At 30.9% G+C, this 57,671-nt stretch carries 53 protein-coding genes and 1 pseudogene (2 of these 54 cut by a window edge); 49 read left to right on the top strand and 5 right to left on the bottom strand.

What is annotated here, in order from left to right; genetic code table 4:
* Positions 1-472, bottom strand: partial view of a rod shape-determining protein gene (locus AAHM92_RS05245; protein ID WP_023790303.1) — the start only. It extends 572 nt beyond the left edge of the window; 472 of the gene's 1,044 nt are visible here — the first part of the coding sequence; its start codon is at positions 470-472; the stop codon falls past the left edge of the window.
* A gap of 97 nt (positions 473-569) precedes the next feature.
* On the opposite strand from AAHM92_RS05245, the gene rnmV reads away from it, so the two are divergent.
* The 3 genes from rnmV to AAHM92_RS05230 are packed head-to-tail and all read left to right on the top strand — an operon-like array spanning position 570 to position 2,574.
* Positions 570-1,106 (top strand): ribonuclease M5, encoded by a 537-nt coding sequence (gene rnmV / locus AAHM92_RS05240; RefSeq protein ID WP_500222422.1) that lies wholly within the window; start codon positions 570-572, stop codon positions 1,104-1,106.
* Positions 1,107-1,910 carry a 16S rRNA (adenine(1518)-N(6)/adenine(1519)-N(6))-dimethyltransferase RsmA gene (gene rsmA, locus AAHM92_RS05235; protein ID WP_500222421.1) on the top strand — a complete coding sequence of 268 codons (804 nt, stop codon included), beginning with the start codon at positions 1,107-1,109 and terminating at the stop codon, positions 1,908-1,910. It abuts the gene before it with no gap.
* Positions 1,897-2,574, top strand: coding sequence for a GHMP family kinase ATP-binding protein (locus AAHM92_RS05230; protein WP_500222419.1), 678 nt, complete (start codon positions 1,897-1,899; stop codon positions 2,572-2,574). Before rsmA ends, AAHM92_RS05230 begins: the two co-directional genes overlap by 14 nt.
* Positions 2,575-2,587: 13 nt before the next feature.
* Here the strand turns inward: AAHM92_RS05230 and AAHM92_RS05225 are convergent, their stop codons facing one another.
* Entirely contained in the window at positions 2,588-4,120 is a 1,533-nt protein-coding gene (locus AAHM92_RS05225) for an ABC-F family ATP-binding cassette domain-containing protein (protein ID WP_500222418.1), read from the bottom strand.
* A 652-nt stretch (positions 4,121-4,772) separates the two neighbouring features.
* On the opposite strand from AAHM92_RS05225, the gene AAHM92_RS05220 reads away from it, so the two are divergent.
* From AAHM92_RS05220 to AAHM92_RS05065, 32 genes are all read left to right on the top strand, one after another.
* Positions 4,773-5,819 carry a ribose-phosphate diphosphokinase gene (locus tag AAHM92_RS05220; protein ID WP_500222417.1) on the top strand — a complete coding sequence of 349 codons (1,047 nt, stop codon included), beginning with the start codon at positions 4,773-4,775 and terminating at the stop codon, positions 5,817-5,819.
* On the top strand, positions 5,812-6,375 hold the full coding sequence (pth, locus tag AAHM92_RS05215; protein ID WP_500222416.1) for an aminoacyl-tRNA hydrolase: 564 nt from the start codon (positions 5,812-5,814) through the stop codon (positions 6,373-6,375). Before AAHM92_RS05220 ends, pth begins: the two co-directional genes overlap by 8 nt.
* Positions 6,376-6,384: 9 nt before the next feature.
* Positions 6,385-7,674: an adenylosuccinate synthase gene (locus AAHM92_RS05210; protein WP_500222414.1), complete on the top strand. Its 1,290-nt coding sequence runs from the start codon at positions 6,385-6,387 to the stop codon at positions 7,672-7,674.
* A 12-nt stretch (positions 7,675-7,686) separates the two neighbouring features.
* Positions 7,687-8,982: an adenylosuccinate lyase gene (gene purB / locus AAHM92_RS05205; RefSeq protein WP_500222413.1), complete on the top strand. Its 1,296-nt coding sequence runs from the start codon at positions 7,687-7,689 to the stop codon at positions 8,980-8,982.
* Positions 8,983-9,504 carry a phosphoribosyltransferase gene (locus tag AAHM92_RS05200; protein WP_500222411.1) on the top strand — a complete coding sequence of 174 codons (522 nt, stop codon included), beginning with the start codon at positions 8,983-8,985 and terminating at the stop codon, positions 9,502-9,504.
* Positions 9,488-11,026, top strand: coding sequence for a methionine--tRNA ligase (metG, locus tag AAHM92_RS05195; protein ID WP_500222409.1), 1,539 nt, complete (start codon positions 9,488-9,490; stop codon positions 11,024-11,026). Before AAHM92_RS05200 ends, metG begins: the two co-directional genes overlap by 17 nt.
* Positions 11,027-11,044: 18 nt before the next feature.
* Positions 11,045-12,916 carry a tRNA uridine-5-carboxymethylaminomethyl(34) synthesis enzyme MnmG gene (gene mnmG, locus AAHM92_RS05190; protein WP_500222407.1) on the top strand — a complete coding sequence of 624 codons (1,872 nt, stop codon included), beginning with the start codon at positions 11,045-11,047 and terminating at the stop codon, positions 12,914-12,916.
* Positions 12,917-12,939: 23 nt separating this feature from the next.
* The gene (locus AAHM92_RS05185) at positions 12,940-14,511 is read left to right on the top strand and encodes an APC family permease (protein WP_500222406.1); all 1,572 of its coding nucleotides are present in this window, start codon (positions 12,940-12,942) and stop codon (positions 14,509-14,511) included.
* Between the two features lie 60 nt (positions 14,512-14,571).
* Positions 14,572-15,267 carry a 16S rRNA (guanine(527)-N(7))-methyltransferase RsmG gene (rsmG, locus tag AAHM92_RS05180; RefSeq protein ID WP_500222404.1) on the top strand — a complete coding sequence of 232 codons (696 nt, stop codon included), beginning with the start codon at positions 14,572-14,574 and terminating at the stop codon, positions 15,265-15,267.
* 13 nt (positions 15,268-15,280) lie between these two features.
* Positions 15,281-16,054: a ParA family protein gene (locus AAHM92_RS05175; protein ID WP_500222402.1), complete on the top strand. Its 774-nt coding sequence runs from the start codon at positions 15,281-15,283 to the stop codon at positions 16,052-16,054.
* Positions 16,041-16,922 (top strand): ParB/RepB/Spo0J family partition protein, encoded by an 882-nt coding sequence (locus AAHM92_RS05170; protein ID WP_500222400.1) that lies wholly within the window; start codon positions 16,041-16,043, stop codon positions 16,920-16,922. Before AAHM92_RS05175 ends, AAHM92_RS05170 begins: the two co-directional genes overlap by 14 nt.
* Positions 16,912-17,100 carry a DUF951 domain-containing protein gene (locus AAHM92_RS05165; protein WP_023790273.1) on the top strand — a complete coding sequence of 63 codons (189 nt, stop codon included), beginning with the start codon at positions 16,912-16,914 and terminating at the stop codon, positions 17,098-17,100. Before AAHM92_RS05170 ends, AAHM92_RS05165 begins: the two co-directional genes overlap by 11 nt.
* Complete coding sequence (gene ychF / locus AAHM92_RS05160; protein ID WP_500222398.1) at positions 17,100-18,197, top strand: redox-regulated ATPase YchF; 1,098 nt, start codon at positions 17,100-17,102, stop codon at positions 18,195-18,197. The genes AAHM92_RS05165 and ychF overlap by 1 nt, the downstream gene beginning before the upstream one ends.
* A gap of 90 nt (positions 18,198-18,287) precedes the next feature.
* Positions 18,288-18,770: a 2-C-methyl-D-erythritol 2,4-cyclodiphosphate synthase gene (gene ispF, locus AAHM92_RS05155; RefSeq protein WP_500222397.1), complete on the top strand. Its 483-nt coding sequence runs from the start codon at positions 18,288-18,290 to the stop codon at positions 18,768-18,770.
* A complete protein-coding gene (gltX, locus tag AAHM92_RS05150; protein WP_500222395.1) occupies positions 18,757-20,187 on the top strand; it encodes a glutamate--tRNA ligase in 1,431 nt (476 codons plus the stop codon). Before ispF ends, gltX begins: the two co-directional genes overlap by 14 nt.
* A 9-nt stretch (positions 20,188-20,196) precedes the next feature.
* Positions 20,197-21,390 carry an HD domain-containing protein gene (locus AAHM92_RS05145; RefSeq protein WP_500222394.1) on the top strand — a complete coding sequence of 398 codons (1,194 nt, stop codon included), beginning with the start codon at positions 20,197-20,199 and terminating at the stop codon, positions 21,388-21,390.
* Between the two features lie 19 nt (positions 21,391-21,409).
* The gene (rpoE, locus tag AAHM92_RS05140; RefSeq protein WP_051372145.1) at positions 21,410-21,847 is read left to right on the top strand and encodes a DNA-directed RNA polymerase subunit delta; all 438 of its coding nucleotides are present in this window, start codon (positions 21,410-21,412) and stop codon (positions 21,845-21,847) included.
* 55 nt (positions 21,848-21,902) lie between these two features.
* On the top strand, positions 21,903-23,513 hold the full coding sequence (gene pyrG, locus AAHM92_RS05135) for a CTP synthase (RefSeq protein ID WP_500222393.1): 1,611 nt from the start codon (positions 21,903-21,905) through the stop codon (positions 23,511-23,513).
* Positions 23,514-23,595: 82 nt separating this feature from the next.
* On the top strand, positions 23,596-24,489 hold the full coding sequence (gene fba, locus AAHM92_RS05130; RefSeq protein ID WP_023790261.1) for a class II fructose-1,6-bisphosphate aldolase: 894 nt from the start codon (positions 23,596-23,598) through the stop codon (positions 24,487-24,489).
* Between the two features lie 56 nt (positions 24,490-24,545).
* Positions 24,546-24,719, top strand: a complete 174-nt coding sequence (locus tag AAHM92_RS05125) for a hypothetical protein (protein WP_023790260.1) — start codon at positions 24,546-24,548, stop codon at positions 24,717-24,719.
* A gap of 97 nt (positions 24,720-24,816) precedes the next feature.
* On the top strand, positions 24,817-25,104 hold the full coding sequence (gene rpmE, locus AAHM92_RS05120) for a 50S ribosomal protein L31 (RefSeq protein WP_500222391.1): 288 nt from the start codon (positions 24,817-24,819) through the stop codon (positions 25,102-25,104).
* Between the two features lie 90 nt (positions 25,105-25,194).
* Entirely contained in the window at positions 25,195-27,054 is a 1,860-nt protein-coding gene (locus AAHM92_RS05115) for a hypothetical protein (RefSeq protein WP_500222390.1), read from the top strand.
* Positions 27,055-27,063: 9 nt separating this feature from the next.
* Positions 27,064-28,017 carry a DHH family phosphoesterase gene (locus tag AAHM92_RS05110; RefSeq protein ID WP_500222389.1) on the top strand — a complete coding sequence of 318 codons (954 nt, stop codon included), beginning with the start codon at positions 27,064-27,066 and terminating at the stop codon, positions 28,015-28,017.
* A gap of 32 nt (positions 28,018-28,049) precedes the next feature.
* Positions 28,050-28,652: a thymidine kinase gene (locus tag AAHM92_RS05105; protein WP_500222388.1), complete on the top strand. Its 603-nt coding sequence runs from the start codon at positions 28,050-28,052 to the stop codon at positions 28,650-28,652.
* A gap of 11 nt (positions 28,653-28,663) precedes the next feature.
* A complete protein-coding gene (gene prfA, locus AAHM92_RS05100) occupies positions 28,664-29,752 on the top strand; it encodes a peptide chain release factor 1 (RefSeq protein WP_500222386.1) in 1,089 nt (362 codons plus the stop codon).
* A gap of 3 nt (positions 29,753-29,755) precedes the next feature.
* Complete coding sequence (prmC, locus tag AAHM92_RS05095) at positions 29,756-30,574, top strand: peptide chain release factor N(5)-glutamine methyltransferase (RefSeq protein WP_500222385.1); 819 nt, start codon at positions 29,756-29,758, stop codon at positions 30,572-30,574.
* An 8-nt stretch (positions 30,575-30,582) separates the two neighbouring features.
* A complete protein-coding gene (locus AAHM92_RS05090; protein WP_500222384.1) occupies positions 30,583-32,013 on the top strand; it encodes a hypothetical protein in 1,431 nt (476 codons plus the stop codon).
* A gap of 114 nt (positions 32,014-32,127) precedes the next feature.
* Complete coding sequence (locus AAHM92_RS05085) at positions 32,128-32,652, top strand: L-threonylcarbamoyladenylate synthase (protein ID WP_500222383.1); 525 nt, start codon at positions 32,128-32,130, stop codon at positions 32,650-32,652.
* A gap of 93 nt (positions 32,653-32,745) precedes the next feature.
* Positions 32,746-34,590: a hypothetical protein gene (locus AAHM92_RS05080; RefSeq protein ID WP_500222381.1), complete on the top strand. Its 1,845-nt coding sequence runs from the start codon at positions 32,746-32,748 to the stop codon at positions 34,588-34,590.
* Positions 34,591-34,602: 12 nt separating this feature from the next.
* Positions 34,603-36,885, top strand: a complete 2,283-nt coding sequence (locus AAHM92_RS05075) for a synaptonemal complex protein 1 (protein WP_500222380.1) — start codon at positions 34,603-34,605, stop codon at positions 36,883-36,885.
* Between the two features lie 40 nt (positions 36,886-36,925).
* A complete protein-coding gene (locus AAHM92_RS05070) occupies positions 36,926-37,612 on the top strand; it encodes a hypothetical protein (RefSeq protein ID WP_500222378.1) in 687 nt (228 codons plus the stop codon).
* Between the two features lie 72 nt (positions 37,613-37,684).
* The gene (locus tag AAHM92_RS05065) at positions 37,685-37,879 is read left to right on the top strand and encodes a hypothetical protein (RefSeq protein WP_023790239.1); all 195 of its coding nucleotides are present in this window, start codon (positions 37,685-37,687) and stop codon (positions 37,877-37,879) included.
* Between the two features lie 29 nt (positions 37,880-37,908).
* On the opposite strand, the gene AAHM92_RS05060 is transcribed toward AAHM92_RS05065, so the two are convergent.
* Positions 37,909-38,976 (bottom strand): hypothetical protein, encoded by a 1,068-nt coding sequence (locus tag AAHM92_RS05060; RefSeq protein ID WP_500222377.1) that lies wholly within the window; start codon positions 38,974-38,976, stop codon positions 37,909-37,911.
* Positions 38,977-39,114: 138 nt separating this feature from the next.
* Between AAHM92_RS05060 and AAHM92_RS05055 the strand changes: the two genes are divergently transcribed.
* The 8 genes and pseudogenes from AAHM92_RS05055 to pepF all read left to right on the top strand — a co-directional run bounded on the left by AAHM92_RS05055 (position 39,115) and on the right by pepF (position 48,254).
* On the top strand, positions 39,115-39,873 hold the full coding sequence (locus tag AAHM92_RS05055) for a hypothetical protein (RefSeq protein WP_500222376.1): 759 nt from the start codon (positions 39,115-39,117) through the stop codon (positions 39,871-39,873).
* Between the two features lie 86 nt (positions 39,874-39,959).
* Positions 39,960-40,379, top strand: coding sequence for a 30S ribosomal protein S12 (gene rpsL, locus AAHM92_RS05050; protein ID WP_023790233.1), 420 nt, complete (start codon positions 39,960-39,962; stop codon positions 40,377-40,379).
* Between the two features lie 42 nt (positions 40,380-40,421).
* A pseudogene (gene rpsG / locus AAHM92_RS05045) lies at positions 40,422-40,882 on the top strand (30S ribosomal protein S7).
* A gap of 23 nt (positions 40,883-40,905) precedes the next feature.
* A complete protein-coding gene (fusA, locus tag AAHM92_RS05040; protein ID WP_500222374.1) occupies positions 40,906-42,975 on the top strand; it encodes an elongation factor G in 2,070 nt (689 codons plus the stop codon).
* A 107-nt stretch (positions 42,976-43,082) separates the two neighbouring features.
* Complete coding sequence (gene tuf, locus AAHM92_RS05035; protein WP_023790227.1) at positions 43,083-44,270, top strand: elongation factor Tu; 1,188 nt, start codon at positions 43,083-43,085, stop codon at positions 44,268-44,270.
* Between the two features lie 148 nt (positions 44,271-44,418).
* On the top strand, positions 44,419-45,012 hold the full coding sequence (locus AAHM92_RS05030; RefSeq protein WP_500222373.1) for a GIY-YIG nuclease family protein: 594 nt from the start codon (positions 44,419-44,421) through the stop codon (positions 45,010-45,012).
* Between the two features lie 72 nt (positions 45,013-45,084).
* Complete coding sequence (locus AAHM92_RS05025) at positions 45,085-46,425, top strand: M17 family metallopeptidase (RefSeq protein ID WP_500223129.1); 1,341 nt, start codon at positions 45,085-45,087, stop codon at positions 46,423-46,425.
* A gap of 41 nt (positions 46,426-46,466) precedes the next feature.
* The gene (gene pepF, locus AAHM92_RS05020) at positions 46,467-48,254 is read left to right on the top strand and encodes an oligoendopeptidase F (RefSeq protein ID WP_500222371.1); all 1,788 of its coding nucleotides are present in this window, start codon (positions 46,467-46,469) and stop codon (positions 48,252-48,254) included.
* Positions 48,255-48,288: 34 nt separating this feature from the next.
* On the opposite strand, the gene AAHM92_RS05015 is transcribed toward pepF, so the two are convergent.
* Together AAHM92_RS05015 and AAHM92_RS05010 are read right to left on the bottom strand one after the other, a co-directional pair.
* Positions 48,289-48,720, bottom strand: coding sequence for a peroxiredoxin (locus AAHM92_RS05015; RefSeq protein WP_500222370.1), 432 nt, complete (start codon positions 48,718-48,720; stop codon positions 48,289-48,291).
* Between the two features lie 52 nt (positions 48,721-48,772).
* Positions 48,773-49,648 (bottom strand): Cof-type HAD-IIB family hydrolase, encoded by an 876-nt coding sequence (locus AAHM92_RS05010; protein ID WP_023790217.1) that lies wholly within the window; start codon positions 49,646-49,648, stop codon positions 48,773-48,775.
* Between the two features lie 151 nt (positions 49,649-49,799).
* Between AAHM92_RS05010 and lplA the strand changes: the two genes are divergently transcribed.
* The 6 genes from lplA to alaS form a co-directional block, all read left to right on the top strand.
* Positions 49,800-50,795: a lipoate--protein ligase gene (gene lplA, locus AAHM92_RS05005; RefSeq protein WP_500222369.1), complete on the top strand. Its 996-nt coding sequence runs from the start codon at positions 49,800-49,802 to the stop codon at positions 50,793-50,795.
* 10 nt (positions 50,796-50,805) lie between these two features.
* The gene (pdhA, locus tag AAHM92_RS05000) at positions 50,806-51,915 is read left to right on the top strand and encodes a pyruvate dehydrogenase (acetyl-transferring) E1 component subunit alpha (protein ID WP_500222367.1); all 1,110 of its coding nucleotides are present in this window, start codon (positions 50,806-50,808) and stop codon (positions 51,913-51,915) included.
* Entirely contained in the window at positions 51,915-52,904 is a 990-nt protein-coding gene (locus tag AAHM92_RS04995; RefSeq protein WP_023790211.1) for an alpha-ketoacid dehydrogenase subunit beta, read from the top strand. The genes pdhA and AAHM92_RS04995 overlap by 1 nt, the downstream gene beginning before the upstream one ends.
* A 78-nt stretch (positions 52,905-52,982) precedes the next feature.
* Positions 52,983-53,927, top strand: coding sequence for a dihydrolipoamide acetyltransferase family protein (locus AAHM92_RS04990; RefSeq protein WP_500222366.1), 945 nt, complete (start codon positions 52,983-52,985; stop codon positions 53,925-53,927).
* 1 nt (position 53,928) lies between these two features.
* Entirely contained in the window at positions 53,929-55,833 is a 1,905-nt protein-coding gene (gene lpdA, locus AAHM92_RS04985) for a dihydrolipoyl dehydrogenase (protein WP_500222364.1), read from the top strand.
* Between the two features lie 103 nt (positions 55,834-55,936).
* On the top strand, positions 55,937-57,671 hold the 5' portion of the coding sequence (alaS, locus tag AAHM92_RS04980; RefSeq protein WP_500222363.1) for an alanine--tRNA ligase. Its footprint extends 953 nt past the window's final position; the window shows 1,735 of its 2,688 coding nt (coding positions 1-1,735); it begins with the start codon at positions 55,937-55,939; its stop codon lies off the right edge, out of view.

Here is a 57,671-nt window from a genome sequence, read left to right as displayed (position 1 = left end):
CAACAACTAAGTGTCCGCTAGCCATTGAAATATTTATTCCAGCTCCAATAGCAGATAATTTAACTTCTTCTTCCACTAAAACATTTCTTGCCCCCATATCGGCAACAACTTGTTTTAATGCTCCTCTTTCTAATTCAGTAACTCCCGAAGGGCAAGCAAGAACTACTAAAGCATTTTTTAGGATATCTGATAATTTGATACGTGAAAATATTAGTTTGATCAAGTCTTTTGCAGCGTCTAAATCTGCTATAACCCCATCAACTAAAGGAACAACCATTCTTATGTCGTCGTTTGTTTTACCAACCATTTCATAAGCTTGTTCTCCTGCTGCTATAACTGTGTTTGTATGTACGTCGTATGCCATTGTTGAAGGTTCATTATATATGATACCTTGTCCACCTAAGTAAGCTACCACATTTGCAGTACCTAAGTCTAGGGCAACGAATTCTCTTTTACGGTCTCATGATGCCATTTTTATTTCCTCCTCTATAAGAAAAAAACCCTTCGTGTATAATTATACTACACACACTTATAAAATACTAGTAGTATGTAAAGAAAGGCGATTATAAATGAAAGTCAAGCAAGTTGTTATTGTAGAGGGTAAAACCGACACAATGAAATTAAAAAAAATTTTTGGTCAAGAAAATATCGACACAATCGAAACAAAAGGACTTGCTTTAAATACAGATACTTTAAAATTTATACTGGATGTTAATGAATCCCGAGGTGTAATAATTTTTACGGACCCTGACAGCCCAGGCGTTAAAATTCGAGACAAAATTAATTCCTACTTAGATTTTAAATGTTTTAATGCATTTATCAATAAGAAATCTTTAAAAACATCAAAAAAAATTGGAATAGCTGAAGCCGATGAAAACGAGATTAAACGAGCATTAAAAGATGTTATTAAATTCAAAGGTGATCAAATTAAAACCATATCATGAGAAGAGTATTTAAATAATGAGTTCTATTTAAAACAAAATCGAGTTAAAATAGCATCCTTTTATAATTGAAATGAGAATATAAATTCTAAAAAACTTTTTGTATGATTAAATGTATTAAAATTAAGTGTGAAAGATGTAAAAAACATCCTAAAGGAGAAATAAATGCAGTTCGCTAAAAAAAAATTTGGACAAAACTTTATAACTGATAAAAACCTGATTAATAAAATTGTAGGTTTGCTTGACCAAGATGAAAATCAATTAATAATAGAAGTCGGTCCCGGTAAAGGTGCCCTTACTAAAGAGTTGGTGAAAAGATTTAAAAAGGTAATTGCGATTGAAATCGACAAAGATATGGAACAAGTCTTAAGAACTTCAGTTGACGTTAATAATTTTGAACTCTTGATAGAGGATGTTTTAGAAGTTGACTTCAAGAAATTGATAGATAAACAAAACTTTCAAAAGGTGGCAATAATTTCGAATACACCTTATTACATAACGACAGAACTTCTTTTTAAGACCTTTGACTCCTCAATGTTATTAAACCAAGCTATATTCATGACACAAAAAGAAGTGGCGCTTAGAATATGTGCTAAGGAGAATGAAAATAATTATAATAATCTTTCTGTTGCCGCTAGGTTTTACTCAGACGTTAAATATGAATTTACAGTTAAAAAAAATATGTTTTCTCCTACACCGAAAGTTGATTCGGCCATCATTAAACTAACTTTCAATCAATCGAATCTAGAAAAAGTTAGAGATGATAAATATTTCATAGCTTTTGTTCGAAAGCTATTCAATAATAAAAGAAAAACGATTTTAAACAATCTTGGAAACGCAATTGAAGACAAAAATAAAGCTAAAACTTTATTAGACTCACTTGCAATTGACTATAGACAGAGACCTGAAAATCTACCACTAGAACACTTTATAAATTTATACAACGAGGTTCATTATGATGGTTATTAAAAGTTATGCAAAGGTTAATCTATACCTTAAAGTTTCTAGATTATATCCAAAAAAAGGGTTGCATAAAATTAACTCAGTTTTTCAAATAGTCGAAGATCTTTGGGATGAGATTACTATAAAGGAGAATAATTTAAACAAAGACATTATTTTGTGTAATTTGAAAGAACTAGAGCTAAATAATAGTGTATACAAAGTAATGGATATTTTGAGAATAAATAATGTCATTGATAAACACTACACAATATCCATAAACAAAAATATCCCTATGGGCGGTGGCCTAGGTGGTGGTAGTAGTAATGCGGTTGCAGTAACCAAGCAGTTTACGAAGAATAAAAAAGTTTATAAAAAAATAGCTGAAGTGGTAGGAACGGACTGTTATTTTTTCTTTTCATCTTTCAAAACCGCAAGAGTAAAGGCTTTTGGAAATAAAGTAAAAAAAATTAATACACAAAGAAACATCACAAAAAAAGATTTAATTTTCACTGGTATAAATTGTTCTACGAAAGAAGTTTATAATGAATTTGATCGCTTAAAGTGCCATAAGTTGAAAAAATATAAGAATCAACTTACCCCTGCAGTATATTCCATTTACCCTCAATTAAAAAAATATGATAAGATTGGGCACTTATCTGGAAGTGGTTCAACTTTCATAAAAAAAATCTAGATATATCTAGATTTTAAACAAGCTCATCAAAGTTTATCACTCTATCAGCTCAGTTCGTTGAAAAATTGATATCGTGAGTTGTTAATAATACGGTCCCATTAAATTCTTGTATCGCCTCAAGAAGCGCTTCTTTTGCGAGCACATCTATATGGTTGGTAGGTTCATCAAGTACCAAAAGGCTACAAGGCACTAAACTTAAAGCAGCCAATCTAACCCTTGTTTGTTCTCCTCCCGAAAGTTTTTGCATTTCTTGCATCATAAGACTATTTTTTACTCCAAACTGACCTATTTTGGCTCTTGCCTCTGACTCCGTTATATCAGGGAATTTATCCATAAGATATTGAATTGGAGAGATGCCCTTAACATCTTCTATCTGTTTAAAATAAGCATAATGAACATTGTGACCTAACTCAACCCCACCATCATACGGTTTTATTTCTGTTGATGCAGTCTTTAAAAAGGTTGTTTTACCGACCCCATTTTTACCACTAATTATACATTTTTCTCCTTCTCTTATTTCAAAATTAAGTTTATGTAACAACGGTTTGTCATAACCAATAACTAAATCTTTTGCTTTCATTATTACAGAAGAAGAAGGTCTTTTATAATTAAATTTAAAGTTTGGTTTTGTAAGGTCCCTTCTTTGTTCTATTTTGTCCATTTTTTCGAGCACTTTTTGTCTTGATTGAGCACTTTTAGCAGTACTTGCACGAGCTTTGTTTTTGGCTACAAAAGTTTCTAACCTTTTTATTTCTCGTTGTTGAGCTATGAATGCCTTATCATATTGCTCCCTTAACATGGTCATTTCTTCCACGTACTTATCGTAGTTTCCCACAAACCTTGTTAATTTGAAATTATCCAAGGCATAAATAATATTACAAGTTTTATTTATAAAATCATTATCATGAGAAACCATAACAAATGCTTTCTCGTAATTTTGTAAAAATCTTGCTAATCACTCAACTTGTTGTATATCCAAGAAGTTTGTTGGTTCATCAAGTAATAAAAAATCGTCTCCGCTAAGTAATAGTTTTGCCAAGATTGTTTTTCCGCGTTGTCCACCGGATAAATCACCCATTTTCATAGGCAATTTATCCAATCCTATACCAAGTCCCTCAACTAAATTTCCAATTCTTTTATCTATAGTCTCAAAATCATTTAAATTAAGTATGTCTTGATATTTCAGCGCCTTAACCAAATCATCTTCTTTATATTCAATAGCCATATCTTCATAGATTTTATTCATTCTTTCTTCTAAATCGAATAGTTCTTGAAAAGCTTGTTTTAAATACTGTTCAACTGTTATTTCTTTGTCAACCTCTTGATGTTGATCTAAATAACCAATTTTGATTTTAGGATGAATTTTTACTTCTCCATAATCAGGTAAGATTTTCCCAGAAATTATGTTTAATAAAGTTGTTTTACCTGCTCCGTTTGGTCCAATTAAAGCGATGTGTTCCCCTTTATTTATTTTCATTGATGTTTCAGTATAAAGTTTTTTATCACCGTTTTTGTGACTAATATTATTAATAAATGCTAAACCCATATTTTCCTCCAAACCCGTAAATACGGTGCTAAAAACAATTATAACTTATAATTGTTGTATAAAAATATATAAATTTATTTAAAAACCTTGTCTAGAGTAGCGAAACTTTGCAAATTTATTGAATAACTATGAACTAATTGCTCGATAGGGAACGTTTTTACGCTTTTTTTCTTATTGTCTTGTTTGGGTCATGACTAATTAGTACATTGTTTTCGAGAGACTTTAACCATATCTTCCATAAATTCAATTGGAATTGGGGAGACTCTTTATAATCAGTAGTTTACTAAGCTTCCTTCAATTTTTATTGGTCTACGGGTTGCCTCAATTTTTTTTCTCTCTACAATATTCAACATTTTAAAGACCTTTTTAAAAAGGAGGAAGTTAGGTTTGAAAATAATTAGAAAACTCATAATTAGCGAAACAGAAATACAGCACGAAAAACTAGCAAATATATACGATTTATTCATAATTAAAACGTTTTGTGAAATTGTTGCATATCACTTATTAATTTTGCTGTACCTAGAATTGTTTATTTCAAATCTCACAGCCTTTAAATTCACTTTATTTTCATGTGATATTGTTATTGAAGCTTTTTCTTTTTCGACAAAAAGAGTAATTAAAAATTTGTTATGATTAAAAGGGAGATAAAAAAATGAACAAAGATAAGATAAATATTTTCGGTTTATCATCGAACAAACCACTTACTAAAAAAATTTGTGACTTATTAGGAGTCGAACAATCTAAGGCTAAAACCTCTATATTTGCCGATGGTGAGATGATTGTTAGGTCGTTAGATTCTGTTAGAGGTAAAGAAATTTATATAGTTCAATCAACAAACCAACCTGTAAATAATAACCTTATGGAATTGTTAATTGCTGTTGATGCATTTAAACGTGCTAGTGCAAAAAAAATCAACGTAGTTATTCCTTATTTTGGTTATGCGCGTCAAGACAGAAAAGCCAAAGGTAGACAACCAATTACTGCTAGGCTTGTTGCTAATTTAATAGAAACTGCCGGTGCAAATCGAGTAATAATAGTTGATTTACACTCTGCACAAACTATGGGTTTTTTTAATATTCCTACAGACAATTTTTCAACAGCCCAAACAGTCGCAACAGAAATAATTGAAACAATAGTATTAAATAACTTAAACCCAGATAATTGTATTCTAGTTTCACCAGATCACGGCGGTCTATCAAGAGTACATGGTGTTGCAGAATACACTGGTAGCATAACAAGTGGTATCGCTGTTATAGCGAAAAGAAGACCCGAACCCAACAAAGCAGAGGTTGAATTTATTCTTGGTGATATAAAAGAAAAAACTTGCTTTGTTATTGATGATATGATCGACACTGGTGGGACTATTATAAATGGTGCTAAAGCTTTGAAAGAAGCTGGAGCAAAAGAGATATATATAATAGCGTGTCATGGATTATTTAATGGACAAGCAAAAGAAAGAATGCAACAATCAATCAAGGATAAAATAATCAAACAAGTCGTTATAACTGATACTATTGATATCCCAGAAGAAAGAAAGTTCTCTGGTTTAAAAATTATTTCAGTTGCTGAATTGCTTTCAAATATGATTAAAAGTTCTTATGAGAATTGTTCTTTAACAGAAGTGTACAGTGAATTTAAAAACTCATTAGACAAAAAAATAGCAAGTTATTTAAAGAAGTATAAAAAAAATAATGGCTAAATTAATCGTAGGACTTGGTAATCCTGGAAAAGAGTATGAAAAAACAAGACACAATGCTGGTTGGATTGCTCTCGATACACTGATGGAATTTTACAATGTAGATAAAAAACCCGATAAGTTTAAATCAAACATTTATGTATCCAAAATTAACGGAGAAAATATATTTTTTGTTAAGCCGAAAACATTTATGAATCTTTCAGGAGAAGCAGTTAGGGCTCTAATGAATTATTATAAGTTACAAGTAAAAGATATATTAATAATATATGACGATAAAGACTTAGAAGTTGCTGATTTAAGGTTTAGAGAATCTGGCTCTGCCGGCGGGCATAATGGTATAAAAAATATTATTTCAAATCTAAATACAGACAAGTTCAATAGATTAAGGATAGGTGTTGGAAAGCCACCATCAAATTTTAAAATTATTGACTGAGTACTTTCGAAATTATCAACAAATGAAATTATAAAAATAAAAGAAGCCATAGAGAAAGTGGCTGATTTTGTAAAAATGTTTGTTATTGATGATGACTTAAAAAAAATAATGAACAAATTTAATTAAGGAGAAAACATGGATAAATATAATTCTTTAGTAATTGTAGGATCGCAATGAGGAGATGAGGGAAAAGGTAAAATTACAGATTATTTCGCCCAACAAACTAATTTAGTTGTGCGTTTCGCTGGTGGTGATAATGCTGGACACGTTATAAAGTTTAACGGTCAAAAACATAAAGTTACAATTATTCCTTCTGGGATTTTTAACAAAAATGTAATTAACATAATAGGAAACGGCTGTGTTGTTAATTTATTAAAATTAGTAGAAGAACTTGAAATTATTAAGAGTTCTGGTATTGAACACGGAAAGTTATTGATATCAGACCGTGTACATTTGGTACTTCCATATCATATAAAAACGGATGAGTTTCAAGAAGCCGAAAAAGGTGAAAAAAAAATAGGAACTACCAAACGTGGTATTGGTCCCTGTTATCAAAGCAAAGTTTCAAGAACTGGTATTAGAATCGGAGACTTAAAATTAGAAACTTTTAAGAATAAATTTAAAAATATATTTGCTCACGAAATGAAAGTGTTAAAAGAAGTTTATAGTTTTGATGAGCTTGATTTTGAAAACGTCTATGAAGACTTGATAAGTGCCTATAATAAAATTAAAGATCATATAATAGACTGCGGTGAATATTTAGAAGCAGCAATCAAAGAAGGAAAAAAAGTCTTATTCGAAGGAGCTCAAGGAGCATTACTTGATATTGATCATGGAACCTTTCCATATGTAACCAGCTCAAATACTTCTGCCAATAATGTTTCAATTGGTTCTGGAGTTGGTCACAAACTTATCCAAAATACTTTGGGTGTTGTTAAAGCGTATTGTACTAGAGTCGGAGCAGGTGGATTTCCAACTGAATTATTAAGTGAAGAAGCAAACATCATTAGAGAACGTGGTAATGAATATGGTTCTAACACAAAAAGACCACGTAGAGTAGGTTGATTAGATGCGGTTGCTTTAAAATACGCTATCAGAACCTCAGGGATAGATTTTATATTTGTAACACTTCTAGATGTTTTATCAGGTTTTGATGAAATTAAAATTTGTAATAGATATATATTGAATGGTAAAGAAATTAATAACATTCCTCCAACTACAGAAGAATATGAAGTATGTGAACCTAAATTTATAACAACGCCAGGTTGAAAAGAAGACATAACAAATGTAAAATCTTTTAACGAGTTGCCAGATGCGGCAAAAAACTATTTAAAATTGATAGAAAAAATATGTGAAATCGATATTGTTGGATTCTCTGTTGGACCCGATAGAACTCAAACAGTTCTTTTGAAAAATATATTTTAGCAGGAGGCCAATATGTTAAAAAGATATGCAATCGATAAAATAGAAGAAATCTGATCTGAAGAAAATAAACTCAAATGATGATTAGAGGTAGAGAAAAAAGTAGTTAAGGCATGATACTCTATTGGTGTTATACCGAAAGAAGACTCTTTAGTTATTGAAAAAACTGCGAGTATCGACTTAAAAAGGATGCTTGATATAGAAAAAGAAACAAAACATGATGTAGTTGCATTCACTAGGGCAGTTTCAGAGACCCTTGGCGAGGAAAAAAAATGAATTCATCTAGGTTTAACTTCAACTGACGTAGTAGATACAGCTCAGAATAAACTTATAAAAGAATCTAACGAGGTTGTTGAAGAGTACTTAAAACATTTTCTGGATGTTCTAAAAGAACGAGCAATAGAAACTAAAAATATTGTTATTATGGGTAGATCACACGGGATGTATGGCGAACCAACGTCTTTAGGCCTTAAGTTTTTGTTATGATATGAAGAAATAAAAAGGCAACTAGAAAGATTCGGCTTGGCTCGTAGACAAGTCGAAGTGGCTAAAATCTCAGGTTCAATGGGTAATTATGCAAATATTGAGCCAGAAGTAGAAGTATTTGTTGCCAATGAGTTGGGGCTAGGTTTGGATACAATTTCAACACAGGTAACTCAAAGGGACAGACACAGTTTTTTAATATCTGTTTTTGCTAACATAGCTTCAACACTTGAAAAAATAGCAACAGAGATTCGAAGTTTTCAAAGAAGTGAAGTTCAAGAAATCTGTGAGGGATTTAAAAAAGGGCAAAAAGGTTCTAGCTCTATGCCACATAAAAAGAACCCTATAAGCAGCGAAAATATTTGCGGACTGTCTAGATATATACGAGCATTTGTAACTCCATCGTTAGAAAACAATGTTCTTTGGCATGAAAGAGATATATCTCATAGTTCAAATGAAAGATTGATACTACCAGACGTATTTAACATATTGTGCTACATTTTGAAAAGAATGACAAGCACAGTTGAAGATCTAGTTATTAATGAGGAAAAAATAAGAGAGCATATATTGGAACAAAAGGGCATTTTCTTTAGCCAAAGAGTATTAACTTATATATTAATGAAGTATAATCATTCTAGAGAAGAAGTATATGATTTTATACAAATGTGTACACTCAAATGTCAACAAACCAAAAAAGAGTTCAAAGAAATACTTGTATCTGAAGGAATTTCGAAATATTTAAAAACTGAACAAGAACTAGAAAACTTATTTGATTTGAATTTTTTTATGCGTAACGTTGACAAAATTTTTAGAAGGGTGATGGTTTAAATGAACGATAACCAAAAACTTGTGACGCTAATCACAGAAGAAGAAATAAAAGGAGCTATTATTAAAGCTGCCACTGAATACGGTAAAACTTATGAAAATCAACAACTAACCATAGTTGCTGAGTTATCAAGCTCTTTTGTGTTTGTAGCTGATTTAATAAGAGAGTTACCAATAGATGTTACAATTCAGTTTTTTACCAAAGAAACCACAAGCGATGAAAGAAAAAAAATCAATTTGGGAAGCAATAAGTCTCTGAATGACAAAAATGTTCTAATAGTTACAGATATTTTATATGAAGGTAACTCATTAAAAAACTTATATGAACTAATACAAAAAGAAAATCCGCAAAAAGTTGAACTTTTAGCATTAATCGAAAAAGATTGTAAGACAAGAAATTTCGATTTAGAAGTGAATTCACTATTTAAAATAGATGATTGTTTCGTTGTTGGGTACGGATTAACTTATAAAGAAAGTTATAGGGGTCTAAAAGGCATTTATAAGATTAATGTCAATGAGGAATAAAATGAAAAAATATTTTTATGTAACAACCCCTATATATTACCCAAGTGGTAATCTTCACATTGGACATACTTATACAACGACTTTGGCGGATGTTATCGCCCGTTTCAAAAAAGAAATGGGTTGCGAAGTCTTTTTTTTAACAGGCTCTGATGAACACGGACAAAAAATTGAACAAAAAGCTGAGCAGGAAAATAAAACTCCTAAGGAATATGTAGATGATATAGTCGAAACTTTCAAAGACTTATGGACTAAATTAGACATAAGTTATGACAAGTTTATAAGAACAACAGATCAAGAACATATTATAGCGGTTCAAAAAATCTTTTCCCTTTTATTGAAAAAAGACTTAATTTATCTTTCAAAATATAAAGGAAAGTATTGCATTAGTTGCGAGGAGTTTTTGACCAAAGAACAAATGGACGAAAACTGTCACCACAAAGTTTGCAAAAACAAGGCTGAAGATTTTCAAGAAGAGACTTATATGCTTAGAGTCTCACAGTTTAAAGAATATTTGAATAATTTATTTTCTACAGACTTCTTAGAACCTTCAAGTCGAAAAAACGAGATGCTTAATAATTTTATAAACAATGATTTAGAAGATCTTTCCGTAACTAGAATTAATTTTAAGTGAGGAATAGAAGTTCTCGAAAACCCCAACCATGTTATATATGTTTGACTAGATGCGTTATCAAATTATATTACAGCTTTAGGTTGAGGAACGGATAACGATGAAAATCTCAATAAGTTTTGGTCTGATGAATCAGAAATTTTACAATTAGTAGGAAAAGAAATAACAAGATTTCATTCAATCTATTGACCAATCATGTTGAATAGTTTAGGGTTGAGAAACCCAGATAAATTATTAAGTCACGGTTGAATTTTGAGCAAAGACACAAAAATGTCAAAGTCTTTAGGAAATGTTATCAACCCATTGGAAATAATTGAAAAATACTCTAGTGATGCACTTCGTTTTTACATTGCTAATAATTTACCAACAGATAAGGACGGTAATTTTACTGAAGAGTTATTTATTGAATCTTATAATACAAATCTAGCTAATAATGTTGGAAATTTATTATCGAGAGTTAGTAACATGATAATAAAATACTTTGACGGCGTTTTACCAGAAACATTGCCTGCACAAGATAACGAATTATGGGAACTTGCGGAAAAAACTATTACAGCGTACGTTGCTAAAATGAATGAATACAAGTTTAATGAAGCAATTAATGTTGTGCTAAATTTATCTAGTGAATGTAACCGATACATCGAACAAGTCAAACCATGAGTTTTAGAAAAAGAAGGTAACACAAATGAGTTATTAAAAACTCTGACAATTTTAAGACATAATATCCTGATTATTAGCTTTTTATTAAAACCCATATTAACAAAAAATTATGATAATATGATTAGACAAATGGGTGCAGACCCAAGAGAAATAAAGTTTGACACACTTACTAAGAGAAACTTTAAATTTGAACAAATAAAAGAAAAATCGATTATATTCGACAGGATTAAATAGGAAGGGAGAGTGTCTAGTATGGATTTCGATATAATTGTTGTTGGTGCTGGACACGCAGGTGTTGAAGCAGCACTAGCGACTGCAAGACTTGGCAAAAAGACAGCCTTAATAAATATTTATAAAGACAAAATTGCTACAATGCCCTGTAATCCTTCTATCGGTGGACCAGCAAAAGGTATAGTGGTTCGAGAAATCGATGCACTTGGTGGAGAAATGGGCAAAGCGGCTGATAGAACTTGCTTACAAATGAAACTTTTAAACTCCTCTAGGGGTCCAGGTGTTTGGGCATTAAGAGCACAATCTGATAAGTTAGAATATTCTAAGTATATGAAGGAAGCAGTTGAACAACAAGAAAATCTTTTCTTAATAGAAGGGATTGTTGATGACATTATTCTTAATATTAGAAATGAAGTTCAAGGTGTAATATTGGAATCTGGAAAAAACTTATCTTGTGAAGCAGTTGTTTTAACTACCGGTACTTACCTTTCAAGTTTGATATACCGTGGTAAAGAAAAATATGAAAGCGGGCCGAATAACGAAAAAACAGTTAAAACACTAAGCCAAAGACTTCGAGAAATAGGCATTGAAACATTTCGTTTTAAAACAGGAACACCACCAAGAGTAAAGAAAGATTCTATAGACCTATCAAAAGCGGTTATAGAACCAGGTACTAATTTGAACTTGGCTTTTTCATTCTCGACAGATACAATCTTAGAATACGAAAAACAAGAACCTTGTTATTTAATTCATTCTACTTCTGAAACTAAGAAGATTATTGAAGACAACCTATCTCAATCAGCAATGTATTCAGGGAGTATACAGTCCATCGGACCGAGATATTGCCCTAGTTTTGAAGACAAAATCGTTAGATTTTCAAAAAAAGAATATCATCAAATATTTTTAGAGCCTGAATCAAAACATTTAGACACTTTTTATGTTCAAGGTTTTTCAACTTCAATGCCTATTGAGGTTCAAGAGAAGATGTTGAAAAGCTTACCAGGTTTTGAGAATGTTATTGTTGATAAATGAGCCTACGCTATTGAATATGATTGTATAAATCCTCAACAATTAAAGTTATCCTTGGAACTAAAAAAAGTGAGTAATTTATTTATGGCTGGTCAAATCAATGGAACTAGTGGTTATGAAGAAGCGGCTGGACAAGGTTTGATAGCAGGAATAAATGCGGCTTTAAAAGTTGATAACAAAGATCCTTTTATTTTAAAGAGAAGTGAATCTTACATCGGGGTTATGATAGATGATTTGATAAATAAAGGTGTAGTGGAACCTTATAGACTTTTAACTAGTAGAGCGGAACACAGATTAACTTTAAGAAATGACAACGCAGAACAAAGATTAAAGGAGTATGGGTATAGACTAGGTTTAATTAAAGAAGTAGAATGAAAAAAATTTCAAGCATTTGACAAAGAAATACAAAAAGCGATTGAAGCAGCAAAAAAAACACGATTTACTCCAAAGTCTGAGTTAGCTAATGAATTGAGTTCTCTTGGACAAGCATACTTAACTCAAGGAATGAGCGCTTATGAATTGATTAAGCAACCATCTGTTGACATCAATGTTTTCAGAAAATATATTGAAGAGTTCAAAGACCTTTCTAATAATCAAATCCAAAACGTGCTAATCAACATTAGATTTGAAGGATATGTTAAAAAAGAAAGAGAAAGCATTGAGAAGTTTGTCAAATTAGAATCAAAAGAAATACCATTTGATATTGATTATTCAAGGGTTGATAACATTGCTGTTGAAGCAGCACAAAAACTTGAGAAAATTAGACCAACTTCAATTGGTCAAGCAGCCAGAATTACAGGAGTTAACCCCGCTGATATTCAAATGTTATTGTTTCATCTTAAGAAAAAATATAATAACATATAGAAAAAAAGAAAGGGAAAATAATCATGTTGAAAATCAACAAAAAAAACAAAACTAAAAACAAGGTTTTTGAATTCTTAACTATATTCTCTATGGTGTTTGGATTAGTAATTGGTTCTGGAATTTATCTAAAAAATAGAGATCAAGAAGGTGGAGTTTTGAGCGCGGCTGAAAAAAATCCAATTCTTGCACTAACTATTTGATTGTTTATTGGTGTTCTTTGCACATTTATTATGCTAGCTTTTATTCAAATTGCATCAAGTTCAAAGAAAGAGAACCATAATACAATTCAATCTTGAACGGGAAAGTTTATTAACAGACGATCAGCTTCACTATTTGCCATTTTTTATGTTTGCTTATATATGCCGGTTTTGGCATCGATAGGAGCTATTTTTACAATAGACACTTTGTTTAAGGCAATAAATGTTTTTTTAGAAGCCTCTGGAAATGGTACTTTTAGATCAAAATTTACTAAAGAAACTTATGTATCAATCCAAATATTAGCTTCTACATTCTTATTGATCTTTTTTCAAGTTATAAATGCATTTACTACAACACCTAGCAAAATCATTCAAACAGTTTTTACTTTTGTAAAATTTATTCCTTTAATTGCGGTTATTGCGGGCGGTTTAACTGTTTACTATAACCACAGTGTAGAACAAAACTCATTTACCGAAAATCAAAATGTATGAAAAGTAAACTCGGTGTTCGCTACTGTTGTTCCTGTATTATTTGCATTCGACGGTTTTATATATGGAGCAACACTCCAAAAAGATGTCGAGCACAAAACTGTTGTAGCACCAGCGATGATGACTTCTATTATGGCGGTAACGGCGTTTTATATTTTAATAACCTTTGCAATATTTGTAGGTGCAAAAGATGGAGATGTTTTTAACCTATTTGACACTATTTTTAAAAACAAACCCGAGTTTTCTTTATTATTTAAAATAATAATTACCGGCACTCTATTAACTACTATCAATGGGTATACCACTTTACTTCCAAAAACCATCCAGTCCGCAGTTGACGAAGGTTTTATTTTTATAGGTAGTTCTAAAAGTGCTATGACTCATAAAAAAGCCGCTTTGATTGGAAGTGGAATAACATTAATAATCTTATTGTTAACAATTGCTATTTCATTACCATTAACATGAAATGATTATGTGAATAATGAAAATACTCCTAACTATTTTTATGTTGCGGATGCAACCTCAAGTGCAACAGCAGTCTATGCATTTATGATTTATTTATCTCTTATGATTGGTTTGTTGGTCAACTATAAAACAAAAAAAGTGGAGGTATTGTACAATACTAGAAAATCATTCATTACGAACATAATTACAACTTTTATTTTGGCAACTGCTCTTTGTTATTTGAATTATGATTTCTTTATAAATAATTTTATGAGTAACAATAGAGATAAGTACATTCAACCAGTAAGCACATTGATATCTGGTTCACTCGTTTTACTTTTCTGAGTGGTCAATGAATATTTAATAGATAGAAATCAAAACGGCACTAACGGCACTTTTAAAAAGTTTAATCCTATAAGCTGATTTAAAATAAATAAAAAACAAAAAACAAGTGAAGGAAAATAAGAATAAAATTTAGTGTAAAATAAAAAAGCGATAAGCTTTTTTTTATTTTTGGAGGTAAGAATGGATTGAACAAGTTTTGAAATGATAGGTTGTAAAATAGAGGAATCAGTCAAAGAAAAATTAATCAAGTTTAAAAACCTTTTGCAAGAAGAGAATAAAAAATATAATCTCACAACCATAATAAATGACCAAGACATCATTTACAAACACTTTTTTGATTCCTTGTTATTTACTAAGGACTTTGAATTAAATACACAAAAAGTCTTGGACATAGGTACTGGTGCAGGTTTTCCTGGAATAGTTTTGAAAATTTTTTATCCTATGATTGAACTCCACCTTGTTGAATCCAACTCTAAAAAAGTAAGCTTTTTAAAAATGGTAATCAATAATCTCAACTTAAAAAACATTTATGTTTGAAATGAACGAGCTGAAGTTTTTTCCTTAAACAATAAAGAAAAGTTTGATATTATCGTATCGAGAGCAATGGCACCTCTAAATATTTTGTTAGAAATAGGGGTGCAGGCACTAACTATTAATGGATACTTTATCTGTTTGAAAGGTAAAAATGTCGAAAAAGAAATTTTAGAATTAAATAATAAAGAGTATTTAATTGGATTAAAATTATTAAAAGAACAAAATCTATATTATGAATTCCTAGGAGAACGAACCAATTTATTTTTCTTAAAAGAAAATAAAACCGCTAATCAGTATCCAAGACAATATGGACAAATTAAAAAAAGACCTTTAGGAAAGTAAATAGGAGAATATTATGGCAAAAATTATTTCGATATCAAATCAAAAAGGAGGCGTTGGTAAAACAACAACTTCTGTAAACTTAGCATGTGGTTTGGCAATGGCCAATAAAAAGGTTCTTCTTATAGACATGGACCCACAATTCAACGCTACAACAGGTGTTGGCTATGAAATAGATAACAATACATTGAGTATGTATCATATCTTAGTGGGTGATAAAGATATCTCGGAAATCATAGTAAAAAATATTAAACCAAATGTAGACCTTGCACCTAGTTCAATAGATGTAGCGGCCGTTGATTTAGTTCTTTTAGAACAAAAAAATAATAATCAAAACGTATTACGTGATCAAATAAAAGCAATAAAAACAAACTACGACTTTATAATAATTGATTGCCCTCCAAGTTTGGGTCTAATAAATAGAAACGGATTAGCTATCTCAGATACTGTTTTGATTCCTATTCAAGCAGAACACTATGCTATGCACGGAGTTGCACAACTATTGAGAACAATTAAGAAAGTAAAAGAAACATTAAACCCAAGCTTAACAATCGAGGGAGTGTTAGTAACAATGTTTGACTCACGAACAAGACTAGCTCACGATGTCCTTGAAGAAATAATTAAAACTTTTGGACCTAAGGTTTATAAATCCGTTATACCAAGAAATATAAAAATCTCAGAATCTTCTATTGAGGGTAAATCAATTTTTGAGTATGACAAATCAGGTCCAGGTTCAATTGCTTATATAGAGTTTGTGAAAGAGGTGTTGAAAGAAAATGGCGGCGTCTAAGAAAAAATATAATTTCAAAGGGTTGGACGACATCTTTGGAGAATCAGTTTCTGACATTGTTGGAGTTATCGAGAATGATAAGACAATTGCAAAAAGTGCATCAGTAAATATAGATATCAATTTATTGAAACCCAATCCGTTTCAACCAAGAAAAGTTTTTAACGAAGAAGAACTAACTGAATTAAGTGAATCTATAAAAATTCATGGTTTGATTCAACCCTTAATTATTAATAACAACAATGAATTAGTTGCTGGTGAAAGAAGACTTAGAGCATCTAAGCTTGCAGGTCTCAAAGAAGTGCCGGTTGTTATTCTAAATCTATCTGAATTACAAATGGAAGAATTTGCAATAGTTGAAAATATTCAAAGGGTTGACCTTCTAGATATTGAAGAGGCAGTAGCCTATAAAAAACTTTCGAAAAACTTGAAACTAAAACAAGAAGAAATTGCTACAAGAGTTGGTAAGTCAAGATCGCACGTAGCAAATATAATGAGGTTATTGAACCTTCCAGACAATGTGCAAAAAGCAATGATGGAGAAAAAAATATCTATGGGTCAAGCGAAGCCTTTATTATCAATATTAAATAATAAAGTTTTGTTTGATGAAGTATTTGAAAGAATATTAACAGATGATTTAACAGCTAGAGAAGTTGAAAGTTTGATAAGAAAAAAAACCAAAACTGAAAATACAACTTTAGAGAGTAAATCACAGAGTAAAGAATCTAGCATCATACATGTAGAAAATAAAATAATGCGAAAGCTCGGAACAAGAGTTTCAATTGACAGCGGAAAGTTAGTTATTCGTTACGGTGATACCGATGACTTAAATAGAATACTAGAACTTTTAGGATTAAACGATGACAATTAAATTAAACGACATTGTGATATTAAAAAAACCACATCCAAGTAAAACTCAAAAATGAATAGTGGTAAGAATTGGTACAACATACAAATTAAAATCATCAATAAACCCTAGTATTTTTTTAGAATTTACGAAGGACAAATTAATCAAAGTAATAAAAGAAATAGAAAGTGAAATAAAATAATGAGTTTACAAGTAGGTATAGTGGGGTTGCCAAACGTTGGTAAGTCAACATTGTTTAATGCAATCACAAATTCAAAAGTCGAAGCTGCAAATTACCCATTCGCTACAATTGAACCTAATGTGGGGATAGTTGAAGTTCCAGATGATAGACTAGACCAGTTAGCAAAACTATTTGGAAGTAAAAAAACCATTTACACGACAATAGAATTTGTTGATATAGCTGGGCTGATCGCAGGAGCAAGTAAAGGAGAAGGTTTGGGAAATGCCTTTTTGGCAAATATTAGAGATACCGATGCAATTTGCCAAGTTGTTAGGTGTTTTGACTCTAAGGAGATAACTCATGTAGAAGGCAGTGTTGATCCTATAAGAGATATAGAGATTATAGAATTAGAATTAATTCTATCTGATGAAGCTAGTGTAAAGAAAAGACTAGCAAAGTTGGAACCAAAGTTTAAATCATCTAAGGATAAAGATATTTTAAATGAGTATAACTTACTTAAAAAATGCGAACAACAGTTAGCAGAAGGTAAATTATTAAATAAATTATCTTATGATGACGAAGAACTACATATATTAAAATCGTTTCAATTATTAACAACTAAAAAAATGATATATGTAGCAAATGTAGCTGAGAACGAAATTTTAGATGATAATCAGTACGTTGAAGCCGTTAAGAAATACGCAAATGAAAACAACTCCGAGGTAGTGAAAATCTCTGCTAAGGTTGAAGAAGAACTAAGTGAACTTCCACAAGAAGAAAAACAAATTTTTCTTAAAGATGTTGGCATCAATGAACCAGGATTAGAAATTCTGATTAAAGCCTCTTATAAAACACTAGGATTGAAAACTTATTTTACAGCAGGACCACAAGAAGCAAGAGCTTGACAATTCAAAGATGGTTTTACAGCACCGCAATGTGCAGGGATAATTCACACAGATTTTGAAAAGGGTTTCATAAAGGCAGATGTTTACAAGTGCATTGATATTTTTGAACATAAGACAGAGCAAGCTTTAAAAAATGCTGGAAAGATAAGGCTTGAAGGTAAAAATTATGTTGTTCAAGATGGCGATGTGTGTTTCTTTAAATTCAATAGATAAAAAAACCGAAAGGTTTTTTTACTTTAAAAATAATTAGAACTTAATTATCAATTTAAAATAGTTTATAATCTACTTTATTGGAGGTCTTTTGTGTTTAAAGTAGGGTTTTCAAAAGATATACATAAATTGAAATCAGGTAAAGGTTTCATGTTGGGAAGTTTTTTTATAGAATGCAAAAAAACAGTTGATGCCTATAGTGATGGTGATGTTATTTGACACTCTTTAACAGAAGCTTTATTAGGAGCGATGGGACTCGAAGACTTGGGAACATATTATAAACCTGAATTTTACGTTAGAGGTTTTGACTCGATTACTATGATAAAAGAAACACTTGAGAAACTAAAAAAAAGGAATTATAGAATCTCAAACATCGATATAACTATACAACTTGATGAACCTAGTTTGAAAGAAACAAAAAAACTTATTAAACAGAATATGGCAAAAATCTTAGAGATTAGTGAAAATGATATATCTTTAAAAGCCACTACCTCAGAAGGAACATTACTAAACTCAATAGTTTGTTATAGTTCTGTTTTGATTTATAAAGAGGAGAAAAAAAATGAAAAAATATAGACTTAGATACGCACCTTCACCAACAGGATTTTTGCATATCGGAAATACTAGAACAGCATTAATGAATTATCTTTTTGCAAAACATTATGATGGAGATTTTATTGTAAGAATTGAAGATACGGATTTAGAGAGAAACGTGGACGGAGCAATCGACTCACAATTTGATAATTTAAAATGACTTGGAATCATTCCTGATGAGTCGTTTTTAAACCCTAAAGAAGTTTACGGTGAATACATGCAATCAAGAAAGTTTCAAATTTATAAAGACATGGCAATGAAACTAGTGAATGAAGGTAAGGCTTATAAATGCTATTGTACTCCTGAACAACTAGAGTTGGAAAGGAATAGGCAACTAGAAAACGGTATATTAGCGCCAAAATATGCAGGGACTTGTAGAACCTTAAAAAATGATGAAAATGATAAGGACTACAATATTAGATTCAAGGTACCAGAAAATAAAATATATAAAATAAATGACTTAGTTCGAGGTCTTGTTGAATTTGATTCAAAAGAGATCGGTGACTTTGTTATTTTGAAAACAAATGGTATAGCTACTTATAATTTCGCAGTTGTCGTTGATGATCATGATATGAAAATAACTCATGTAGTTAGAGGAGAGGAACATATTTCTAACACTCCAAGACAATGTATGATATATGAAGCATTCAACTGAGATATGCCGGTATTTTGTCATTTGACACTTATTGTTGATGATACAAAAAAGAAACTTTCAAAGAGAAGCGGAAATAGTTTGTTTTTCATCAGCCAGTATCGTGAAAAAGGTTATTTACCTGAGGCAATTTTTAATTACATTTCACTACTCGGATGAAGCCCGAGTGGCGAGCAAGAGATATTTGAAAGAAACGAATTAATTAATATTTTCGATGAAAAAAGATTTTCAAAGTCTCCAAGTACTTTTGATGTTATGAAGTTAAAATGAATTAATAGTCAGTGAATGAAAAAGTTAACTGAAGAAGAATATTTATCTTTTACAAAAAAATTTATAGATAAAGAAAAATTTGATATCGATTCCAAAAATGAATCTTGATTGAATGATGTATTATTATTATTCAAAAAAGAGTTGGAGTTTGGTGCACAAATTAATGCACATTTAAATATGTTCTTTGATTCTCAACATATAAACGAAGAAACATTAAAACAACTTAGTGATTTCAGCGATTATAAAATTATGCTACACGATTTCAAAGAAAAATTAAAAAGCTTGGTAACGTTTGATGAGAATGAAATCAAATCATTGATCAAAGATATGGGAATAAAACATAACAGAAAAGGTAAAGACTTATTTATGCCATTAAGAATTTGTTCAACACTTTCTGAACATGGTCCAGAACTTGCTAAAACAATTATGTTAATAGGTAGAGATAATGTGATTAAAAATATTGAGTCATTAGTATAGGTGGTTAATGTGGAAAAATTCATACGAGATAATGTTCACGGGGACATACAAATCAAAGATAAAGTAATAATGGAACTTATTAATACAAAAGAATTCCAAAGATTAAGAAGGATTATACAGCTTGGCGGTGGTCAGTTTGTTTTTCCGGGAGCAAACCACACTAGATTTTCTCACTGTATAGGAGTATTTCACGTTTTATCGAAATTCTTGCAAAACGAAGAAATTGCTAAACACATTGATTCAAATGACCGACTTATTTTAAAAATAGCTGGTTTGTTACATGACGTTGGTCATGGTCCTTTTTCTCACACCTTTGAATCAGTTTCAAAAATAAGTCATGAAGAATACTCTATAAAGATAATTTTAGGAAATACAGAAGTTAACAAAGTTTTAAAAATTCATCAAATTAACCCTAAGGATGTGGCTGATGTAATTAATGGAGAACATAAAAATCCAATAGTTAATTTCTTAGTTTCAAGCCAATTAGATGCTGACAGGTTGGATTATTTACTACGTGATTCTGTAAATACAGGGGTCAACTACTCTAATCTTGATATTGAGTGAATAATTAGAAATGCCAAAGTAAGAGATGGTAAGATAGCATTTCCACCAAAAACTATCAATGCACTTGAACATTATTTATTAGGAAGATATCATATGTTCAAGCAAATTTATAACCATAAGGTATCAACGGGTTTCGACAGGACTTTTTACCTTATGTTTAAAAGGGCAAGATCACTTTATAAAGATAATTATAATTTTCAAAGTTTGTATTTTTTACCTTATATCCTAGAAATTCTAGAAGATAAAGAAATAACTCTGGAAAATTATTTACGTCTGGATGATTACTCACTAATGGAATACATTAAAGCATTTGCGAATGAAAAAGATGCAATTTTGAAAGATTTGGCAAGTAGGATAATCAATAGAAGATTCTTAGGCGCAACCTCCGAAATAACTATGGACAATTTTAATACTATGAAAAAAAACTACGGGGAAGGGGCGGACTTTTATTTTGAAGTTTTCAAAATGAAACCTTTTATTTTATACAAGGATGAAACCGACTACAAAGACGAAAATATATACATACTAAAAGACGAAAATAAAATAAAATTAACACAAATATCAACTATTTTGAATACGAAAAATGAAAAAAATAATGAAAAAATAGTTTATATTTTCGATAAGGATAATGTAGAATAAAAACTATGGAGGAATAATGATGGCAAATTTAACACCGATTGAAATTACATTCAATCTTTTAAAGGAAAAGCAAGGAGATGCTTCATTTGAGGAAATTTGAAATACAATCTCAAAAGAAATTAATGGCGAAAATGTGAATAAAAATCAGATTATCGCTGAACTTTACACAGATTTAGTATTGGACAATAGATTTGCTTTAACAGCTGATGGTAAATGAGGTTTAAGAGACTATCTTAAGTTCGAAGATGTTAAAAAACAATATGACTACATTGATAAGTTCGAGACAACAGAAGAATTCGATGATATTGACTCTTACGTTCATACAGATATCTTCGATGAAGGAGATACTTTAAAAAAAGGTGTTAAAGAAAACATTATTCATGATACTACTGACACATCAAATGATTTATTCTTAGATTTAGACGATGATGACGATGATGAGGATTACGATGATTAGAATGATATAATATAGTAGTTTGTTAACTACTTTTTATTTTTTAAGGAGATTTAAAATGACAAAATTTATATTTATTACAGGTGGAGTAGTTTCGGGTTTAGGTAAGGGAATAACAGGTAGCTCACTTGGAGTTTTATTAAAACAAAGTGGTATCAAAGTATTTATGCAAAAGTTTGATCCCTACCTTAATATAGACCCAGGAACTATGAATCCTATAGAACACGGAGAGGTTTTTGTAACCAATGACGGTGGGGAAACTGACCTTGATTTAGGACATTACGAAAGATTTATTGATGAAAATTTACGTAAAAGTTCATCTACCAGTGCTGGAAAGATTTATTCAGAAGCTCTTTCTAAAGAGAGATTAGGTGAATTTGGGGGTAAGACTGTACAGGTTATACCACATATAACAAATTTGATTAAAGATAAAATATACAAAGCACAATTAGAGTCTAATGCAGATGTAATAATTAGCGAAATTGGTGGAACTGTTGGAGATATTGAATCGCAACCATTTATTGAAGCTATTAGACAAATTAGAATGGAGCAAGGGCATGACAAAGTTATGTTTATTCACGTTGCTTTATTACCCTTCTTAAAGGTATCGGGTGAATACAAAACTAAACCCATACAGCATTCGGTTAAAGAAATGTTAAGCTTAGGGATACAACCAGATGTGATTGTGGCTAGAACAGAAGGGGATATAGATCAAAAATTAAAGGATAAAATCTCTCTGTTTTGTAATATTCCAAAAGAAAATGTCATAGTTTGTAAAGATGTTGAGTCCATTTACAAAGTACCTCTGATAATTGAGCAAACAAACCTTCACAAAATAGTAGCTAAACAACTTAACTTGAAACTTTCAAAAACGGATTTGATGGGTTGGCTACAATTTAACGAAAACATAGCAAGCTCCAAAGAAACACTTTCAGTACATATTGTTGGTAAATATGTAGAGTTAAGTGATGCTTATTTGTCAGTTATGGAGTCGTTAAAAATCGCAGGCTATGATATCAAAAAGAAAATTAAATTCTTATGGGTTAATGCCCGCAAGTTAAATAAAGAGAATGTTGAAAGTTTTCTAAGTGACGCAAAGGGAATATTAGTACCTGGAGGTTTTGGTGAGTCTGGTGTAGAAGGAAAAATACTAGCAGTAGAATATGCTAGAACTAAAAATATTCCATTTTTAGGAATATGTTTAGGCATGCAAGTGGCTTGTATAGAGTTCGCCAGAAATGTATTGAACTATGATGGTGCTAACACAACTGAGTTAGATGAATATACTCCATATCCTATTATAGATATTATTGAAGGAAAGAATAGAGAGAAAATTGGGGGAACACTTAGGTTAGGTGTTTATAAAACAAAATTAGTAGAAGGAACACTAGCAAAAACATTGTACAGTAGCGATTATGCATTAGAGCGTCATCGTCATCGTTTTGAATTTAATAACAAATTTAAATCAAAGTTTGAAGAAGCGGGGATGGTTTTCTCTGGTATTTACCAAGAAGAAAATTTAGTTGAAGTAATTGAAATCCCAAGTAATGATTTCTTTATAGCATGTCAATATCATCCTGAGTTTACTTCGAGACCTAACAAACCAAACCCATTATTTAAAGGTTTCGTAAGTGCTATCGATAAAGAAAGTAGCAAGAAAACAACGTAATTGTTAGCACACTAGGATTTTAATAATAACCTACACTATAAGTATTTATGGTTGTATAATAACTTTTGGGAGGAAATTTTTTATGTCAAAAAAATATCACAATCGATTAGTTAATGCTAGTCAAATGGTTAAGGATGCACATGCAGGAAAATATGCTATAGGACACTTTAACATAAACAATCTTGAATGAGCGAAGGCGGTTTTAGAAGCTGCTCAGGAGTCAAACACACCTACTATTATTGCTACTTCAGAAGGAGCAATAAAATATATGGGTGGTTTAAAAACCATCGTAGGAATGGTTAATGGATTACTAGAAGAACTTAATATTACAGTTCCAGTAGCTTTACACTTAGATCATGGTCAATCAATTGAAATGGCTAAGAAGTGTATTGAAGCTGGTTACTCTTCTGTAATGTTCGACGGGTCTCACCTTCCCTATGAAGAAAACATTGCAAAAGTTAAAGAATTAATGGCTTTTGCAAATGAGCACGAAGTTTCTGTTGAAGCAGAAATAGGTTCAATTGGTGGGGAAGAAGACGGTGTTGTTGGTGAAGGTGAACTAGGTGACCCTAAACAAGCAGCTGAAATGTCAACCACTGGAATTAGCATGCTTGCAGCCGGAATCGGAAATATTCATGGAAAATATCCTGAATGATGAAAAGCATTATCTTTTGAAACATTAGAAAGTTTACAAGAAGCTTGCAACCTACCAATGGTTCTACATGGTGGTTCAGGTATCCCTCAAGATCAAGTAGAAAAAGCTATCAAATTAGGTATTTCTAAGATTAATGTAAACACTGAGTTACAATTATCATTTAGAGACGCTACTAGAAAATACATCGAAGATAAAAAAGATTTAGATGATGACGCTAAAGGATTCGATCCAAGAAAACTTTTAGCGCCAGGATATAAAGCAATAAAAGAAACTTTCTTAGAATTGACAAAAGTATTTGGGAGTCAAGGAAAAGCAAAATAATAACCATAGCAAATATTAAAAATTATTAAATTTTTAAATATTGGAGAGTGGTTTGAATGCATCTTACTGTTGAAGAGAAAATCAAAATTATCGAGGACTTCAAGAAATCGGGGGCAACTGCTATTCAGTTTGCACCCACTAGAAATATAAGTGTAGTATCACTTAGAAACTGAATGAAAAAGTATAAAGACGGGGGCAGAGAAGCCTTAAAGACTAAATACGAAAAATAAACAAAAAAGCTAATTAATTAATTAGTTTTTTTGTTTATATGGTATTATTATTTTTGTATTGAACTTAAAGTTATTTAAAATAAAAGGAGATAAGAATATGCCTAAACTAAATGCACACCCGCAATACTTTCAAGCTAAGTTTGTTTGTACAACTTGCAGCAATGAATTTATTTCAGGTTCAACAAAAGGTGAGGAAGTAAGAATAGATACTTGTTCAAACTGTCACCCATTTTACACTGGTAAACAATCTTTTGCTAACGCAGAAGGTCGTGTTGAAAAGTTTAAAGAAAAATTTGTTAAAAAAGACGCTAAAGCTGCAGAAAGAGAAAAAGCAAGTGCAGCTCAAAAAGCAGAAAATGCTAAAAAATCAAAAGAAAGTAAATAATTTCTTACTTTGCTAAAAAACTAGGATTACCTAGTTTTTTATTTTATTTTAAAATGTTATACAATAATATTATGTGGGAAGGAGTTCACCATGAGTTTTTTGTTAAAAAATACAAAGTTTAATAATAAAAAAATAAATTTACAAAATATTAATTTAGATATAAAAAGCTCGAATGTTATAAGTCTCCTTGCAAGAGAAAGACAGGCTTCAAAACAAATAAAAAATATCTTAATAGGTAATCATTCAGTTAAAAGTGGTATTTTTAAAATTGATGGATATGACAAAGTTAATAAGCAATGAACAAAAACAAGAGTATCTCTAATAAAACCAGGGAATAGATTTTTTAGACAATGACCCGAAAAGTTTTGATTGTACTTTTCTCTTTTATTTAACAAAAACTTTTATACTGAAGCAAAAGTTAATTATTTAAACAGCAAATATTCTTTTCTTTCTTTCTCTACCTCTAAAAATAATGAGACTGACCTTTCAATGAGAAGAAAAGTTGAATTGATGATCGAAAAGTTTATTGATGGATCTATCGAAGTAGAAGAACAATGGCTTTCAGATTTCTTAAAGCAAATTGTTACCTTTAACGACTCAAATTTAGAAGAAAGGTATCCTAACCTAGCAGAACATATAAAAATAATAACCAGAGATTACTTTTATTTAAAAGAAAAAACAGTCAATTTAGAACTTTTCCAAAACTTCTTGCAAAGTCTTTGGGACAAAGTCTATTCTTTTATAGATCTTAATTCATTATGTACTTGCGAATATAATGCTAATAAATCAAAACAAAAAAGCATTAAGAAAAAGGCGAAAGAATTGAACTTCAGACAACATATCTATTTAGTGCGAAAGCATTTAAAAATAATCGATGTTAAAGTAGGTAATGTTAAAAGTAAAATAGAAAAAAACAAAGTTGTTCTAAAAGGGTTAGAAAAACAGATTAAACAAGAGCTAATAAATTTTAATTACGCAAAGCAAAAGAAGGTTAAGACATTAGAAACATTCTTCTCTTGAAGACAGTTAGTCCAAGACCAACGTTACGAGTTTAGAAAAAAACAAGAAAAAATGTTTTATGATGCATTGTTTGATGAGTCAACAACCTTAAGGGGTAAAATAGTTGAAGTAATGCACAAGTACCATAAAAAAGTTTTAGATGATGATGTTATGGATGGTGACTTCAATAAATTTAGAGAAAAAAAACGTGAATTAAAAAATAAAATAACTTCAGTTTATAAACAGGCAATAACGTGAACCGATACAACGGCAGAAGATCTCGGGATATCTTTCAACTTATTGAAAAACTCACTAAAGTTTAGTGCGATAAATAATATACAGTTCAAAATTTTAAAGTCAGTTTATTTGAACAAGTACAATATTGTTTTTTATAATGCACTAGAAAAACTTTCTTACGATGAGGCAGAAGAAATTATAAATGCAGCAAATAATTTAAAAAAACTAAATCCTAAATTCACAGTTGTGTTTATTGAAAAGAGTATAAATAAGTTACATAATGTTAAAGAAGATTTTGTGTTAGTGGAAAACTCTTTCATAAAGAAAACTAACTTAGAGAATCTTTTGGGGGAAAGTTGAAGCACTTATGGAAGCGATTTCTTCATTGATAAGAATAGAGTACCTTTCACTTATGATGGCAAAAATTTGAGAGTCGATAATCAAAAGTTGAAACTCGAAACCAAAAGCCTGCCGTTAAAAGGCCAGATATTGTTGAATCCGTTCGAGATTTATACTAATAAGAAAGACGTAACGGGTCATTATTTCGAGTTCCAAGGAGAAATAAGTAAAAACAACATTTTCATAGACAGAGAAATGTATGAAGTAGTTTTAAATAACGATGTAAAACTTTTGTTTTATTCACCTAGGGGTTATGATATAGGTGATAAGGTTAAAGTATATTTTAATAACAAAGCGATTCTCAAGGCAGTATAGGAGACTAAAATGATTACCGAAACACAGTCTAACAACTTAATAAAAAAAATAAAAACATTTGATACTATAATAATTGCAAAACATATCTCTCCTGATTGGGATGCCCAAGGAAGTGCATTGGGATTGAAGCATATAATACAAGATAATTTTCCTGATAAGAGCGTTTATGTTGTTGGAGCGAAATTGAACGAAGCTGCTAACTTTGAAGATGAGTTTACAATAGATGAAATAAATTTAAATAACTCTCTTTTAATCACTGTCGATGTTGCAAACTTCGATAGAATTGATTATCAACACAAAAACGATGTAAAAGAGATTTTTAAAATAGATCATCATTTAGAGTCAGATAATTTCACAGAAGACAAGTTAGTTGACGATAAAGCAATATCTTGCACGCAAGTTATTTCACAATGAGCCTACTTTAATAAACTAAAAGTTTCAAAAACAGCGGCTGAATTTCTTTATTTTGGTCTAATTACAGACTCAGGAAGGTTTTTATACAGAAACACTTCTGCTGAAACTTTCGAAGTTGCAAGCAACTTATTGCAAGAAGATATTGATATAACAAAAATTTATGATGATTTATATCTTAAAAACTTAGTTGTTGTTAAATGATTGAATAAAATGTTTCTTAAAGCAAAACAAGTAAAAGATTATCCGATAAGTTATATAGTCATAAAAGATAAGGATCTAAGAAAAAGCAGTATTAGAGAAGAAAAAATGAAACTAGCTTTGTCAACAATGTCAGGAATTAAAGAAATTGATATTTGGTTTCTTGTTTATAAAAACAAATTGGGTGAGTTAAAAGTATCATTAAGAAGTAGAAACTTTGATATAAATAGTGTTGCTATAAAATATAACGGTGGTGGACATAAATTAGCATCTGGTTGTAAACTCACTTCACTTAAAGAGTTGAAACTTTTGATAGAAGATTTAAAAAAACTTATAAATAATAACATATAATTTTAAAGTCAATTAAGAATTGGAGAAACAAAATGGATTATAGAATCAATCTTAAGTCAAAAAGAGGATGAATAGAATTAATCACTGGGTGTATGTTCGCTGGTAAAACAGAGGAATTCATAAGAAGACTTCGCAGATATCAATATGCTCAACAAAATGTGCTAGTTTTTAAACCTGATATTGATAATCGATATTCTAAGGAAGATGTGTTTTCGCACTCGGGACTTAGTATTGAATCATTTAAGGTAACAAGCAGTGAAGAGTTGGAAAAGATTTTTCTTGAGGAGAGCGCTAAAAAGAATGTAGATATAGTTGGGGTGGATGAAATACAATTTTTAGATAGAAACATAGTCGAAGTTTTGTCACGATTGGCTGATAAAGGTATAATAGTTATTGCTAATGGTTTGGATAAAGATTTTAAAAATAATCCATTTCAAAATGTTGATCGCCTATTAGTGCAAGCTGAATATGTTGATAAGTTAACCTCTATTTGTCACTCTTGTGGTGGTAATGCGAACCGAACTCAAAGAATTATTAATGGAGAACCAGCCAAAGCTAACGAACCGATTGTGTTGATTTCGGCACAAGAGAGGTATGAGGCTAGATGCCGACACTGTTACATAGAACCAAAATAGGAGAATTTAAAATGAACAAAAAAACAATTGAAGCTTTAGATATCATGGAAGAACGTGTAAAAACTATTGATAACGAACTTCAAAAAGAAGAAAACTTAAGGGACATCAGGTTGTTAACTGAGTTAAATAAAGAACGCTCTAATTTAGAACAGCCCGTTCAAAAATACATGGAGTATAAAAAAGTAGTGTCTGATCTTCAAGAAGCAAAAAGTATTTTAGATAATGAAAAAGATCCGGAGATGAGAGAATTAGCAAAAGCTCAATTAGACGAATCTCAACATAACACTAAGAAGTTAGAAGAAGAAATTGAACTACTGTTATTACCAAAGGACCCTAATGATGACAAAAATGTAATTTTTGAGATTAGGGGTGCAGCAGGTGGAGATGAGGCAAACATCTTCGCAGGTGATTTATTTAGAATGTATACAAAGCTAGCTGAAAAAAGTAATTGAAAAATAGATATTTTAGAAAAAAGTGAATCAACAGCAGGGGGATTTACACAAATTTCTTTTCTTTTAAAAGGTGCTGGTGCTTATTCCAAAATGAAATTTGAGTCCGGAAGTCACAGAGTTCAAAGAGTTCCCAAAACAGAATCTAAGGGTAGAATTCAAACATCGACAGCCACAGTTGCGGTTCTTCCAGAAATGAGTGACGTAGAAGTTCAAATAAAAGCAAGTGATCTAAGAATTGATACATTTAGAGCAAGTGGAGCTGGTGGACAACACATTAATACTACTGACTCAGCGGTACGAATTACTCATATTCCGACTGGTGTTGTTGCATCTTCACAAGATGGAAGAAGCCAGCATGATAACAAGGATATTGCAATGACAATGCTAAGATCAAAAATTTATGAAGCAGAGTTAGAGAAACAACAATCAGAGGCAGCTAATATGAGAAAAAACGCCGTTGGTACAGGAGCGAGAAGTGAGAAAATTAGAACATATAATTATGCACAAAATAGAGTAACTGATCATAGAATTAATTTAACACTTAATAAGCTAGATCAAGTGATGGAAGGAAACTTGGAAGAGATTATTACAGAATTAATAAATAACGAACAAAAAGAATTGATTGAAAAACACATCGAAGGAAACTAACTCATGGTTATAAAAGATCTATTAAGTTCGGAACAATTATCGAATATTGATTTTAAGGTGATTAAAGAGATATTAATGGTCTTAAATAAATGATCTGCAAATGATTTCTCAATAAATAATACTATTGAGAATAAAAAGTTAGATCTTTTTTTTGAATACATAAATCAATTTAAACAAGGTATTCCACTAGAATATATAACTAAAAAGAAATATTTTTATGAAAGTGAATTCTACGTAGATGGTAGAGTGCTAATACCAAGGGTAGAAACTGAGATGCTTGTTGAGGAGGCCCTTAATTTTACTAAAAGTGGTAATTTAGTCATAGACGTTTGTTGTGGTAGTGGTTGTATCGGGTTAAGTCTAAAAAAGAAGTTTCGAAATATTGAACTTTGATTATCAGATATATCATCGAGTGCACTTGAGGTAGCAAAATACAACTCCGAAATTTTAAATATTGAGGCAAATCTAATACACAACGATTTTTTAGATTTCATATTTGAACTTCAATTAACCCCAGATATTATTTTGATGAATCCACCATATATAAAAAAAGGTGATGTAAACGTTGCGCATTCAGTGAGTAAATTTGAACCGCATCTAGCCCTTTTTGCTGTAAATGATGGTTTGCACTTTTATCAAAAGTTGTTTGACCTTCTTGATAATTTATATAAAATAAATAAAAATCTAATAATAATATCTGAGTTTGGTTTTCAACAAAAAAACGAAATTGAAAAGTTATTTAAACATAAAGTAGTAAAATATAAAATAGATTTTAAAAAAGATTATTTTAATAACTGAAGATATTTTGTTATTAGTAAGTAGGTGAAAATATGAAGGATAATTTTATATCAACAAGAAATTTGAGTAAAAAAAACTTATTTAAAAAATCTTTTTTTGCTTGTTGTGTATTCATGCTTATATCGGTTCCTTCATTCACATTTATCGGAATTTTTTATTCGAACAAAAATCTTTTAGAGTATTTTGAAAATTACCAAATTATAATAAAATATTTTGGTGATGATGTAACTCCCTCAGAGAACTTAATGAAAACTTTTCTGTGAACAGGATTTGCATTGTTATTATTTTCGATTTTGTTGTTGTTTTTGATGCCATTCATAGTTTTAAACAAAAGAATGAACCTTCATGTTAAAGCTTCATATTTTGGTATTTTGATGCTCTTTATTATTCTTTCTGTCTTTGCATTCTCTGTTGCAGAATATTATTATTCTTGTTTTTATGATCTTTTTATATTTATAGCAAAAAGTAAAAACCTTGACTCGATACATAGTGATTTAAAAGATTTATTTAACACATTTACCGCAAGTTTTGGAGATGGTAATGGTAAAAAGTATCAATGAACCACAACAATCTCTACTTGATGATTTAATTTATTTAAGGTAATGGTTATAATAATATTCTTATCTTTATTCAGCAACAATGTTATGAATTCGAATGAGTCTAAAAAAACAGAAAACTTAGTACAATATCTATCGACAAGAAAAACTGGTGTTGGACAAAGTAAGTTAGTTAACTTGTTAAATAAACTTACAATTAACAATAATAGAAATATTTCATTGTGACTAATAATTGCTTCGTTTCTTGTTTTTATACCTCAACTTATTTACATAATAAGCTTATCAGTTACCAATGGAGAAATATTATCACTTTTGAATTGAACATATATATTACCGTCACTAGTGAAAAGTTTTAAATCGTTTGATAGCTTTAATAATTTAGTTTCTAACACGGGTAGCTCATTTTTTATGGTTGCTGTCTTACCAATTATTACGACTTCGTTTTTAATGGCAACTATGTGTATATTCATAATCTTTTATATTAAGGGATGGAAGATAAATAAACTTTTTTTCATATCACAATTCTCAATCTTGTTTATTGAAATCATATTGGTAGTTGTTGTTAATGCGTACTCTGTATATAAACTAAATTTGCTAGTAGATTTTTGAAACACCGATCTAACAAGTCAAATTAATGACAATAGTCAACAAAAAGAAACTTTAGAAGCGTTCAGAAATATTTTTGGAGATTCATTTTTATACGATAGCAAACAAATAAAGAGTCATATTAATTACCTTTGACTGCCAGGAAATCAATTTATTTCACAAGTTGTTATATCAACTACTTTTATATTTTTTACTTACATAATATTAATTACTAAGATAATAAAAACAAATAAAAAAGAATTTATAATTGACCAATCAAATACAGATGATCAAAAAAATTTTAAAAATAACTCTTCATAGTTTAAAAAACATGAAGAGTTATTTTTTAATTGAGCGAATTTTTTTTGTGAAGAACAGGTAAGCGAAAAGAAACATAACGCTATGATATAATTTATTTGATTATAAGGAGCACTAATGAAATTTTTAAATAGATTCAAAATTAATCAGGCAATCAATTTATTAAAAAAAAATGAAATAATAATATTACCAACCGATACAATCTATGGTTTAAGTTCGATTGTTAATGCAGACAATGCTCAAAAAATAAATGAACTAAAACAAAGTGACTTGACAAAACCTTTAATAATATTAGTCTCAAACTTAAAACAAGCATCTAAACTTATTGAAATGAATGATGATGTTCAAAACTTTCTAATTTCAGACTACCCAACAACAGTAATAGCAAAGAGCTTAAAAGACAAGCAGTCAACAATTGCCATTAGAGTTGTAAAAAGAAAAGATATAAAAACGATTATAGATAATGTAGGACCAATTTACTCAACCAGTGTTAATGTATCCGGACAAAATCCACTTTCTGAGAAATCCGAACTATTCACTTTCCTAGGAAAAAATAAATGTTTTTTTATAGGGAATCTGAATAATCCGCCCTCTAGATTGGTGAATATTATCACGAACGAGAAAAAAAGATGGAATATATAATACCAAACTCTATATTCCATTGCAACACTCTTATGAACATTTTGAGTTTTTTTGTGATATAATTACTAGTGTATTTGAAGGGGGGGCGATAGTATGTATGTAAATCCGTTTGAAAGAATGAGAAAAAAAAGAGAAGAAGAAGAAAAAGAAAAAATTCGACAAGAAAAAGAGCAACTAAGATTTGTGCAGTTAGGAGCACAAATGGGTTTGTCTCAAGATGACGAGTTAGCACCGTCCTTCATAAAAAACTCTTTTGTTAAAAATACCAGATTGAGTGCGCCGCCTTTTGGGTTAGACTATACTGATTATTCAGTTGACAATACCAACGACTTTCAAAATGACTTCAATAAAAATGTTGAAGGAACTACTGAAAACTTTGTAAACAATATATCGTTTACGAATGATATACAAAACAGTTTAGGAAACTTACCAATTGAAACAGAAGAAAGATTTGAAGAAATAAAAAATAACAATGATTTCTTTGAAACTACAAAAGAAGATTGAAGCTTATTTAATTCATCTGATGAAAGTAATATGATCTCAAATGATATAGAAAATGATTATGAGTTTTCAAAAAATAGAAAAAAAACAACATCAGATACTAAGGTTTCTAATAAGCCTTTAGAGTTTGATACAACTCTCTTAAGCGATGAATGAGACTTTGGATTAAACGAATATGAAACACTAACAACACCAAAGCAAAGCTTTCCTAAACAATTGTCATTTGCTTCTTTCAAAGAAGACTTGAGGAAAAATAGCTTATCTGGAAATTGTTTTTTAATGTTAAGTGAAGATAATGCACCCTATGTTGAGTTGATAAAAAGAACCAATCATATAATAATTGATTTAAAAGATGTATTCATTTATAGTTTGCCTTATCTTTATTTAGTAAAAAAAATAATCAGTGCCTTGCCTTTCTTGGACTTGGACGATAAAAGAACTTTATGAGAAAGAACTTCGTTATTCTTATCAACAACTGAATACGGCAAGCAAGCTTCTGAGTCATCAGTGTTGTTAGAAGATTTCGATATCGATAATCCTATAAGTTTTATTTGATCAGAATTTAGCGAAGCTTTTGAAGCATATGAGATTGAAGAGATTAATATACCAATAGTTTTGAATAATTTTAAACCTTCAAGTGTTAAACAACTTACAAATACAATTAATTTTATTCAAGTAATATTTGGTGGGGTTAAATCTCTTAAGTTCTTATTAAACATTCCTGAAGCCTTTCTTAAAAAGATAGTGAGTGAATCAGAATCTTATGAAGATATTATTAGAGTTGATGGTTATCTATCTTCTCGTACACCTCAAACTCTTTTCTTAAGAGAGAACAAACCTATTGATCAGTCATCGTCTTTAAGTGAACTAAGCTCAAGGGTTATTGCACCAATCAAATATGAGTTACCTGAACAGAACAACAACTCGTTCGCGGACAAGTTTGTTAATATAGATAAAAAATTCAATTTGGATAAACCCCAAATCGGATTCGCTACAAATTCTGGTTTAAGTTCACAACATCAAATAAAAACAATTGATGCAGATAGTGGAAATAGATATATTACAAATAGTGTTAATTTGTCTAAAGAAGAAACTAATAACACAAGAAACTTTAATACGGCAAAAACTAAAGTAGATTTATTAAATCCCGCACTAAGGATAAATGTTGATAAGAATTTGCAAAGGAAAAGAGAAGAAAACATCTTCAAAGAAAGAGATGAAGAATTGGCAAGAGTCGAGAAATTTGCTAATACTACTTTCAACCCAGCATTTCTTGTAGACCCAGAAAGCACTTTCGTTCAATTTCAAAATAGAAAACGAAATGACCTTTATCAACAAAGAAAAGATGGCTTAATGATTGACAGCAATGATACAACCAAACCATTAAATAACAATCTCATTTCAGTTCCTGGTAATTGAAAGGATCTCAATGATTAAGGAGGAAATAGCATGTTTATGTTACTTATTATATTATCATGATCATTAGTGATGCTTGCAAGTCTCGCACTGGCAGGTTATGCAGCTCTTGGTCTTACTTCGTCGTTGTGGCTTACACAAGCAGACATTACTAACCAAACTTTTTTATATAAATTTTTCAATTGATTATCATCTTCACCATTTTCACTACCATTTTTTAGTTTAAAAGAAGGAACTAATGGTAACTTGGTGAACCCGTGAGTACCAACCCCAGGTGGACTTGTATCACTACAAAACGGAAGCGGAGCAGCTGATGGTCTGGTTCAATGAAAGATGTGATTAATATTTGGGATTATGATTGCAGTATCAATTTATTTATTTGCAATTGCAATTGCTGAGTTTGTTAGACTTAGAAAAAAACAAAAAATATCTAAACCTTATATTAAGTCTGCACTTGTAATATTTGCAGTTGTGGGAATTTTATATGGTCAAGCTGTTGTTTTAATAGCATCAGGAATATTCCTGCTATCTTGGTTTATTCTAGAAGCAACAATGTTTGATTCTGAGGCATTAAACAATTACGCTGAAGAGCGAAGCTTAATTTCTCTATATCATGAAGAGAAAAAATTTGAAAAAGAGGTAAATAGAGAGGGAAAGTTAACAGGCAACGTGGAACAAAAGAGTCGAAAATATCTTGAAGAAACAAAAAAGGCTCAAGAACAAAATGAAAAAGCAAAAACAAATGATAGTTCTGCGTTGCCAAACGACAATAAATCTATGCAAACATCTAAAGCAAAACGAGAAAAAGCATACTTCAAATGAAAATTATATAAAGATCAACTAGAAAAATTTAGAGCCGAGATTGAGTCATTAGACTCTTCAGAATCAAGTTCTAAAAAGGAAAGGTTTATTTCAAAATTTAATTATCGTGCAGCAAACTTAAATATGTTAGCTAAGAAACTAAATTTACCAGAAAGTTATTTAATAGATTATTTAAATCATGAAATAGATTTTGAAAAAAGTAGCAGAGTAAGTTCAGAAGATTTACAAATCGCTTTTATTGAAAAAGAAAACGAGTCGTCATCTGAAATAATCCAATATGAACCTAACGCGTTTGAGGATGAAAAACAAGAAGTCTCATTGAATGAAATTTCAAATAAAAGTTTATCTTTAAACAATGCGGAGCAAAAATATGGACGTAATAAAACCAAAATTACTTCGTCAGGTGTAGATAAGAAATTAGAAGAAGATGAAATAAGAGATCTTGTAACTAAGTCTTTTGAAAAACAATCACAAATGTTTGATTTGGACGATATCTTAGATAAAAACGAAGATTCCAAATTAGAAGAATCTGAAGAAGCACAAGCAATTCAGTCAGTTTCGGACGAACAGATTGAAGAATTTAATCAAAACAGCGATGAGGATTTATGAGGTCTGACTGAGATTCAAGATGTAAAAACTAACAAAATAAAAGATGTTTATAAAGATTTTAATTTTAAACAACCTGACCTTATTTTTACACTTGCTGAAAACTCACTGAATAAAGAAAAGAAAAGATTGAATAGTATATCAAAAACACCATTTGTTATGCAATCAAACCAACTTAATGATTTAAATTATCAAGAAGAAGACAAAAAAGAGTTTGCTTCTGATAAATTAAGAGAACTTAATAATGTGAAGTTAGAAACTGTGGGGAAACCTGATGAGGTTCCAAATACAGCTTCAAACGATAATATCTTAGAGAGACAAGAAGACTTAGCCGATATGAATAAACTTCTTCAAGCGAGAAAAGCTTATGCTATAAATATGGATATTGATGAACTCAATACTACTGAAAATGATTTAGTAAGTAGCGAGAAAGATGTCTACAACGATTTATCTTTAAGCAACGAGACAACTTTAAGCAACTTACAAAAAGATGTCGATCACAGCTCTGCGTACGACTTAAGTAAAGTTACCAAGGAGTTTGAAAACTTAAGCCAAATGGAACATAATTTGAATCAAGAAATAAAAAACTTACAAGAGATTGTAATAAATCAAGGTAATTTATTAGTGAAAGATCTTGAAAAGAAAACCTCAGAAATATCATCAATAAATAACATGAAGTTCACTGAGTTAGAAAAAAGAATGAAGCGTTTGGAATCAACACTCCCAACATTATCTAACAACGAAAGCATGGAGAGTATTAAAAGCGAAGTTTCAAGAATTGTGAACAAATTAGAATCTATATCTAGAACAGTTAACGTTTTAGAGAGCACTTCTTCAAACTCTATGTTAAGCACGTTGTTAAAAAAACATCAATACAATCGAAAATAAATTAACTTACTTTCGATTGTATTTTTTAAAGGAACTTATAATGATAAATGATATATCAGATTTAATTGCATTAGATGCAAGCAACAAATACATTTTGATTAGAGAAATAAATAGCGATTCTTATGTTGAAAAAAACTTAAGCACTCACATCATCAATGATGTTGTTTGCTTAAGTGAAATTAATGAAGCATTGAATAAAGTTTTTCCATACTTCCCGATAAAAAATACTTCAATTGTAGATTCTTCAATTAATCAAAATCAATGTATAAAAGAAATTATTGAAGCTAGTATTTTACAAAGGATTGCACCAAAAGTTAAACTTGTCACAACTAATTGTAATGTTACAACACATTTAAATCTTGCCAAAAGATATATTACAGAAATCAATAATTTTATTTACAAGCACAATATTAAAAGAATTTATTGAAGTCCAATAATGTGTTACTTCGGCGAAGATATGAATTATTTAGGAACAATTGATCTAGTTCTGGATAATGGAAACTCTTTCTTTATAATAGGAATTAAAACTAGTAGAACAAATTACAATGAAAGATATAGTGCACAGTTATTTCTCGAAAAGAAGATGTTCGAATATTGTACTGATAAAAAAATAGCAAGTGCTTTTATATTAAATGTAAAAGCACCCCAAGTTTGATTTGAATGCAAAGACTTGGACAAAAAAAGCATTTTCAAACTTCAAAATTATTTTAAAAACCTGAAGGACTAAAAATATAAGCACTTGACTATTAATTAAAAACATTTAGAATTAATACTATATTTAAAAACCGAGGAGAATTATATGACTAAAGAAGAATACAAAGACAAGATAGCTCATATCAAAGAAAAAAGAGTAGCTCAAGAAATTGAAATACAAAAGTGTAAAGAAACCATCAAAGGTGCAAAACTTGATATGAAAATCAAAAAAAATGAATTAAAAAACATAAGTAGCGAGCTAAAATTATTAAAAAGTAAGTGAAAAAAACAAGAAATGTAGAAAAATAGAAGCTTTTAGCTTCTATTTTTCTATGAAAAGAAAACAATTTTAGGGTGCTTGTCTTTTAGCTCTTTCTTTATTTGCTCAAACCCCGCTTTTTTAAGATTTCTATTATAATCTTTGATTGCCTTTTTTCGTACTTTATTGGAATTAATACCTAAATATATAAATATAGGGATAATTATTATAAATGAACAATATAAAAGAAATGTCCAAAACCCATTAGGATAACTTTTATTTTTTAAGTAAATCACATCTGCTTTTGCACGCAAAACCTCAACCATTATCTTGATTCTCGCTTTTTGTTCTTTGTAAAATCTAGCAGCATCCCTCATAAAGTTTTCTAAATAATAGAGTTCATAAGCACTAAGTCCATAAAAAGCTTTTTCTTCTACTTCTTGAACCGAGATTATTGGTTCTGGTTTATAAGTTAAATCAATAGTAGCAGTCGATTCCTTAGATTCAATTATCTTTTCCTCTTTTGGGATTGAAATATTTATGTACTTAAGATTTTTATTTTCTATTTCTAAATTTCTTTTTGGTTTATCAGTATTAACTATCGGTGCTATCTTTTCCTCTTTTTTCATGTAGTCTCTAATGTCTATTGTTGGTTTGACAGGTGGTACATTTGTTGGTTTGACAGAGTCATTTTTTAGGCTAATATTTAACTTACTTTTATCTAAAGTTTCTTTTTTATCGAACTCTAACTTTCTACCATTGGCCATTCAGTTATTATCTAGAAGATCTTCAATATTGGATTGTTTCTTTTGTGGTGCATTTCTAGGCTGTATAGTGTTTTGTTTAGGCAAAGCATTCTTTACAAAAGTTAATACATAATCAGTCTCATGGTCGCTATTAGATTTAGTTTGACCTTGTATTTGCAAATTATCTTCAAAGTATAACTGTAATATGATATATTTTGTTGTTGGATTAGCAACTAATGTTGTAGGCATCGCATAATATAAATTTTGAACACTGATCGTTCTGTTATTTCTAATGATACCAAGGATTTGCTCTTTAGCTGCTAGATACTCCGCAGAGTTTCTTCGAGTTTTAAAGTTTTCACCACCGCTACTTGCTATATTCTTGCTTTTCATTACATTGTTTCTACAATAATCCGCTCAGTTTAAAAAATTTATTGAGTTTGATTCACCTCACACCATTTTTAACACCTCTTTGTAATTCATTATAATATGAATTTATAGTAATATATAAAGTATAGAAAAGAGATAAAAATGAAAGAAATACACCAAATTAAGTATGAACAAATTATTATTAATCGTGTAAACACAGTTTATCAAAACTTTCGAGAGAATGTTAGAAACGATTTTCTAGTACCTAAAAATATACTTGAGAGCTTTGAAAGCCTACAAACCTTTTCCAAACGAGCGGATATCGAACAGTTTGGTATTGGATTAGATAAAACTTTAAATGATTGGAAAACAATCAATGAGAATTCAGAACAATTAATAATAATTAATCATTTTCTTTCGATATTACAAAATGCTGTAATTGTATTATTATCGATTGATACGAATCTAAAAAATGAAAAGTTAGGCACAAGCATTATAAAGGATAAGGCGGGAGTTGATGTTGTGTTTGCAACCGCTGTTCAAGCAGTTGGTTTTAAATCCAATGAATTATCAGAAAAATATGAAAAACTAGATCTAAAAAAAGACGAGAAAAATCTTTTCAAAAACCTAAACGATCACATCATACATATAACTAATCTGGACTCTCATGGAGCTTTTTCGAAAGTTGTTGAGAATATTTTAGAATTTAATTTAAGATACAACAAAACCTACAAAGAACTATCAATACATAATACTGATGACCTATCTCAAAAAAGAATAGAGTTATTTATGGATTATATGAACACATATTACCTATTTTATTTTCTTTTAGATTTATTACTTCAATACCCTCTTAACGAAGGTATGATGACAAATACACAGTACACTAACTTAATACCAAATATAAATTTATATAATTAACTTTTTATTCATTCTCAACAATTTTAATATATAATATATTTTGTGTGTTAACAATACACTCGGTATTGTGGAAAGGAGGAAACTAAATGGCAACAATTAATCAATTAGTTAGAAAACCCAGAAAACCTAAAACTTTTAAAACTAAGGCACCAGCTTTAAATAGAGGTATTAATACACTTCTTAAAAAAGTAACTAGAATCTCATCGCCTCAAAAAAGAGGTGTTTGTACAAGGGTTGCTACAATGACACCTAAAAAACCTAACTCAGCCCTACGTAAATATGCTAGGGTAAGATTAACAAACGGTATGGAAGTTACCGCTTATATACCTGGTGAAGGTCACAATTTACAAGAACACAGTGTTGTTTTAATACGTGGTGGTAGAGTAAAAGACTTACCGGGGGTTCGTTACCATATAATTCGTGGTACACTTGATACAACCGGTGTTAATGGTAGAATGCAATCTCGTTCTTTATATGGTACAAAAAAACCAAAAGCTAAAAAATAAATCGATTAATTAACATTAATTAAATAAGAAAGGAGTGAATTTATGCGTAAACATCAAGCTGAAAAAAGGGATGTTCTTCCTGATCCAGTTTATAATTCAAAATTAGTTACTAAGGCAGTTAATAAAATCATGTTGGATGGTAAACGTGGGACTGCACAACACATTCTATATAAAGCATTCGAAATTATTAAAGAAAAAACAAACACATTGAAGTATTTAATAAAGCTATAGAAAATATAAAACCTCATTTAGAATTAAAAGTTCGTCGTATTGGGGGAGCAAACTATCAAGTTCCTATTGAAGTTTCTTCTGAAAGAAAAGTTACATTAGCATTAAGATGATTAATTAATTATTCAAGATTAAGAAATGAAAAAGAAATGATAGATAGATTAGCTAATGAAATTATTGATGCATCCAACGGAGTTGGTGGATCAGTAAAAAAACGTGAGGATACTCACAAAATGGCGGAAGCTAACAAAGCATTTGCACATTATCGCTGATAATAGAATAAAAGGAGAGAATAAATATGCCAAGAGAATTTAGTCTAGATAGGACTCGTAATTTTGGAATTATGGCCCATATAGACGCCGGTAAAACCACAACAACAGAACGTATCTTATTTCACACAGGTAAAATTCATAAAATTGGTGAAACACATGAAGGTGAATCACAAATGGATTGAATGGCTCAAGAACAAGAACGTGGAATAACAATTACTTCTGCTGCTACAACTGCTTTTTGAGCAGATCACCGCTTTAACATTATTGATACTCCGGGACACGTTGACTTCACGGTTGAAGTTGAAAGATCTTTGAGAGTCCTTGATGGAGCAGTAGCAGTTTTAGATGGTCAAAGTGGGGTTGAACCCCAAACAGAAACAGTTTGAAGACAAGCAACAACTTACAAAGTACCAAGAATTGTTTTTGTTAACAAAATGGATAAAACAGGAGCTGACTTTCTTTACTCAGTTAAAACAATTGGCGAAAGATTAGGAGCAAAAGCTTCTCCCATTCAATTACCAATTGGGGCTGAAGATCAATTCTCAGGAATCATTGATTTAGTTGAAATGAAGGCGTGAACCTTTGACGGTGCAGCTGACGAAATCGCTAAAGAAATTGAAATTCCTAGTGACTTAAAAGAGTCTGCAGAGGAATTAAGAGCAAACTTAATAGAGGCTGCTGTTGAATATGATGAAGAATTGATGGTTAAGTTCCTTGATGGTGAGGAAATAACCATTCCTGAATTAAAATCAGCAATAAGAAAAGGTGTAATATCTGCTGAGTTTTTCCCAGTGCTTGCTGGGTCTGCATTTAAAAATAAAGGTGTTAAATTACTGCTTGACGCAGTTGTTGATTATTTACCATCACCATTAGATGTTCCTTCAATCAAAGGTACACTTGGAGATGGTTCTGAATCATTTAGACATCCAGATGATGATGAACCATTCTCTGCACTTGCTTTCAAAATCATGACTGATCCTTTTGTTGGTAAGTTAACTTTCTTTAGAGTATATTCAGGTGTACTTTCAAAAGGTAGTTATGTTTTAAATGCTACAAAGGATAAAAAAGAAAGAGTTGGTCGTTTATTGAAAATGCACGCCAACAATAGAGAAGAAATCGAACAAGTATATGCTGGGGATATTGCTGCAGCTGTTGGATTAAAAGATACTACAACAGGTGATACTCTAACAGATGAGAAAAATCCAATAATATTGGAATCAATGATTTTCCCAGAACCTGTTATTCACTTAGCGTTAGAACCAAAAACAAAAGCTGACCAAGAAAAATTAGGTATATCATTAAACAAGTTGTCTGAAGAAGACCCAACTTTTAGAACTTATACAGATGAAGAAACAGGACAAACAATTATCGCGGGTATGGGTGAATTACACCTAGACATCATCGTTGATAGATTGAAACGTGAATTCAAAGTAGATACTAATGTTGGAGCACCACAAGTTTCTTATCGTGAAACAATACGTCAGTCTGCTAGAGTTGAAGGTAAATATGTTAAACAATCTGGTGGACGTGGTCAATATGGTCACGTAGTTATAGAGTTTGAACCTAATCATGACAAAGGTTTTGAATGAGTTGATAAAATCGTTGGGGGTAAAATCTCAAAAGAATATATTAACGCCGCTAGAGTTGGTCTAGAAAACGCATTACAGAATGGTGTAATTGCTGGTTTCCCTATGATAGATGTAAAAGCTACTATCGTTGATGGATCTTACCATGACGTCGACTCTAACGAGATGGCTTATAAAATAGCTTCATCACTTGCTTTGAAGGAAGCTGCTAAAAAAACTAACCCAGTTTTATTAGAACCAATCATGTCAGTTGAAGTAACTGTGCCTGATGAATATTATGGAGACGTTATGGGGAATATTTCTTCAAAACGTGGTTTAATTGAGGGTTCAGAACAAAGAGGAAATGCTCAAACTGTAAAAGCAAAAGTACCATTGTCAGAAATGTTTGGTTATGCAACAGAGTTGAGATCATTCACCCAAGGGCGTGGAAATTATACTATGATGTTTAGTCACTATAACGAAGCCCCAAAAAATATTGCTGAGGAAATTATTAAGAAAAATGGGAAGTAAACTTCTCTATTATATTTATCAAATATAAAACTATTGTATTTTGTATAAAATCAATTAAAATTATTTATGACTTTTTATTATAAAGCCAAAATGAAAGGAATGAAAATATGGCAAAAGAATCATTTGACCGTAGTTTACCCCACGTTAATATTGGGACAATAGGACACGTTGACCACGGTAAAACTACACTAACAGCTGCTATTACTAAAGTATTAGCTTCAAAAGGAGGAGCAGAATTTAAAGATTACGCAAATATCGATAATGCTCCCGAAGAAAGAGAACGTGGTATTACAATTAATACTTCACACGTTGAGTATAAAACAGACAAAAGACACTACGCTCACGTAGACTGTCCAGGACACGCCGATTATGTTAAAAACATGATTACAGGTGCAGCCCAAATGGATGGAGGAATATTAGTTGTTGCGGCAACTGATGGACCAATGCCTCAAACTAGAGAACACATCTTACTTTCAAGACAAGTTGGTGTTCCAGCAATCGTTGTTTTCTTAAATAAATGTGACATGGTTGATGATGAAGAAATGATCGACCTAGTTGAAATGGAAGTAAGAGAATTATTATCTGCTTATGATTTTGATGGAGATGGAGCCCCTGTTATTAGAGGGTCTGCATTGGGAGCATTAAACGGAGACGAAAAATGAGTAGCTAAAGTAGAAGAACTAATGGATGCTGTTGACTCATTTATTCCTACACCTGCTCGTGATACTGAAAAAACATTCTTAATGCCTGTTGAAGATGTGTTCACAATTACTGGTCGTGGTACTGTTGCAACTGGTAGAGTTGAAAGAGGAATCATCAAAGTTAACGAAGAAGTTGAGATTGTAGGATTAGTAGAAACAAGTAAAAAAGTTGTTGTTACTGGATTAGAAATGTTTAGAAAATTATTAGACTTCGCTGAAGCTGGTGATAATGTTGGAGCATTACTAAGAGGTGTTGATAGAAGTAATATCGAACGTGGACAAGTTCTTGCAAAACCAGGAACAATCAAACCACATACTAAGTTGAATGCTTCAGTATATGCACTTACACAAGAAGAAGGTGGACGTCACAAGCCATTCTTCAACAAATATCGTCCGCAATTCTACTTCCGTACTACAGACGTAACTGGTGAAGTACAATTACCTGCAGGAATCGATATGGTTATGCCAGGTGATAATGTTGAACTAATAGTTGAATTAATTAAACCAATCGCTGTTGAGCAAGGAACTAAATTCTCAATCCGTGAAGGTGGAAGAACAATTGGAGCCGGAACAGTAGTTTCAATTATAGAATAAAGTTTAAATGTTTTACAAATGTAAAACATTTTTTTATACAATAATGTCTTTCCTTTTCGAAAATGAGCTTACGCTTGCTAAAACTTAGAAACGCCTACTATTATAAAGTTAAACCGAAATGTTTTGAGCGGAGTGATATTATGTTAATATGAAAGATTTAAAAGTTCAAAAAGAGTTCAAGGCTATTTGAAAAATTAAAGTATCTAGCAACTCTAAATATAAAAATGCTAGTGTGTCATATGTAAACAATGTAGTTAGTGAACTATCTAAAACTAGAATAATATATGACCATAAAGAAGTATTAATAAACAAAGAAAAAACAGCAGGGGTTTATTTGATATATTCTATGAAAAAAGAAAATGTAGTCTTAACATATGTAGGAGAGTCAAAAGATATTTTTAATCGACTTAGAAAACATATTTATAACATAAGAACAAGAAACAAGTTAGCTTCAAGAATCTTAACAAAGGAACCAGACATTAATAATTTAAAATTTTTAATTCTTGAAGAAGTCAATGATATAAATGAACGTTTAAAAAAAGAGACTTATTATATTTATGTGTTTCGCTCAAAGTTCACAAATGTTAATAAAAGTCTAGCTAATAAGAAGATGAGATGTGATTTTGGTCATGGAGTAAAAAGAACTTACCTCACATTTAAAAAAGACATTCCATATTTAGATCTTTACATATACGGTAAATGTCGAAATAAATTATGTACAAATACTTTTTTTATCGGTTAATTAATAATATAACTGAAAAAAAGAGTATAAAAATGCTATTATAAATTTATGATTAAAGAAGGAGAAAAGAATATGGTAACAAATAATCAAAATAATTTTGCAGTTACATTAAAAGCTTGCAATGAAAATAATACAAAGAATGAGCTTATAGTTAAAGAGGCTGGTGTTGGTACTCTAATATCAGAAGAGAAAACAATATATTTATTCATTGGTAAAGGAAATTGTAAATCATCTTTAAGAAAGCATTTAGAAGCATTCATTTCTTCTAACAAATATAATATGAATGTTGACGTTGAATCTTTTTTAGAAATGTTTGAAGTTAAGGAAGAAGCTTTTCAAACTGTTGTAGAAACAATAATGTTTGCTGCTCATGAACAAATAGATTTCAAATCTGAAAAAACAAATAGCAAAAATTATGATTTGAAATTCGACTCAGCTAAGTATGGCGATATTTTTGATAAATCTCAAATCAAACTAGAGTACTTGAACTTTGCTAGAGACCTACAAGATTTACCACCTAATATTGGTACTTCTATTGAAATCGCAAATCGAATTGTAAACAAAGCAAAAGAAATAGAAGGTATAAAAATAACTGTTCTTGATAAAGAAGAAATAGAACAACAAGGTATGGGTCTATTTTTAGGAGTAAATGCAGGAAGTTCAGTGGAACCAAGATTGGTAGTATTAGAATATGTTGGAGATCCTTCAAAAACCAGAACTGCATTAGTAGGTAAAGGTATCACTTTTGATAGTGGTGGATACAACCTAAAACCATCTAACTTCTTAGAAAACATGAAATTTGATATGTCAGGAGCCGCGATAGTGTCATCAACTGTAATGGCATTGGCTAAGGCTAAAGCAAAATGTAATGTGGTTTCAATTGGATTGTTAACTGACAACAGAATCGGGGGGAAAGCAACTCTAACCGAATCAGTTATAACTTCAATGAATGGGCAAACTGTTGAAATCACTAATACTGATGCAGAAGGAAGACTGGTTCTTGCAGATGGAATTACTTATGCAATAAGAAACGAGAAAGCAGAGAAAATTATAACTGTTGCTACATTAACTGGTGCAATCGCAGTAGCACTTGGTAGATGATTTACTGGTGCATTTTCTACAAATGATGAATTTTACTCAGAGTTTGAGAATGCTTCAAAAGTAGCGCAAGAATCTATATGAAGACAACCGCTGATTTGCGAACATTTAAAAGCAATGAAATGTTCAAAAGTAGCTGATTTAGCAAACTCAGAACCAGGACGCGAAGCAGGTTCATCAACTGCGGCAGCTTTCTTAAATTCATTTGCTGAAAAAAAAGCTTATATACATTTAGATATAGCAGCAACTGCGGACATAAACAGACGTGGTAGAGCTCCTATGACTAGAGCAATGTTTGAATTATTAAATAAATAAAAACAAAACACCAGAAGGTGTTTTTTTAAGAGGGGTTTAAAATGAATAGGAATGAAGCACAGAGTAAGCACAAATGAGATTTTAGTGGCATATACGAAAATCATAATAAATGAAAAGAAGACTCAGTCCTACTTAAAAAATATGTGGATGAATTATCTAGCCTTAAAGGTAAGTTAAATGAAGAAAAAAACTTTTTACTTTATTTAGAACTTGATGAAAAAGTTGACAAACTTAACTCTAAATTAGGTTATTATATTAATTTGATAAATGTAGATTCTACAAATAGTGAACTACAAGAACTAAGCAGTCTATATAACAATGCTTTGAATTATTACAATATAAACACAAGTTTTATAAAAAATGAACTTTTATCTTTAGGCGAAGATTTAATAAATAAATGAATCATCAAAAATAAAAAAGAGCACTACTTGTTCAACTTTAAAGAGTTTTTCAGAAATCAAGGTCATATTTTAGAAAAAAGTAAGGAAGAGCTTTTAAGTAAAGTTTCTAGAAGTAGGGAAGCTGTAGCTAATCTCTACGATGTTTTAGCATATGCTGATAAACAAGAAATAAGTATAAATCACGATGGAAGAGATAAGGTTTTAACTACAACCCTTTACTACGATATCCTACAAAACTCTATTCCTAATGATCAAGATGTTCGACAAAAAGCATGAGAATTATATTTTAAAAATATAATTGATAATAAGCACTCTTTTGCAAAAATATATGAATCTATTTTACAAAAACAGTTCGAAGATGTTAAAGTACGTAAGTTTAAATCAGTCTTGGAAATGAATCTCTTTCACGATAATATTAGAGAAAAGACGTATTTAAAATTAATCGAAGTAGGAGAAGCTAACATAAATATTTTTACAAGGTACTTACGACTATTGAAAAAAAGTTTTAAGCTGGATAAGTTTTTTACAACAGATAAAGACTTAAACTTGGTTAGTGGTTATAATAAAACTTTTAATGTTGATGAAGGCTTAGAGATCGTAAAAGAATCATTAAAAGGTTTGGGAGAAGAGTATTTAAATTATCTATCCATTGCTTCTCAAGACTCAAAAATAGATTACTTTGAGAGTTTGAATAAAATGGATGGAGCGTACTCTTCTGGTGGCAATGGACTAGAACCGATTATATTAATGAATTGAGATGATAAAATCAACTCAGTGTTTACATTAGCTCATGAATTAGGTCACTCAGTGCATACGATCTTTGCAGATAGGTATCAACAATACCCGAATACAGACTATCCAATTATTCTTGCTGAAGTCGCTTCTACATTTAATGAGCACTTATTATTTGATTATCTCTTTGAAAACACAGAAACTAAGGAAGATAAGATTTATCTACTTCAACAGAGAATAACAGACTTGATTGCGACTTTTTTCAGACAAATACAATTTGCTGATTTTGAATACTCGGCTCATAGGTTAATTGAGAACTCTGAACCTGTAACAACCGAGACTTTGATGAATTTATTCAAAGAGAAAGAAGATAAGTTTGGTTATGACTTTTTCGATAACAAAGATCGAAATGTTTACAATTGACCGTTTATTTCACATTTCTTCCACTCACCTTTCTATGTTCATAAATATGCTCTAGATATTGTAGCAAGTTATAAACTTTATACAGATTACAAAAAAGGGGATAAAGAAGGTATTCTAAACTTCTTAAAATCAGGTGGGCATAAGGAACCAATGTCAATTTTGAATGACTGCGGGGTCAATTTTGAGCAATTAGACACGTATATACCTTTTTTAGCAGCCATGAATGATTATTTAGATTTGCTAGAAGATCTTTTATTCGCAAACGAAAAATAAATAATAAAAAGGCAGACCGCAGTCTGTCTTTTTATTATTTAATAAATTTTAAAACTTCATCTACGTGTGTTAAGTGATTTACATCTAGAAATTCTTTAACTAACTCGAGATTATTTTTTAAGACATAAGTGTTTCTGCGTGTGTCGAAAGGATTGACGTCTTTTTCGTAAGCACCTATTTCTTTAATTAGTTCTTTATCAATATCTGCAATCAGCGGGTAAGTTATTTCATATTCACAAGAAAATTTATCTTGCTCTTTGTAATCATCTCCACTAACCCCGACGATATTATATCCGAGCTCGGTAAATTCACTTTTTCTTTTTTCGTATTCTTGGACCTCTAAAGTACAATATCCAGTAAAAGCTTTCGGGTAACAAAACATTATTAAACCTTTTTCACCAGTTAATTCAGAAAGTTTTTTTGTAACCCCTGTACTAAGTTTATATTCTTTATCTTGTAGTTTCATTTTCTTCCTCCGTAATAATAGTAAACCGTAATAATTAAAAAACTCATTCAGTTTACACTTCTTCACCTCTTAGCAATTTATCTAAATAATCTCCAACACCACCTTCATCATTTGTTAGTGTTGTTATTCCGTCTGCTACATTCTTTAAATCATCAGAACCGTTTTTCATTGCTACCCCGTAACCTACTTTTTTAATCATTTCGTAGTCGTTCATCTGATCTCCAAAAGCAATTACATCTCTTATGTCAGTATTGTAATATTGTGCTAATATTTCTGAAACAAACCCTTTGTTAGCTAACTTGTTAGTTAGTGTAATCATCGTCATTGATACTTTACTTAAATTACCGTATGCATTACCAGACTGTATTTTGATTGTATTCTTGTACATACTTAGCTGGCGTAATAACTCATCTTTATATTTGTTATCTTTTAAGAATAAAACTACATTCGTTGCTGGACCATCTCATTTATCATAAGGATCTGAAATTAAGTATTCTTCATCTTCATCTTCATCATCTAAATGAAAAAACTTTTCAACAAATTCATTTTTTTCTTTGACAATTGCTTTATCGTAAGACTCTATAAGAATATTTGAAGTACCCTTCATAACTATTGGCATGTTGATAATACTCTTTATTATTTCCTCACTTATAGGTAATACTATTCTTTTAAACTGTCTTTTATACGGGTCGTGGATATGAGCTCCGTCGAAATTCGTTAATAGAGTATTTAATCCCAGTGCTTTGTAAAATTTGATACTTGCTCTATGTGGTCTTCCGGTGATTATACAGACCTTATGCCCATCCTCTTTTGCTTTTGCTAAAACATTAAGAGTTTTTTCGTGTATTTCTTCACCATTGCTTTTTAAAACCGTACCGTCTAAATCAACTAATATCAATCTTTTTTTATTTAAGTGTTGTAATTTCATAATACTTTCCCTCTAGTCATAATTTTGTAAATACTTTACTGGAAATTTTTTGAAAAAAAATTTCATTAAATAGAAATCTCACTAATATCACACATATATTTTATTTTATAGAATATAATTTATCTGTATGAATAATAGATAGGAGCTTATTGTGTATATTTATAAAACGACTTGTGTTGACCCAAGGTATAATCTAGCGATTGAAGAATATCTTACAATGGCAGAAAAGTATGATCAACCCATTTTATTTCTTTGACAGAATGATAATACCATTGTTGTCGGTAGAAATCAAAACTCAGCATGGGAGATAAACTTGCAAAAGGCACAAAATGATGGTGTAACGATAATTAGAAGGAACACCGGTGGTGGTACAGTATTTCACGACTTAGGAAATTTAAATTTTAGTATTATCTACACTGATAAAGATAATAAAGCTGTTTCTCTTTTCTCTGAAATGTTAAAACCAGTAATATCAACTTTGAACGAAATGGGAGCAGCAGCAGAATTCTCAGGAAGAAACGATATCGTTATAAAAGGTAAAAAAATATCAGGGAATGCAATGTGAAAGCATAAAGAGCGTTTTCTACAACATGGAACTATTTTGTTTAACGCAAATTTAGACAAACTTACCAAATATCTAACTGTCGATAGAAGTAAAATTTTATCTAAAAATATTGAATCTATTGCAGCAAGGGTTACTAATGTTAACCAAGAGGTAGAAAACAAGATCGAGATAGATGAGTTTATGAATAGACTAATCGAAACTTATAAAAAAACTGATGATGTGACAGAAATAATCCTTACCAAAGATGATCTTGCTGCTATCGAAGAGATTTTCAAAAAGAAATATTGCAACCCAGATTGAACTTTCTCCAAAAACGAGACATTTTCATATCGTAATAAAAATAGATTTGAAGGAAAAGGCACAGTTGAGGTTCTTCTAGAAGTCAAAAAAGGAGTGATCGAGGACGCTAAAATATATGGGGATTTCTTGGGTTTTGCTGGTACAGAGGAACTTGAGGAAAGGTTGATTGGTACAAAATATAATACAAAAGATTTGGAAAAAGTTTTAGAAGAGTTTGACATTAAAGACATCTTCGGAGAAAACTTTACAAACCAAGATATTCTTGATTTGTTAATTCAATAGGAGGAAAAATATGAAATACTTAGGGAAATTTGACCCAATAAAAAATGAAAGAGTAGAAATTATGGATGCCACAGGTAAAATCGTTAATAAAGATTTGTTACCTGAAATTAGTGATGAAGAACTTGTGGAAGTTTATAAATTAATGAACTTGTCTAGAAGACAAGATGATTTTCAAAATAAAGCACAGAGACAAGGAAGATTATTATCATTTCTTTCTTCAACTGGTCAAGAAGCAAGTGAAATTGGCTATACTTGGCCTTTAATAAAAGGTAAGGATTGATTGGCACCAGGTTATAGAAATAATGCAGCATGATTGAAAATGGGTGTACCCATGAGAAATATAATGCTTTACTGAATGGGAAATGAGTATGGAGCTAAATCTCCTGAGGGAGTTAATTGTTTACCACCAAATATAATTATTGGTTCTCAATTCTCACAAGCTGCAGGAATAGCATTTGCAGAGAAATATAAAAAAACAGGAGGAGTTGTAGTTACTACCACTGGAGATGGTGGAATGAGTGAAGGTGAAACATACGAGGCTATGAACTTTGCTAAATTGCACGAATTACCAGTAATATTTATTTGTGAGAATAATAAATGAGCTATTTCTACTCCTTATGCAAAATCAACAAAAGCAATCAACATTGCGGTTAAAGGTATTGCTACTGGAATACCGTCTATAAAAGTGGATGGTAATGACTTTTTAGCTGTTTATGGTGTTGTAAAAGAAGCTGTTGAGTATGTTCGTGAAGGTAAAGGACCAGTTTTTATCGAATGCGATACTTATAGACTTGGTGCTCATTCTTCTTCTGACAATCCAGATATATATAGACCAAAAGATGAGTTCGAGGCTGCCCAAAAAAGATGTCCTCTAGTTAGAATGAAAGCCTACTTAATTAGTAAAAAAGTTTGAGATGATACAAAAGAAGAGGCTCTTAATCAAGAACAAGATGAATTTATCAGATCTGAGTTTGACTGAGCCGAGGCTAACAAAGAGTACAATTTAGAGGATGTATTTGATTTTGTATATAAAGAAAAAACACCAGACTTGGTGAAACAATATAATGAAGCTAAAAGTTTCTTTGAAAAATTTCCTAAACCTAAAGGAGGACACCACTAATGAAAGTATTAAATAATGTAAAAGCGGTTTCAGATGCATTGGAAACTGCTATGAATAAATGACCAGAAGTCGTGGTTTACGGAGAAGATGTTGGATTTGAAGGTGGAGTCTTTAGATCAACTGAAGGATTGCAAAAAAAATTCGGTGAAGATAGATGTTTTGATGCTCCTATAAGTGAATGTATGTTTGTTGGAGTTGCTATTGGAATGGCATTAAATGGTTTGAAACCAGTCGTTGAGCTTCAATTTGAAGGTCTTGGATGAATGTCTTTACAGAACATATTTGGTCATCTTGGTAGAATGAGAAACAGAACTAGAGGTAAATATCCAGCACCAGTTGTTATCAGAATGCCGATGGGGGGAGGAATTAGAGCGCTTGAGTTACACTCAGAAGCTATGGAAGCTGTTTATGCTCATGTTCCTGGAATTAAAGTTGTTTGTCCATCAACCCCATATGACACAAAAGGTTTGATATTAGCAGCTATCGAATCACCAGATCCTGTTATAGTTTTTGAACCAACTAAATTATATAGAGCATTTAAACAAGAGGTACCAGAAGATTATTACACTGTACCTATTGGCGAAGCCTTCAAGATTCAAGAAGGAAATGATTTAACAGTTGTCACATATGGTGCTCAAACTGTTGATTGTCAAAAAGCTATTGCAGAACTGGAAGCTAAAAATCCAGATGTTACAATCGAATTGATAGACTTAAGAAGTATTCAACCTTGAGATAAAGAAATGGTTATAGAGTCTGTGAAAAAAACAGGAAGATTGGTAGTTGTTCATGAGGCAATACGTTCTTTCTCAGTATCATCAGAAATTATTGCAACTGTGGCAGAAGAATGTTTTGAATATTTAAAAGCACCACTTATGCGTTGTACAGGGTACGATATAATAATACCTTTTGATTCTGGTGAAGGATATCACCAACCAGTACCAAATAAAATCATTTTAAAAATGGAAGAAGCTTTAAACTTCCAATTCTAGAAATTGTAATATTCCATACGGGTATTAAGAAAAAAGGAGAAAATAAATGAAATCTAATAAACATTTATTAAAAATCATATGTCAATAATCAAAGCTTCACCATTGGCTATAAAGATGGCTGCCGCAAAAGGAATTGACATAAATAATGTAATTGGTACGGGTCCAAACGGAAGAATACTAGCATCAGATATTGAAAATTTTGTAGTAAAACCTTTAGTTGAACAAACACAATCAGTTAATGTTGGTGAAGCCCCAACTAAAAAATCTAATATTGATTATTCAAATCCTACAATAGATGTGCCTGAATTCAATGATCCATTATCTTTTGAATCAAAACCGTGAAATCCAATCAGAAAAGCAACTGTTAAGGCAATGGAAACAGCCCATGCTCAGGTGGCTGGTTTTACAGGTCTTAGAAATGTAGATGTAACTGATTTAGTGATTTTGAGAAAACAAATTAAAGACTACGCTGATTCTTTGAATATTAAATTAACTTATTTAGCTTTTGTTATAAAAGCTACAGCAATGGCTTTGAAAGAAATGCCTAATTTAAATGTCAGAATTGATCAAGAACAAAAAGCAATCAAATATGCTAATCAAATAAATATTGGTATGGCTTGCGACACCCCTGATGGTTTAATGGTCCCTGTTATAAAGGGTGCAGATAAACTGAGTGTTTTGCAGATTGCTGTTAAAATAAATGATTTAGCTGTTAAAGCTAGAACTAAAAAACTAAGTAGCAAAGAAATGTCAGGTGCAACATTTACAATTACGAATTTCGGAGCGGTTGGTTTAGATTATGCAACACCAATAGTAAATTTCCCTGAGTCTGCCATTTTAGGGATTGGTACAATAACAAAAGCACCCGGTGTCTTAAACAATCAAATTGCAATTAGAGACTTTATGCCCTTATCAATAACTGCTGACCACAGAGTTATTGATGGAGCCGATGCAGGAAGGTTTTTATCTAAAATAGCAAGTTATTTAGAAAATCCTGCACTTATATTAATAAAAGGAGAATAGTATGTTTAAAGTTAAATTTGCAGACATTGGTGAAGGTCTAACCGAAGGGCTTGTTACCGAAGTAATAGTAAAAGTTGGTGATAGTGTTAAAATGGGTGATCCATTGTTCAATGTAGAAACTGATAAAGTTACATCAGATATTTTTGCACCAGTTGATGGAATAATCTCTAAAATACTTATTGAACCAAATCAAGAAATAAAAGTTGGTGACATTGTAGTAGAAATAGATGATGGTAAGGATTCTCCTGAGGCAGCTGCACCAAAAGCTGACGCCTCAAATGCAGAACCAGTAGAAGAAAATGCCTCTGTAGTTGGAGCGACTCCAGTTTCAAACGAGTTAATTCCTCCTAGAAATGCAACAGCTAGAAGAGTCCCACCACGACCAGATAATGTCCCTCAAAAAGTGATGAGAGTATTGAAAGAATTTAGTCCGTTAGGTGTAGTTCATGGAAACAATGAAACTCCACCTAATGCTCCCAAATTTTCACCAAAAGATCCCACAAAGCATTATGATGTGATCATAGTAGGTGCTGGTGTTGGTGGATATGTTTGTGCTATTAAGTGTTCTCAACTTGGATTAAAAACTCTTGCAATTGAGAAAAATAAATATGGTGGTGTTTGTTTGAATATAGGTTGTATTCCTACAAAAAGTTTATTAAAATCCGCCGATCTTTACGAACAAATCACAAGACATGCTTCTAACTATGGTATAAAAGTTGATTTAAAAGGCGTTAAAGCTGATTGAAAAGCAATTCAAGATCGTAAAAATGGAATAGTTGATAAACTTACAACTGGTGTTAAAGGCTTATTACGTAAAAATAAGGTAGATACAGTTGAGGGAGAAGCAATAGCAATAGACAAAAATAACATCAAAGTAGGGGAAGTAGTTTACACAACCGACAATTTAATTATTGCAACAGGTAGTGTTCCTAATACGTTAAATATTCCAGGAGCAAAAGAAGCTGCTGAAAAAAACTGATTGATAGATTCAACTGGAGCACTTGCATTATCCGAAATTCCTAAAGAGCTTATCGTGATCGGTGGAGGTGTTATCGGTATTGAATTTGCATGCGTTTATAAAAGATTAGGATCAAAAGTCACAATTTTACAATTTTTACCTAAGATTCTTGAAATGCTTGATGATGATGTTTCAAAAGAAATGACAAAAATTCTTTTGGAGCGTGGAAATTTAGAAATAATTACTGGCGCAAATACCAAGGAGTTTAAAGATGGTTCAGTTGTTTATGAAAAAGATGGAAAATTACACACAATTAAAGCTGATTATTGTTTGCAATCAGTTGGTAGAAAAGTAGTAACTAGTGGATTTGATAATTTAGGTTTAGAGAAAAACGATAAAGGGCATATAAATATCAATGAGTATTGTGAGACAAATATTGATGGTGTATATGCGATTGGTGATGTTACTGGAAAAATTATGTTAGCACACGTAGCTTCACATGAAGGGCTAGTTGCAGCTAATAGAATTGCTCGTAAACTTGGAAACGATAAAGCTGAAGATATTATCATGAACTTTGATAGAGTACCTAGTTGTATATATACCCACCCAGAAGTTGCTTCAGTTGGATTTACTGAGGAACAAGTTAAGTCTAAAAACATCAAGTACCAAGCTTATAAATTTCCATTCGCAGCAATAGGTAAAGCACTTGCTGATGGTAATACCGATGGTTTTGTGAAGATTATTTGCGAACCAGAACACAAGCAAGTTCTTGGTGCACATATAATTTGTAACACTGCAACGGATATGATTTCTGAAATCACAACATTAATGGAATGTGAAGGAACCATAACTGAACTCTCAAGAGCAATACATCCTCACCCAACTTTGAGCGAGGCGATCGGAGAGGCAGCAGAAGCTTTGGAGTTCGGAAAACCTATAAACTTTTAAAAAGCGTATCGCTTTTTTTTTTTTTTTTTGGTTGGGCAAATTATATACAGGAAATATAACACCTCTATGCTAAAATTACTTTGTTAATATAAGGAGAAAAACTATGAGAAGTTTAAAAGCAAATGAAATAAGAAATATATGAATTATTTTTTTCAAAAGCAAGGGACATCATTTTCTTGAGCCAGTTAGTCTAGTGCCGGTTGATGATCCTAGTTTATTATGAATTAATTCAGGAGTAGCAACATTAAAACCATATTTTGATGGTAGAATGAATCCACCATCTCCAAGACTTACAAATTCACAGAAGTCAATACGTACTAATGATATTGAAAATGTGGGAGTAACAGCTAGACATCAAACAATGTTTGAAATGCTAGGAAATTTTTCTATTGGAGATTATTTTAAAAAAGATGCAATACTCATGGCGTGAGAACTCCTTACATCAAAAAAAGGCTTCGCAATAGAGCCTGATTTACTATATATCACAGTATTCGAAGAAGACAACGAAGCCTATGATATTTGAATAAACGAAGTTGGTATAAAAAAAGATCACATTTTTAAAGGAACAAGAGACACAAACTTTTGAGACGTAGGACAAGGTCCTTGCGGACCAAATACAGAAATTTTCTTTGATCGAGGGCCTATTTGAGATCCTCAAAACTTAGGTACTAAACTTTTAAAAGATGATTTAGAGAATGACCGCTATATAGAAATCTGAAACATTGTATTTTCACAATATAACAATGATGGAAATAATAATTATACAGAGCTTCCAAGAAAAAATATAGATACCGGTGCAGGTTTAGAAAGAATGGCATCAATATTTCAAGATACTCCAACTAACTTCGAAACTGACTTATTCTTTCCTATAATAAAAAAAATAGAAGAAATATCTGAAAATACCTATAAGTACTCAATAGAAAATTACTTTAAAGAAGATAAAAGACAAACAAAAATAAATACTTCATTTAAGGTCATTGCTGATCATATACGAGCTTCTGTATTCGCAATCGGTGATGGTGTATTTCCAGGTAATAAAGACCGTGGTTACATAATAAGAAGGTTAATACGTAGAAGTGCTGTATACGGACAAAAAATTGGTATAAAAAAAACTTTTCTATACAAGTTGGTAGAAACCGTTATTGATATAATGAAAGATTTTTATCCATACCTTGTGGAAAAAAAAGAACTTATTATAGATGTTATAAAAAACGAAGAAAATAGATTCGTAAGAACGTTAGCTAAGGGATATGAAAGTTTAGAAGAAATAATCTTAAATGAAAAACGAGTATCAGGAAAAAAAGCTTTGCTACTTTTTGAATCATTCGGATTTCCTATTGAACTAACAAAAGAAATTGCAAACGAAATGGGAGTTGTAATTGATATTGAAGAGTTTAATGAATTGCTTGAAGAGGCAAAATCACTTGCTAGACATTCAAGAAAAGAAGACAAAGCTTGAAATAAACAATCAGCAATTCTTACTAGTTTAGAAATAAATAGTGAATTTGTAGGTTATGAAGTTGATGAAGTTGATACAAGAATTAACTTCATGTTTGAAAATGATGAACCCTTGAATAAAGTTGAAAATCAAATTGTTTTTTTAACTTTAAGCAAGACTCCTTTTTACGCAGAAAAAGGAGGACAATCTTCTGATAGAGGTTACATTATTGATGAACGAGGAAATAAACATATCGTAATAGATGTTCAATTGGGTCCTAATAAGCAACACATCCATAAGGTTGACGTCAACGGATCATTATCACTTAATGATAAAATAAAAGCCGTAATTGATAAAGAAAAACGATACTATACAATGAAAAATCACTCAGGAACTCATC

The sequence above is a fragment of the Spiroplasma endosymbiont of Melanargia galathea genome, assembly GCF_964031075.1.
In the GTDB taxonomy this organism is placed as follows: domain Bacteria; phylum Bacillota_I; class Bacilli_A; order Mycoplasmatales; family Mycoplasmataceae; genus Spiroplasma_A; species Spiroplasma_A apis.
This window is presented reverse-complemented; position numbering and strand designations above follow the sequence as displayed.